The organism is Paenibacillus sp. NPDC056933 (assembly GCF_042674385.1).
Lineage (GTDB): Bacteria > Bacillota > Bacilli > Paenibacillales > Paenibacillaceae > Paenibacillus.
In genome coordinates this window covers 615,378-673,048 of record NZ_JBHUQN010000002.1, presented here as the reverse complement: position 1 = coordinate 673,048, position 57,671 = coordinate 615,378, and the positions used below count along the sequence as shown (strand labels likewise).

At 46.2% G+C, this 57,671-nt stretch carries 58 protein-coding genes and 1 riboswitch (1 of these 59 only partly in view); of the genes, 52 read left to right on the top strand and 6 right to left on the bottom strand.

What is annotated here, in order from left to right:
- From recN to ACFTRD_RS17990, 4 genes are all read left to right on the top strand, one after another.
- On the top strand, nt 1-303 hold the 3' portion of the coding sequence (gene recN, locus ACFTRD_RS18005) for a DNA repair protein RecN (RefSeq protein ID WP_192268517.1). It extends 1,416 nt beyond the left edge of the window; only the last 303 of its 1,719 coding nucleotides appear in the window; its start codon lies beyond the left edge, outside the window; the stop codon is at nt 301-303.
- A 120-nt stretch (nt 304-423) separates the two neighbouring features.
- Entirely contained in the window at nt 424-1,755 is a 1,332-nt protein-coding gene (gene spoIVB, locus ACFTRD_RS18000; protein WP_192268515.1) for a SpoIVB peptidase, read from the top strand.
- Between the two features lie 193 nt (nt 1,756-1,948).
- Nucleotides 1,949-2,764: a sporulation transcription factor Spo0A gene (spo0A, locus tag ACFTRD_RS17995; protein WP_192268513.1), complete on the top strand. Its 816-nt coding sequence runs from the start codon at nt 1,949-1,951 to the stop codon at nt 2,762-2,764.
- A 214-nt stretch (nt 2,765-2,978) separates the two neighbouring features.
- Nucleotides 2,979-3,479, top strand: a complete 501-nt coding sequence (locus ACFTRD_RS17990) for a hypothetical protein (RefSeq protein ID WP_379382388.1) — start codon at nt 2,979-2,981, stop codon at nt 3,477-3,479.
- A 36-nt stretch (nt 3,480-3,515) separates the two neighbouring features.
- Here ACFTRD_RS17990 and ACFTRD_RS17985 read toward each other — a convergent pair whose 3' ends face one another.
- The gene (locus ACFTRD_RS17985; RefSeq protein WP_379382386.1) at nt 3,516-4,232 is read right to left on the bottom strand and encodes a hypothetical protein; all 717 of its coding nucleotides are present in this window, start codon (nt 4,230-4,232) and stop codon (nt 3,516-3,518) included.
- Between the two features lie 276 nt (nt 4,233-4,508).
- Between ACFTRD_RS17985 and ACFTRD_RS17980 the strand changes: the two genes are divergently transcribed.
- From ACFTRD_RS17980 to ACFTRD_RS17960, 5 genes are all read left to right on the top strand, one after another.
- Nucleotides 4,509-6,467, top strand: coding sequence for an ABC transporter substrate-binding protein (locus ACFTRD_RS17980; protein WP_379382384.1), 1,959 nt, complete (start codon nt 4,509-4,511; stop codon nt 6,465-6,467).
- Nucleotides 6,468-6,664: 197 nt separating this feature from the next.
- Nucleotides 6,665-8,641 (top strand): AraC family transcriptional regulator, encoded by a 1,977-nt coding sequence (locus ACFTRD_RS17975; RefSeq protein WP_379382382.1) that lies wholly within the window; start codon nt 6,665-6,667, stop codon nt 8,639-8,641.
- A gap of 158 nt (nt 8,642-8,799) precedes the next feature.
- Nucleotides 8,800-9,837: an NAD(P)/FAD-dependent oxidoreductase gene (locus tag ACFTRD_RS17970; RefSeq protein WP_379382380.1), complete on the top strand. Its 1,038-nt coding sequence runs from the start codon at nt 8,800-8,802 to the stop codon at nt 9,835-9,837.
- Between the two features lie 212 nt (nt 9,838-10,049).
- On the top strand, nt 10,050-10,694 hold the full coding sequence (locus tag ACFTRD_RS17965) for a hypothetical protein (protein WP_379382378.1): 645 nt from the start codon (nt 10,050-10,052) through the stop codon (nt 10,692-10,694).
- Nucleotides 10,695-11,237: 543 nt separating this feature from the next.
- Complete coding sequence (locus ACFTRD_RS17960; protein ID WP_379382376.1) at nt 11,238-11,714, top strand: hypothetical protein; 477 nt, start codon at nt 11,238-11,240, stop codon at nt 11,712-11,714.
- A gap of 226 nt (nt 11,715-11,940) precedes the next feature.
- Here ACFTRD_RS17960 and ACFTRD_RS17955 read toward each other — a convergent pair whose 3' ends face one another.
- Complete coding sequence (locus ACFTRD_RS17955; RefSeq protein WP_024630974.1) at nt 11,941-12,534, bottom strand: thymidine kinase; 594 nt, start codon at nt 12,532-12,534, stop codon at nt 11,941-11,943.
- Between the two features lie 177 nt (nt 12,535-12,711).
- On the opposite strand from ACFTRD_RS17955, the gene ACFTRD_RS17950 reads away from it, so the two are divergent.
- Complete coding sequence (locus ACFTRD_RS17950; RefSeq protein WP_379382373.1) at nt 12,712-12,924, top strand: hypothetical protein; 213 nt, start codon at nt 12,712-12,714, stop codon at nt 12,922-12,924.
- Nucleotides 12,925-13,113: 189 nt separating this feature from the next.
- On the opposite strand, the gene ACFTRD_RS17945 is transcribed toward ACFTRD_RS17950, so the two are convergent.
- On the bottom strand, nt 13,114-13,431 hold the full coding sequence (locus ACFTRD_RS17945; RefSeq protein WP_192268497.1) for a DUF2627 domain-containing protein: 318 nt from the start codon (nt 13,429-13,431) through the stop codon (nt 13,114-13,116).
- A 242-nt stretch (nt 13,432-13,673) separates the two neighbouring features.
- Here ACFTRD_RS17945 and lpdA point away from each other — a divergent pair, with 242 nt between their 5' ends.
- The 5 genes from lpdA (at nt 13,674) to lipB (ending at nt 19,862) form a co-directional block, all read left to right on the top strand.
- Complete coding sequence (gene lpdA, locus ACFTRD_RS17940; RefSeq protein ID WP_379382371.1) at nt 13,674-15,098, top strand: dihydrolipoyl dehydrogenase; 1,425 nt, start codon at nt 13,674-13,676, stop codon at nt 15,096-15,098.
- 139 nt (nt 15,099-15,237) lie between these two features.
- Nucleotides 15,238-16,266 carry a thiamine pyrophosphate-dependent dehydrogenase E1 component subunit alpha gene (locus ACFTRD_RS17935; protein ID WP_379382369.1) on the top strand — a complete coding sequence of 343 codons (1,029 nt, stop codon included), beginning with the start codon at nt 15,238-15,240 and terminating at the stop codon, nt 16,264-16,266.
- A gap of 2 nt (nt 16,267-16,268) precedes the next feature.
- Complete coding sequence (locus ACFTRD_RS17930; RefSeq protein WP_379382367.1) at nt 16,269-17,255, top strand: alpha-ketoacid dehydrogenase subunit beta; 987 nt, start codon at nt 16,269-16,271, stop codon at nt 17,253-17,255.
- Nucleotides 17,256-17,534: 279 nt separating this feature from the next.
- On the top strand, nt 17,535-18,989 hold the full coding sequence (locus tag ACFTRD_RS17925) for a dihydrolipoamide acetyltransferase family protein (protein ID WP_379382365.1): 1,455 nt from the start codon (nt 17,535-17,537) through the stop codon (nt 18,987-18,989).
- Between the two features lie 165 nt (nt 18,990-19,154).
- On the top strand, nt 19,155-19,862 hold the full coding sequence (gene lipB, locus ACFTRD_RS17920) for a lipoyl(octanoyl) transferase LipB (protein WP_379382363.1): 708 nt from the start codon (nt 19,155-19,157) through the stop codon (nt 19,860-19,862).
- A 27-nt stretch (nt 19,863-19,889) separates the two neighbouring features.
- Here lipB and prli42 read toward each other — a convergent pair whose 3' ends face one another.
- On the bottom strand, nt 19,890-19,991 hold the full coding sequence (gene prli42 / locus ACFTRD_RS17915) for a stressosome-associated protein Prli42 (protein ID WP_090810668.1): 102 nt from the start codon (nt 19,989-19,991) through the stop codon (nt 19,890-19,892).
- Between the two features lie 82 nt (nt 19,992-20,073).
- On the opposite strand from prli42, the gene ACFTRD_RS17910 reads away from it, so the two are divergent.
- Nucleotides 20,074-21,207, top strand: coding sequence for a tripeptidase T (locus tag ACFTRD_RS17910; protein ID WP_379382361.1), 1,134 nt, complete (start codon nt 20,074-20,076; stop codon nt 21,205-21,207).
- A 134-nt stretch (nt 21,208-21,341) separates the two neighbouring features.
- On the opposite strand, the gene ACFTRD_RS17905 is transcribed toward ACFTRD_RS17910, so the two are convergent.
- Entirely contained in the window at nt 21,342-21,476 is a 135-nt protein-coding gene (locus ACFTRD_RS17905; RefSeq protein ID WP_192268483.1) for a Z-ring formation inhibitor MciZ, read from the bottom strand.
- 118 nt (nt 21,477-21,594) lie between these two features.
- On the opposite strand from ACFTRD_RS17905, the gene ACFTRD_RS17900 reads away from it, so the two are divergent.
- From ACFTRD_RS17900 to sigF, 11 genes are all read left to right on the top strand, one after another.
- Nucleotides 21,595-22,179, top strand: a complete 585-nt coding sequence (locus tag ACFTRD_RS17900) for an NUDIX domain-containing protein (protein WP_379382359.1) — start codon at nt 21,595-21,597, stop codon at nt 22,177-22,179.
- 2 nt (nt 22,180-22,181) lie between these two features.
- On the top strand, nt 22,182-23,399 hold the full coding sequence (locus ACFTRD_RS17895) for an endonuclease Q family protein (RefSeq protein WP_379382357.1): 1,218 nt from the start codon (nt 22,182-22,184) through the stop codon (nt 23,397-23,399).
- Nucleotides 23,400-23,521: 122 nt separating this feature from the next.
- Nucleotides 23,522-24,151 carry a stage II sporulation protein M gene (gene spoIIM / locus ACFTRD_RS17890; protein WP_379382355.1) on the top strand — a complete coding sequence of 210 codons (630 nt, stop codon included), beginning with the start codon at nt 23,522-23,524 and terminating at the stop codon, nt 24,149-24,151.
- Nucleotides 24,152-24,258: 107 nt separating this feature from the next.
- Nucleotides 24,259-24,726: a ferric iron uptake transcriptional regulator gene (gene fur / locus ACFTRD_RS17885; protein WP_024630961.1), complete on the top strand. Its 468-nt coding sequence runs from the start codon at nt 24,259-24,261 to the stop codon at nt 24,724-24,726.
- 158 nt (nt 24,727-24,884) lie between these two features.
- The gene (locus ACFTRD_RS17880; protein ID WP_192268477.1) at nt 24,885-25,127 is read left to right on the top strand and encodes a DUF4227 family protein; all 243 of its coding nucleotides are present in this window, start codon (nt 24,885-24,887) and stop codon (nt 25,125-25,127) included.
- Nucleotides 25,128-25,201: 74 nt separating this feature from the next.
- Complete coding sequence (locus ACFTRD_RS17875) at nt 25,202-26,092, top strand: tyrosine recombinase (RefSeq protein ID WP_379382352.1); 891 nt, start codon at nt 25,202-25,204, stop codon at nt 26,090-26,092.
- Between the two features lie 181 nt (nt 26,093-26,273).
- Entirely contained in the window at nt 26,274-27,098 is an 825-nt protein-coding gene (locus ACFTRD_RS17870; protein ID WP_192268473.1) for a purine-nucleoside phosphorylase, read from the top strand.
- A gap of 302 nt (nt 27,099-27,400) precedes the next feature.
- Nucleotides 27,401-28,522, top strand: coding sequence for a D-alanyl-D-alanine carboxypeptidase family protein (locus ACFTRD_RS17865; protein WP_379383108.1), 1,122 nt, complete (start codon nt 27,401-27,403; stop codon nt 28,520-28,522).
- Nucleotides 28,523-28,663: 141 nt separating this feature from the next.
- Complete coding sequence (gene spoIIAA, locus ACFTRD_RS17860; RefSeq protein ID WP_036663380.1) at nt 28,664-29,017, top strand: anti-sigma F factor antagonist; 354 nt, start codon at nt 28,664-28,666, stop codon at nt 29,015-29,017.
- Nucleotides 29,014-29,469, top strand: a complete 456-nt coding sequence (spoIIAB, locus tag ACFTRD_RS17855; RefSeq protein ID WP_192268469.1) for an anti-sigma F factor — start codon at nt 29,014-29,016, stop codon at nt 29,467-29,469. Before spoIIAA ends, spoIIAB begins: the two co-directional genes overlap by 4 nt.
- A 14-nt stretch (nt 29,470-29,483) precedes the next feature.
- A complete protein-coding gene (gene sigF / locus ACFTRD_RS17850) occupies nt 29,484-30,239 on the top strand; it encodes an RNA polymerase sporulation sigma factor SigF (protein ID WP_062324398.1) in 756 nt (251 codons plus the stop codon).
- An 88-nt stretch (nt 30,240-30,327) separates the two neighbouring features.
- Here the strand turns inward: sigF and ACFTRD_RS17845 are convergent, their stop codons facing one another.
- Nucleotides 30,328-31,260 carry an EamA family transporter gene (locus tag ACFTRD_RS17845; protein ID WP_379382349.1) on the bottom strand — a complete coding sequence of 311 codons (933 nt, stop codon included), beginning with the start codon at nt 31,258-31,260 and terminating at the stop codon, nt 30,328-30,330.
- A gap of 110 nt (nt 31,261-31,370) precedes the next feature.
- Between ACFTRD_RS17845 and ACFTRD_RS17840 the strand changes: the two genes are divergently transcribed.
- From ACFTRD_RS17840 to ACFTRD_RS17720, 25 genes are all read left to right on the top strand, one after another.
- A complete protein-coding gene (locus ACFTRD_RS17840) occupies nt 31,371-32,324 on the top strand; it encodes an AraC family transcriptional regulator (RefSeq protein WP_379382347.1) in 954 nt (317 codons plus the stop codon).
- A gap of 704 nt (nt 32,325-33,028) precedes the next feature.
- On the top strand, nt 33,029-33,685 hold the full coding sequence (locus ACFTRD_RS17835; RefSeq protein WP_379382345.1) for a stage V sporulation protein AA: 657 nt from the start codon (nt 33,029-33,031) through the stop codon (nt 33,683-33,685).
- Nucleotides 33,666-34,094: a stage V sporulation protein AB gene (locus tag ACFTRD_RS17830; RefSeq protein WP_192268459.1), complete on the top strand. Its 429-nt coding sequence runs from the start codon at nt 33,666-33,668 to the stop codon at nt 34,092-34,094. The genes ACFTRD_RS17835 and ACFTRD_RS17830 overlap by 20 nt, the downstream gene beginning before the upstream one ends.
- A 26-nt stretch (nt 34,095-34,120) precedes the next feature.
- Entirely contained in the window at nt 34,121-35,794 is a 1,674-nt protein-coding gene (locus tag ACFTRD_RS17825) for a spore germination protein (protein WP_379382342.1), read from the top strand.
- Nucleotides 35,795-35,897: 103 nt separating this feature from the next.
- Nucleotides 35,898-37,229 carry a diaminopimelate decarboxylase gene (lysA, locus tag ACFTRD_RS17820; RefSeq protein WP_379382340.1) on the top strand — a complete coding sequence of 444 codons (1,332 nt, stop codon included), beginning with the start codon at nt 35,898-35,900 and terminating at the stop codon, nt 37,227-37,229.
- Nucleotides 37,230-37,451: 222 nt separating this feature from the next.
- Nucleotides 37,452-37,883 carry a peptidylprolyl isomerase gene (locus tag ACFTRD_RS17815; RefSeq protein WP_379382338.1) on the top strand — a complete coding sequence of 144 codons (432 nt, stop codon included), beginning with the start codon at nt 37,452-37,454 and terminating at the stop codon, nt 37,881-37,883.
- 148 nt (nt 37,884-38,031) lie between these two features.
- Nucleotides 38,032-38,197, top strand: a riboswitch (FMN riboswitch).
- 363 nt (nt 38,198-38,560) lie between these two features.
- Nucleotides 38,561-39,664, top strand: coding sequence for a bifunctional diaminohydroxyphosphoribosylaminopyrimidine deaminase/5-amino-6-(5-phosphoribosylamino)uracil reductase RibD (ribD, locus tag ACFTRD_RS17810; RefSeq protein ID WP_379382336.1), 1,104 nt, complete (start codon nt 38,561-38,563; stop codon nt 39,662-39,664).
- Nucleotides 39,665-39,704: 40 nt separating this feature from the next.
- Nucleotides 39,705-40,373 (top strand): riboflavin synthase, encoded by a 669-nt coding sequence (ribE, locus tag ACFTRD_RS17805; RefSeq protein WP_192268449.1) that lies wholly within the window; start codon nt 39,705-39,707, stop codon nt 40,371-40,373.
- A 51-nt stretch (nt 40,374-40,424) separates the two neighbouring features.
- A complete protein-coding gene (locus ACFTRD_RS17800) occupies nt 40,425-41,666 on the top strand; it encodes a bifunctional 3,4-dihydroxy-2-butanone-4-phosphate synthase/GTP cyclohydrolase II (protein ID WP_379382334.1) in 1,242 nt (413 codons plus the stop codon).
- Between the two features lie 87 nt (nt 41,667-41,753).
- A complete protein-coding gene (gene ribH, locus ACFTRD_RS17795) occupies nt 41,754-42,221 on the top strand; it encodes a 6,7-dimethyl-8-ribityllumazine synthase (RefSeq protein ID WP_024630943.1) in 468 nt (155 codons plus the stop codon).
- 102 nt (nt 42,222-42,323) lie between these two features.
- Nucleotides 42,324-43,124: a segregation and condensation protein A gene (locus ACFTRD_RS17790; RefSeq protein ID WP_062324409.1), complete on the top strand. Its 801-nt coding sequence runs from the start codon at nt 42,324-42,326 to the stop codon at nt 43,122-43,124.
- Nucleotides 43,093-43,764: an SMC-Scp complex subunit ScpB gene (scpB, locus tag ACFTRD_RS17785; RefSeq protein ID WP_379382331.1), complete on the top strand. Its 672-nt coding sequence runs from the start codon at nt 43,093-43,095 to the stop codon at nt 43,762-43,764. The genes ACFTRD_RS17790 and scpB overlap by 32 nt, the downstream gene beginning before the upstream one ends.
- A 178-nt stretch (nt 43,765-43,942) precedes the next feature.
- Nucleotides 43,943-44,665, top strand: a complete 723-nt coding sequence (locus ACFTRD_RS17780) for a DUF2953 domain-containing protein (RefSeq protein ID WP_379382329.1) — start codon at nt 43,943-43,945, stop codon at nt 44,663-44,665.
- 204 nt (nt 44,666-44,869) lie between these two features.
- A complete protein-coding gene (ytfJ, locus tag ACFTRD_RS17775; protein WP_379382327.1) occupies nt 44,870-45,352 on the top strand; it encodes a GerW family sporulation protein in 483 nt (160 codons plus the stop codon).
- 133 nt (nt 45,353-45,485) lie between these two features.
- A complete protein-coding gene (locus ACFTRD_RS17770; RefSeq protein ID WP_379382325.1) occupies nt 45,486-46,673 on the top strand; it encodes a serine hydrolase in 1,188 nt (395 codons plus the stop codon).
- A gap of 81 nt (nt 46,674-46,754) precedes the next feature.
- Nucleotides 46,755-47,381: a nucleoside recognition domain-containing protein gene (locus tag ACFTRD_RS17765; RefSeq protein WP_379382323.1), complete on the top strand. Its 627-nt coding sequence runs from the start codon at nt 46,755-46,757 to the stop codon at nt 47,379-47,381.
- A 6-nt stretch (nt 47,382-47,387) separates the two neighbouring features.
- A complete protein-coding gene (locus ACFTRD_RS17760) occupies nt 47,388-47,921 on the top strand; it encodes a spore maturation protein (protein WP_024634049.1) in 534 nt (177 codons plus the stop codon).
- A gap of 64 nt (nt 47,922-47,985) precedes the next feature.
- A complete protein-coding gene (locus tag ACFTRD_RS17755) occupies nt 47,986-48,804 on the top strand; it encodes a S1 family peptidase (protein WP_379382321.1) in 819 nt (272 codons plus the stop codon).
- Between the two features lie 219 nt (nt 48,805-49,023).
- Nucleotides 49,024-49,773: a pseudouridine synthase gene (locus ACFTRD_RS17750; RefSeq protein WP_024634051.1), complete on the top strand. Its 750-nt coding sequence runs from the start codon at nt 49,024-49,026 to the stop codon at nt 49,771-49,773.
- Nucleotides 49,774-49,904: 131 nt separating this feature from the next.
- Complete coding sequence (locus tag ACFTRD_RS17745; RefSeq protein ID WP_053784499.1) at nt 49,905-50,432, top strand: redoxin domain-containing protein; 528 nt, start codon at nt 49,905-49,907, stop codon at nt 50,430-50,432.
- A gap of 14 nt (nt 50,433-50,446) precedes the next feature.
- Complete coding sequence (gene resB / locus ACFTRD_RS17740; RefSeq protein ID WP_379382318.1) at nt 50,447-52,120, top strand: cytochrome c biogenesis protein ResB; 1,674 nt, start codon at nt 50,447-50,449, stop codon at nt 52,118-52,120.
- Nucleotides 52,117-53,379, top strand: coding sequence for a cytochrome c biogenesis protein CcsA (gene ccsA, locus ACFTRD_RS17735; protein WP_379382316.1), 1,263 nt, complete (start codon nt 52,117-52,119; stop codon nt 53,377-53,379). Before resB ends, ccsA begins: the two co-directional genes overlap by 4 nt.
- Nucleotides 53,380-53,529: 150 nt before the next feature.
- On the top strand, nt 53,530-54,246 hold the full coding sequence (locus tag ACFTRD_RS17730) for a response regulator transcription factor (RefSeq protein WP_017687664.1): 717 nt from the start codon (nt 53,530-53,532) through the stop codon (nt 54,244-54,246).
- 55 nt (nt 54,247-54,301) lie between these two features.
- The gene (locus ACFTRD_RS17725; RefSeq protein WP_379383106.1) at nt 54,302-55,702 is read left to right on the top strand and encodes an ATP-binding protein; all 1,401 of its coding nucleotides are present in this window, start codon (nt 54,302-54,304) and stop codon (nt 55,700-55,702) included.
- Between the two features lie 194 nt (nt 55,703-55,896).
- Nucleotides 55,897-57,671 (top strand): collagen-like repeat preface domain-containing protein (locus ACFTRD_RS17720; RefSeq protein ID WP_379382314.1); only part of this gene is annotated, 1,775 nt, incomplete at its 3' end.

The window sequence follows — 57,671 nt, the reverse complement described above, 5'->3', positions numbered from 1 at the left end:
GAGGTAGATACGGGTGTAAGCGGAAGAGCCGCACAGTCGATTGCTGAAAAATTATTCCGTCTGTCCTCCACTTGCCAAGTTTTTTCCATTACTCACTTACCACAAGTCGCTTGTATGGCAGACCATCAATATCTCATCGAAAAACATGTCGTAGACGGGCGTACGATGACGCAGGTGGAATCGCTGTCAGAGGAAGGCAGAGTGAAGGAATTGGCACGTATGCTGGGCGGAGTGGAAATTACAGAAAAAACATTGCATCATGCTCAGGAAATGCTGAATTTGGCGGAAGCCAAAAAAGGGTGAAACGAGCGGCTGGCGTAATGATTGACAGTAATAAAAGCCTGGGGGCGAGGTTATCTTATAGGTACGCAATTGGCGACCACCTTTCGTCAAGCGAAAGAAGCAAAGGGAGTGTGACAGCCATTGAATTCCCCCCTCAGGAAGAAATTGCTAGGTCTTTTATTTGCCTTCTTTCTATGTGTGATCAGCCAGGCGATCCAGCCTGTGCAAAGTTATGCCTCATTGCCTGATGAACTACAGGTGTTTGCAGGCAGACAGGCTGATGTTCGTCTTGCTGTACCGGCCGCTTCAAGTGCTGTTGTGGACCGCCCCGACATTGTTGGTTTCGATGGTCAGGAGAATGCGGTGCACGTAACCAGGCAACAACCTTTGCATCTTCATCCCCAACAAACGGGACATGCCAAGTTAACGTTGAAGTTGTGGGGCAAGATTCCGGTAAAAACGGTGAATGTAAACGTGATTCCGGACTTGCGTGTGGTACCCGGGGGTCAAACCATTGGCGTCAAAGTTAAATCTGCAGGTATTTTGGTTGTTGGACACCATCTGGTGCGTTCTGGACAGGACGAGCGCGTATCTCCTGGAGAATCAGCAGGCATCAAGCTCGGTGATCTGATTACCCACATGGATGGGAAACGTCTGAATGGGGTTGCGGGTGTAGCAGAAGTTGTAGAGCTTGCCGGCAAGAGCAAAAAAGGAATCGATGTAGTCTTAAAACGTGGTAAAGAAACAGTGAAAACTCGGTTGACTCCAGCGTATGATGCGGAAGATCAAGCCTGGAGGCTTGGATTGTACATTCGTGACTCTGCTGCAGGTGTGGGTACATTAACCTTCTATGCTCCAGATCAGGGCGTATACGGCGCACTGGGACATGTGATTACAGATATGAATACTCAGACCTCCATCGTTGTGGGTAGTGGTCAAATCGTTCAGTCTAATGTCACGTCCATCTCCAAAAGTGAATCCGGTGACCCAGGTGAGAAGCGAGCACATTTCTTAAAGGAAAGCAAAATATTAGGCAATATTGAACGCAATACGGCTTTTGGCATCTTTGGTAAAATGTCCGATAATCCTGAACATAGTCTGTATTCTAAAGGGATTCCCGTTGCGTTCTCGCATGAGGTAAAAGAAGGACCTGCTGAAATTCTTACTGTCGTTGAGGGTCAACAAGTGGAACGCTTCTCTATTGATATCGTCCATGTCGCCGATCAATCTGAACCGGCAACAAAAGGCTTGGTTCTTCGTATTACGGATCCGAAGCTGCTGGATAAGACCGGAGGTATTGTACAAGGCATGAGTGGCAGTCCCATCGTACAGAATGGCAAACTAATCGGTGCCGTTACCCATGTATTTGTTAATGATCCGAAATCAGGTTATGGCTGTTTTATTGAGTGGATGTTACAGGATGCCGGAGTGATGATGAAAAAGGATAATGCAAAAAACCTTAAAGCGGGATAACCCGCCTTAAGGTTTTTTTGTCGAACAGCAACGTAAATTATCAGATCATGAAATAAATTATTTATTATATAGCAACGCGAAAAAAAAATAAAGAAAAATAATTTTCGACAGAAGGAATTTCCTCTCCTGTGTCGAAAATTTAACCTGTAAGGAAATGTACGAAACGATGTTTAAATTAAAGGAGGATACCGTTTTGCAAAAAATTGAGGTATTGCTGGCCGATGATAATCGTGAATTTACGAATTTGCTTGCCGAATATATATCTGAACAGGAAGATATGGAAGTAACCGGAATTGCTTACAATGGAGAAGAAGTGCTGCAGTTGCTGGAGCAAACTCGCGATGTACCGGATGTGTTGATTCTGGATATTATTATGCCTCACCTGGATGGACTGGGTGTGTTGGAGCGTCTGCGCAACCTGAATCTGTCTCCACAGCCCAAAGTCATTATGCTTACGGCGTTCGGACAAGAGAATATCACGCAGCGTGCCGTGCAACTCGGAGCTTCTTATTACATCCTGAAACCGTTTGACATGGAAGTGCTCGCGAATCGTGTACGTCAATTGGTTGGCACGCAAACCACGATCTCCACAGGTGGTGGTGGCGGTTCATCCATGTTTTTGAACAAGTCCAACGTGGTGCCGATGGGTAAACACAAAAATTTGGATGCTAGCATCACGTCCATCATACATGAAATCGGCGTTCCTGCGCATATTAAAGGATATCAATATTTGCGCGAGGCCATTACGATGGTGTATAATAATATCGAAATTTTGGGTGCTATCACCAAAACTTTGTATCCGGCTATTGCCGAAAAATTCAAAACAACGCCGTCCCGCGTCGAACGCGCCATCCGTCATGCGATTGAAGTGGCTTGGACACGCGGTAACATCGACAGCATCAGCCACCTGTTTGGCTACACGATCAACATCAGCAAGTCGAAACCAACCAATAGCGAATTCATCGCGATGGTCGCTGACAAGCTGAGAATTGAGCATAAGGTGTCTTGAAAGGATCAGGAATGATATAGACCAATTTTTGATTACTGATGTATGAGCAGATTGAACTTTATGATTTATCATAAATATGCAACGTAAAAAACCGTTACAATCGGGCTTAAATGGCCTTTTTGTAACGGTTTTTTATACATTTAGGAGGCCTTTACAACCTCTACTCCTGTTATAATAAAATAAATTTTAATGCTTTAAAAGAAGTACAAAGGAGATGGATCTACTGAATAAAACTGAAATTTCACAACTAATCTTTTCTAAGTATCTTGAAGCCGGTAATTTGATGAATTATTTTGGTCAAGAAATAGTTCATATTGATAATTTAAAAAAATATTCAGATGAGCAATGGTTAAGTAAGAGTGAAGAAGTACTAACTTTTGATTTTGATGGCTGGTCAGCGAATGTCACTTTTACTAAAAACGGTTCTTATCATAGTGACAGCTTAGATTTCTTCTTTTCCAAAAATGATGCTCATAAGTATACTATTGGACTTTATGAGGATCTGCAGCGCTTCATTCTTAGCAGTGGAATAAATGTGAACCAATTTGTTTCCGAGAATGAGCTTGTATTTTTGTTCAAGAGCGCAGCCAGTGCTCATTATTTGTTGCAGAATGATCGTTATGTGCTTCGAAAGCTGTCGGGAACTTTTTTAGATTATGATCAGACATACGCCTACTATAAAAAAATATATGGTGAATCAACATCCATTTTTTAATATGGTCTGAAACTACATATCACCTCTTTCATCTGTTCAAACCCGGATGTCGAGAGAAGTATAGGATGGGGAAAGGGATGCATTTGATTGCGTATCTTGAACTTTTCCTGGGTCTTTATCATTCTGCGTATCATTGGAAATCCTCGATTTATTTTCAGCCTTATTTCCTTCGGAGACTTCCTGCTTTTCCTTTTCCGCAGAGGATAAAGGTGTAGGAGACGAAACGGATTCTTTTGGTTCAGGCTGATGTATCTCTTTTATCAAATCTCCAATCTTCTGACCTACTTTGCTCATTTGGGAGCTGATGTCCTGAACAACTTCTCTTTTTTTCTGGAATACGGTACGTTCAGCATTCTCAAGCATCATCGATTTGCCAGCACCAGCATTAATCTCCAGAACCAGTAGGTCAAACTTGGTTTCCCCTTCAATGGTCTGAATGGAGCTGTTCATGCGATCACGCAAACCGACCAGTTTACCTAACTGATCATAAGTCTGACTGTGCTTAATTAAGTGGTCCATCGATGGAGTTTGTGTTTCATCATTACGCTGAGGCTGTTGTTCTTTGGTCTTCTCAGGCTGTTTTAATTTGTTTTTTTCCTCCATTTCCTCTGCTTTGATCTGGGCGATCTGCGTGTCGATTTGCGTAATGGAGCTCGTTAATGATTTAATTCGTGCAGCTTTGGTTTTGGTGTCCAGTTCATCATTGGATTTTACAGCTTGTACTTCTTCATTAAGTCTAACCTTCTGCTGCATAAGTCCCTGAATTTCCTTATCTCTGCTGGAGACTTGGCTCCCGGGTGGAGCTGCTTTTTGAGGCAGGTGAAATTGAATTCATGGTCTTTTCCCCTTCTTCGTTATATCGTGGATTTACTTACATATATCGGATGTTACGAGAAGCAGATGAAGATATGTTTGCTAATTAGTTTACTTTCACTTGTGTATTGCTTACATGCTGATCATAATTGATAATGGTTATCAATGAGTGAAGGACTGTTAGTGAATCTATTTAGACGGGGTTGAGTTAATGAAATGTGGAATAATTATTACATACTCTGGAACTATGCTGCAGTGAGTATTGCGGATATACGTTATATGGAGTTAGGTCCAACTGAGGAGCTAACATATAAATTTCCTGCAAGTACATTTGTATTCACCATCCAGGGTAAAGCCTATGTGACCATAAACGAACTGAAGCATGAAGTAAGTCGTTTTTATGTTCTCCATGGTGGAAAGGGGAGCGTGCTGCATATTGAAGCTGGACAATCCGGATTGAACCTGTTTTACCTTATGTATAAAGCAAGCTTGCCAAGTGGTGGAAGAACAGATTTGGGCAACATGATGGAGCACATGAATCCATTTCAGATAACCTATGGGTTTGCCCCCAAGTCACCAGTTGTGCTTTATGAGCAAGTGAAACAGATGCACACTTTATGGAATCAAAAGAACCCCATACATCATTTTCAGGCAAAAAGCCTTTTTTATCCTTTTGTAGAGAAAGTATCAGCACAAATTCCTCATGCTGCAACCCGTTATTCCGTTACGGATCAAGTCAACCAAGTAATCGAAATTGTGGAAACTTCCTATGCGAAGCCACTAACACTGCATGTTCTGGCTGAAATGATCGGCAGCAGTCCCAGAAGTCTGTCCCGAAAGTTCAAAGAGGCGACTGGTTATAGTCCAATCGACTATTTGATTCAGTTCCGTATGTTCAAGGCCAAGGAGATGCTGCTCTATACCGACGCTACATTGGATGAGATTGCAGCAGGCATCGGTTATCCGGACGGATATTATCTGGGACGTATGTTCAAAAAACATACAGGTGTTTCTCCACTTCAGTTCAAGGAGAAAACATCCGGCCCCTTAAAATGGCCTGATCTGACATCGACCTTGGCGCGAAATGACATTTCCAGTGGAAGAGCTGGAAGGTATGTTTATAACGATGATGATAATCATTATCAATATAAACACGGAGGGTCATTGCACATGAATACACAGACAAGAACGGGAATGCTGCTTAGTATTTTATTAAGTCTCACTCTACTGCTCAGTGCCTGCTCGCCAGGGGCAATTAGTAATTCTGGGGGAGAAACAACGGGAAACAAAGGGACTTCGAGTGCCACCAGCACAGTAACGGCAGATAGCCAATCGAGCACTTCCGAGCCTCGGATCATCTCGACGGTCAAGGGAGATATCACGGTCCCGGCTGAACCTAAGCGAATTGTGGTTGATTTATATTTGGGAAGCCTGATTGCTTTGGGAATCAAGCCCGTAGGTACACCGGAAATGAATTTGAAGAATCCTTATTTTATCGAGTCACTCGAAGGTGTAGAGAATATTGGTGAATACGAAACCATCTCTCTCGAAAAGGTATTGGAACTTCAACCGGATTTGATTATTACAGGGAATCCGGATTTGTTCGACTCTTTTAGCAAAATTGCTCCGACTCTTGTAGTTCCTTATGGTGAATTGAAAAATACTCATGAAGAAATCACTTATTTCGGTAAAGCACTGAATAAAGAAAAAGAGGCTGAAGCGTGGACTACCAATTACGATGCACGAATAGCGGACGCCAAGAAGAGTGTCAGTGAAGCAATTGATTCGGATGCAGAAGTATCCGTTATGCAATTTTACGATAAAGCACCATTAGCCTTTGGTGATAATTTTGGTCGTGGGGGTCAGGCTGTGTACAGTGCTCTGGGATTGAATCCTCCGGCAGACAAGAAAGAGATATTAATGAAGGATCAGCTTGTGGAAGTCTCGTCCGAATCCATTCCCGATTTTGCTGGTGACTACATTATTCTTACGGCAGATAACCTGACTGTAGAGGAATTGAAGACCAAGCCAGTCTGGAGCTCGCTTGATGCCGTCAAGAATGATCATGTGTTTATCTGGAGTCCGGATCGTTCATGGTACTTTGACCCGATTGCAACGTTGGATCAGACGGAGGAACTCGCAGCGTGGTTTACAAAGATATCAGATAAGAAGTAATCGAACCGATCGAAGCGAATATATAAATGTGGTGAAATCTAATCCTGGTCAAAATACAGTTGATAATGAAAATTATTATCATCTATAATGAAGGAATAATATGTCCCCTCTGTAACACATCAGTGAGGATAGCGTTTGTAGTACGATGACCTGTTCAAGGTCTTTGTACCGGTGAGACTGGGATTGGAGAGTAATCAATGCAATTAAATGAACAGATGCAATACTGGAATCGAGCGGCTGTCAAAATTCTGGATATACGCAGGATCGTCATGGAGGCAGGGGAGATCCTGGATACCTATGTGCTGCCTGCAAACGGTTATATATACATCATACGTGGTGCAGCTCAGCTGAAAATGGATGGAAAAGCTTATGAAGCTCAGCGATTTTACATTCTTCACGGTGGTAAAGGATCGTCGATAAATATCCTTGCTAGCGAAAACGAAAAATTTGAATATGTTTTGCTGTTCTACAGGGCATTCCTTGCATTCCCAATTCATCGTAAAACGTTGAGGCAAGCACCCCAGGTAGCTCCGTACTCTTTACAATATGGGTTTACACCAAGCGATCCCCTTGCTTTATTACGTCATCTGGGTGAGCTGGAGAAAGTCTGGGATCAGGCAGGAAGTCTGGAACTGCTTCAAGTGAAGAGTTTGTTTTACCAATTTATTCATGAACTCATGTTTCAATTAGCGGAGCAGGAGGTCAGTACAGTGCTACCAGACCCAGTGCAACAAACACTCCGTTACATACAGAATCACTATAGGGAACAAGTGACTCTGGATTTTTTGGCCGAACAATTCAACTACAGCTCTCGTCATTTATCCATGCAATTCAAACGTAAGACGGGATACAGTCCGATTGATTATCTCATTCAAACCAGACTGGCTGAGGCTCGAAATCTGCTTGCTCGATCGGATGCAACTTTGCGCGAAATCGCAGCAGAAGTGGGTTATTCGGATGTATATTATTTCAGTCGCATCTTTAAAAAACATGTGGGCCTGTCTCCGACCCTCTATCAGCAAAGGGTGAGAGATCAGAGCCTGGCAGAAGATCGTCCATTGCAAATCTCCGAATCGTCCATTGGCTGGAGATGGAAGCGAGGATATATTGATTATGAGAATCATTATCAATATAAAGACGGAGGGTCTACACCAATGAAAAGAAGAAAAACAAGTTCCAGCATGATCATGGTTGCATTATTAAGCATAACGATGCTCCTCGCGGCCTGTTCTTCAGGTTCAGCAACAACACCAGTAGCTGGCGAAGGAACGGGTGCCAGTTCCAACAACAGTAGTACGACTGTGTCATCAGACACGGGAAGCCAGACGAACAAAGACAATGAAACACGAACCGTCTCAACGGTAAAGGGCGATGTTGTTGTTCCAGCTAATCCCAAACGGGTTGTTGTGTTGTATCTTCAAGGAGATGTTGTAGCGCTTGGAATTAAGCCTATTGCGACGTCTGACGTATTTGATGGGGCTGCTTATAAGAATGAGCTTGAAGGTGTAAATTCACTGGGAACCTGGTTTGAACCAAACCCTGAAGCTGTCATTGATCTGGACCCGGATTTGATCATTGTTCCTTCAGAAGAGACCTACACGCTATTAAAAGATATTGCACCAACGGTTTATGTCCCATATGAAAAATTGACAACGGAAGAAAGACTTCATAGTATAGCTAGCATTTTCGGCAAAGAACAGGAAGCTGACGTTTTAATTGACAATCTTAACAGCAAAGTCGAAGAGAGCAAGAAAACACTTGCTGATGCAGGCATACTGGACAAAACGGCCTCCATCGTCGAGGGTGGGCTGAAAGAGATGGTCATTGTAGAAAGTAAGCAATACGGCCGAGGATCTCAGGCTATATACGAGTACTTGGAAATGAAAGCACCTGAAGCTGTCCAGAAAAAAATTGACGTAGTTTCCGACGCTGCAGGTTCGACCTTGTCCATGGAAGTTCTTCCTGAGTATATGGGAGACTACGTATTTCGTTCGGTATATGAAGGGGCGGATAACCTTAACGATAATCCAATCTGGAATAGCATACCCGCTATCAAAGAAGGCCGTCTAATCGAGATTGACTTTGATTTCTTCTATTACTCGGATATCTATTCCATAAACAAGCAAATCGATTTCGTTGTCGAGCATCTACTGGCAGCTCCCAAAGTAAAGTAATCAACAAGTAAATAACCGATGGTAGTTTTGTATAAGAATTGTTTGAATTTTATCCATTGTAATTTGATAAGTTTCCCATTAGACTAGAAAAATAGTGATAATGAGAATCGATATCAAATAGTTAAAGTGCTTTGGATCGAACTGATGGAGGTAAAGAAATGGATCAGCATTTGGAATTATATGATGTAACAATTATCGGCGGCGGACCTGCCGGGATGTATTCTGCATTTTACAGCGGGATGCGTGATATGAAGACCAAGTTGATTGAGGCGCGGGATAAATTGGGCGGTCGCATGCTCTTTTATCCAGAGAAAATGATCTGGGACGTCGGCGGTGTCACCCCGATTCTATGTGAGAATCTGATTAAACAGTTGGAAGAACAGGCGAGAACGTTTGAACCAACGATTGTGTTTGAACAGCAAATCGAAGGCTTCGAGCGTCAACCGGATGGCACGATTCTGCTGACATCGGCTTCAGGAGAACAACACTGGACACGTACCGTCATATTGGCGATCGGGTATGGTATATATAAAATGGCCAAGCTGGAGCTTGAAGGAGCTGACCGTTATGAGGTCACCAATCTCCACTATACGGTACAAGAGTTGGAACCATTCCGGGGCAAGCGGGTATTAATCTCAGGTGGAGGAGATTCCGCTGTGGATTGGGCCAATGAACTTGAGGCACTGGCAGAGCAAGTAACGGTGGTGCATCGTCGTGACCGCTTTGGTGGACTGGAGCGCAATGTACTGCGCATGAGAGAATCTTCGGTCGATATTCGTACACCATATGCCGTGGACACGTTGCATAGTCAAAGTGGAGAAATGATCGAACAGGTGACGATATCCCATGTTGAGACGGGCGAAAGTGAACTGCTGGATGTGGATGCAATTATCGTTAATCACGGGATGAAGAGTGATTTTGGACCGATCCGGGATTGGGGACTTGAACTTGGAGAATGGCATGTCAGCACAACAGAGAAGCTGCAAACGAATATCCCAGGCGTTTTCGCCGCAGGAGACTTTGTCGATTATGGAAGTAAACTGTATCTTATTGCGGGTACATTTACGGATGCAGCGCTGGCGGTCAATAGTGCGAAATTATATATGGACCCTGAGGCGGAAAAAGTCGCTTATGTATCTTCTCACAACAGTCGTTTCAAAGAAAAAAATAAGGCACTTGGTGTTGTGGAAGAGTAGAATAACAAAAATGTATTGATTGCATACTTTGGCAGAGGTTTCGGGTAAATCCGAAGCCTCTTTTTTTGCATAAACATGGTATGAAGTAGGCATATATGCACAATATAGAGCAGGGAGCCAAATTGAACATACATCATCAAATGACTATAATGAGCCTTAATAAGAGAAAAAGCATCGAGAAACGTCAAACAGATCAGAGTGGAGTGCAGAATATGAGAAAAGCTTTACAACGTATATCCACATTTACCCGACGGTGGTTCAAAGGTACTGAGAAAAAACGAATCAAGTTATCCGCAATCTATCTTGCACTGGCTGGTAAGCTGCACCGATGGTTGGTGGAAGGGCGCCGTGCGCGTTCAGCAGCCAAGAGGCTGTACCAGGACTTGCCCGTTACAGCTTTGGGCCAGATGAAGCTGGAGCCAGGAGATATTGTTTATACACCGAGCTCGGAATCAACTTATTACGCTGGGCATATGGGAATCATTGGACTGGACGGCAAAGTGTATCACGTACATCCTTACGGACCGGTGTTTGCCGATTCCTTGGAGTGGTATATCACCCGCTTTTATGAAGGGGATCGATTCATTATATTTCGTTCCCGCTTGAATCTGGCTGGTGTTAAGGCAGCAGAGTGGGTACACGAGCATTATAAGCAGGTGAAGTGGTATCGTTTGCAGACGAATCTACGCAGCATTGAACGGAATTATTGTTCCAAATTTGTATATCAGGCGTATCAATTTACATCTGGACTTGACCTGTGGAGTCGCAAGTTTACCAAGCTGAATCAGGGATACATCTATCCGTTTCGAATTGAGCGTTCACCCGAGTTGGAAGTTCTTGGGACGTTTTATAAATAAAGCACGCTAACCGACGCATTATGTTCCTTTCTTTACAAGAGTTTGGAGCAGGTTCTGTCGGTTTTTTTTGTATGTGTAGAGATTAAAAACAGGAAAAAGGCTCCAAACGTCGAATAGATTATGAGATAAGCATGCACAACTTGGAATCGTATACATAACTTTTGCAGGATCATATTTTGCGTGAGACTAAGCAAGTGACACTCTTAAGAAGGCAAGCAAGGAAGAGAGAGAACGGGATGAAATGGCTGAGCTTCTTGCACAGATTCAAATCAAACTCAAACGTAGTAAACCTATCCGATTACATTCCAACGAAGGAAAGGAGGCACTATTGTTCACTCTGTAGTAAAAAAGTAAAGTCCATCGTTTTTTATGCGACTTCCCAGGGAAATGTTACAGGTGTATGCAGTTCTTGTAAAACATTGGCGGAGCAACGAGGAATGCTGCCCATTTAATGAAGGAAGAGATACGCTCAGGAAATAACATTGCTTTGATTTATGAGCGTTTTTGTAGTACATTAGCAAATGTATTCGAAGGAGGATTCTAATGTACTCAGGTAGACAAGACGATACTTTATACATCATGACCTACACCTTAAACAGCGGTATCAAGGGTACGGTTCCACTGTCTAATAAGCAGATTATTGAGTGGCTGGATTGCTACAAAAATGAGAAGCGCTTCGTGACCGAGATCGGCAAGGAGTTTTTTGGATTGAATGCAGGTTTGGTAGCAGACTTCAAGGTTCAGAATCATTTATCGGATTATCAGCAGACCATTATGCCTACACAGCAGCAGGATAACCTGGAACGGTTGTCCAGCGCCTATAAATCAACCGAGTTATTAATGAAGATTGATTGTAAATGTGGCACGGCGTATGTAACGGAATCTCCATATAAGCGCACCAAATGGTACTGCACCAAGTGCAAGGAAATTGTATTTTTGGATGCCAAAAAAGGAATGGTAGAAACGTCGCGTGGTGACGCATACTACATGACCAACAAATATTTTGTTTCCCGGGACTAACGGGAAGTGACCTATGGAAGCATCGCTGGAAAGCGGTGCTTTTTTGTACGTACAGATAGATTAAAACCCCAACCTAGTTAGGGTAAAGTGGAATTTAGGTATGTTGATGTTAACTAAATATATAGCAAAAAAGCCCCTCAAGGGCTTTTTTATAAAAAAATCTCAGGAAATCTGTAGCAGCAGATACCGCCGATCAGAACCTATACATTGAATATGGGAAGCCATCTCAGCATTCTACTTTGTGAGGAGGAATGAAACAGCAGCGACAGCGCGGCTCGTAAGCTTCTGAATCGCCAATCATAACAACCGGGCCGAGGGTAACCGGCTCACCATTAACGATGCGCTGGGTGAAGGCCGCATCCGGGCTTCCGCATACGGCGCAGAATGCCGAGAGTTTCTCAATGTCATCTGCCATGGCGAGTAAACCGCCTACATATCCGAATTCCTTGCCACGGTAATCCATATTCAGTCCATCCACAATAACATGTTTGCCACAATAGGCAAGCTCGGAGACCAGCTCCATAATGGCACTGCTGAAAAATTGTACTTCATCAAATGCAACAACATCAGCATCCTTGGTCTGAGTCAGGATCATCTCTACAGATTCCGGGGTCAATTGCCGTGGAATGGAATGGGCAGGCAGGCGGTAGCCGATTCGGCTAACGATTTCGTCCTGGGCAAACCGATCATCTTCAGCAGGTTTGTAGGCAACGACCTTTTTACGGCCGAATTGAATTAATTTCTGACAACGGCGAATGAGCTCACCGGATTTTTCACTAAACATAGGTCCTGTAATTACGGTAATACGTCCTGTTTGCACGTGCTGCTACTCCTCTCACATACGGGATTCAACAAAAAAGCGACCATTACAGAGTACCACAAAATCTTTGGTAAGAGCCAGAACTAATCTAAGCAGCTTTGTGTTACTATATGGATGGTTATGCTGTTGGTTACGGCAGTTGACTAACCGGGAGCTGATTGAAAAGAGGTGTTAACGATGAGTGAGACATTATCCGAATTGCAGGAGCGATATGAACGTTTGAAAGGACAGGCCGTTCTTGATGAGGCTGCACAGGCCTTGATTGCAGATTTGTTTGCTGAAGCTGAGCGGCTGCAAGCCAGTAATCTGACCTTGCGCCGAACGATTCTGAAGTCTTCTTCTAAAGAGTCGCGCATGTCTACCAAGCTGCGGGATGCACTATACGAATAACCCGGAGACTACTCCGGGTTATCTTCTGTCTCTAATTTACGGGAGAATAGAAGCTAACTCTGAATTTATGCAAATACGTGTCGGAATAAGCAAGCATTATACCTGATCGTACATGGTATATAAAGGCAGATATAAGGTTTGGATGATGGAAACAGGTGGTGTTCCGTATATACGACAAAAAGCCCGGACTCAGGAAGTCGTACCGGGCGAGTCTGCCTTTTCGGCTGAGGGAGTGCTCTTGGAGCGAAAACGCGGCCCTACATAGTTACGCTTGCGATCACGGAACAGAATCCAGCCTCCCAAAAAACTCATGCCTGCGGCAAACAGGACAAGGCCTCCGCCAAAGGAGAGCCACTGAAAGCCTGGTGAGATCTGCTCGTTCCCATGCTCGGCATAATACAGGAAAAGGGCATCTTTCATCATCAGAAAACCCTTCATTGCCATTAACCCGGGAATGACCAGAACAACAATCGCCACAAATCGTGCAAAGACAAGTCTAGTATTCATCTACCATTAACTCCTTCTGCCTGAAATCGACGTCAAATAAAGGTTGCGCTTACAAGTCATGCCTGATTTCATCATAGCTTGGTTTCCAGAAGCTGTCCATGCGTTTTTACGAGACAAACTTTGAGTTGGCTGTGCAAGGGGAGTACAATAGAGTGTAGAGGAACGGTTATTTCAAAAAGAGAAACATCGGGATTATCACTTGCAATATATTGAAATTATAGGGATAGAGGAGAACATAAGAGATGCCAATTACATGTGATGTTGCCATTCTTGGAGGCGGAACCGGAGGGTACGTTGCTGCCATCCGTGCTGCACAGTTAGGAAAACAGGTTGTTATTATTGAGAAGGATAAACTCGGGGGCACTTGTCTGCACCGCGGCTGTATTCCAAGCAAGTCATTGCTGAGAAGTGCAGAAGTATACGCAGAGATACAAGAGAGCGAAATGTATGGGATTGAGACAGCTGGAGCAACAATTGTATTTCCGAAGGTTCAGGCGCGCAAGGATGCGATTGTGGAGCAGCTTCATCAGGGTGTGCAGTATTTAATGAAAAAAAATAAAATTCAGGTGGTACACGCCAAAGGGCGCGTGATTGGACCCTCCATTTTCTCCCCTCAGAGCGGTGCAGTTGCTGTCGAGTTCGAAGATGGCGAGATGGATACGGTTGTGCCAACCAACCTCATTATTGCTACCGGATCTCGCCCGCGGGTGTTACCAGGTCTTGAGCCAGACGGCCGATACATCATGAGCAGTGATGAGGCTCTGCGAATGGACGAACTTCCGGCATCCCTGGTCATTGTTGGTGGTGGCGTGATTGGCCTCGAATGGGCCTCCATGCTGAATGATTTTGGCGTCGAGGTTACAGTTGTTGAAGCTGCCGCTCATGTATTGCCAGCCGAGGATGAAGATGTAGCGAAGGAGATGCAGAGACTGCTTGGCAAACGTGGAGTTCGCTTCCTGACAGGCGCCAGTATTTTGACAGAGACCTATCGTGTGGAAAAAGGCGGCATTCAGATTGACGTCAAGCTGGGAGACGAGAAGCAAGAAACCCTGAAAGCGGACAAGATGCTGGTATCTGTTGGTCGTCAGGCCAATGTGGAAAATATCGGACTCGAAAATACGGATATCAAGCTCGAACGCGGCTTTATCGCTGTGAATCAATATTTGCAAACCGGTGAGGGTCATATTTATGCCATTGGCGATGTCATCGGCGGATTACAGCTTGCACATGCGGCGAGTCATGAAGGCATTCTGGCTGTGAATCATCTGGCGGGTGAAACGGTACATGCCGTCGAATCGCATCGCATCCCTCGCTGTGTCTATACACGTCCGGAAGCAGCGAGTATCGGATTCACGGAGCGTGAAGCCAAAGAGCGCGGTTATGAAGTGAAAACAGGTAAGTTTCCGTTCCAGGCCATTGGAAAATCGTTGGTTCATGGAAGCCGGGATGGATTCGTGAAGGTAATCGCCGATGCCAAGACGAATGATATATTGGGTGTACATATGATTGGTACCCATGTGACGGAACTGATCGCTGAGGCCTCCCTGGCTCAGACGCTGGATGCTACACCTTGGGAAGTGGGGCAGACGATCCATCCTCACCCTTCCCTATCAGAAATCATGGGTGAAGCCATGTTAGCTGTAGACGGAAAAGCGATTGGAATGTAGGCCGGACAGGCTTATGAGAATGGTCCTTTCCTTTTTTGGGCAAAAGGGATTATAATAAGGTTAAGCCAAGTCTTAGTACCAGGTTATAAGATCGGGTTGTAAGACGGGCACAGGCTCTGATTAAAAGGAGGTACCTCATATGAGTTCACAAGGTACTGCAGACGCGGTCCATCGGCATGAACAGCTGGGACTTAGCGATGGTGAAGTATTGGATATGTACAAATACATGCTGCTCGCACGCAAGTTTGACGAGCGTTGCTTGCTGTTACAGCGGGCCGGCAAAATTAACTTTCACGTATCTGGTGTAGGACAGGAAGCGGCGCAAGTAGGTGCTGCTTTTGGTCTGGACCGGGATCACGATTATTATTTACCGTATTACCGGGATTATGGTTTTGTCCTGGCGGTCGGCATGACTCCACGCGAGCTGATGCTGTCTGCTTTTGCGAAGGCAGAAGATCCGAATAGTGGCGGACGGCAAATGCCGGGTCACTTCGGTCACAAAAAGCTGCGGATTGTGACAGGGTCCAGCCCGGTTACAACACAGGTTCCGCACGCTGTAGGATTTGCACTGGCTGCCAAAATGAAGAAGAAAGAATTCGTTTCTTTTGTAACTTTTGGTGAAGGTTCAAGCAACCAGGGCGATTTTCACGAAGGTGCCAATTTCGCAGGTGTTCACAAACTCCCTGTGATCATTATGTGTGAGAACAATCAGTATGCCATCTCGGTTCCGGTCCACAAGCAGCTTAGTGGTAAAATATCGGATCGTGCACTTGGGTACGGGTTCCCAGGACTTCGTGTAGATGGAAACGATGCGCTTGAAGTATACGGTGCAGTCAAAGAAGCTCGCCGCCGTGCGATTGCTGGTGAAGGACCTACGCTTATTGAAGCGATGATGTATCGTTTGTCTCCTCACTCCACTTCCGACAATGATCTGGCTTACCGGACCAAGGAAGAGGTTGAAGAGAACTGGAAGAAGGACGGGGTCCTTCGCATGAAGAACTATCTGATCGATTGCGGCATCTGGGACGAAGCCCGGGATGCGGATCTGGCTTCCCAGCTTGCGCTGGAAATGAAAGAAGCAACTGAATATGCAGACAACGCGCCATATCCGAAACCTGAGGACACTCTGACGCACGTGTATGCGGACAGCGAAGAAGGGGGACGGTAATCATGGCGGTTATGGAATATATTGATGCAATCCGTCTCGCAATGAAAGAAGAGATGGAACGGGATGAAAATGTCTTTATCCTTGGTGAAGATGTCGGAGTCAAAGGCGGCGTGTTCACCACAACCAAAGGGTTACAGGATCAGTTCGGCGAAATGCGTGTCATGGACACACCTTTGTCTGAATCAGCTATTGCAGGCGTAGCCATTGGTGCTGCGATGTATGGCATGAAACCAATTGCCGAGATGCAGTATTCGGACTTCATGCTGCCTGCTACGAATCAGATTATTAGTGAAGCGGCCAAAATTCGCTATCGTTCCAACAATGACTGGAGCTGCCCGATTGTGATTCGTGCACCGATTGGCGGCGGTATATTTGGCGGACTGTATCATTCCCAATGTCCGGAATCAATCTTTTTCGGAACACCAGGTTTGAAAATTATAGCTCCTTACTCGGCATACGATGCCAAAGGGTTACTCAAAGCAGCCATTCGCGACCCGGACCCGGTTCTCTTTTTTGAGAACAAAAAATGTTACAAGCTGATCAAGGAAGATGTGCCAGAGGATGATTACATCGTTCCAATCGGTAAAGCCAACGTGCTTCGTGAAGGGGCAGATATTACGGTTATCGGTTATAGTCAGCCACTTCATTTTGTCATGCAGGCTGCCGAGGAGCTGGAGCGTGAAGAAGGCATCACTGCCCATGTTCTGGATCTGCGCACGTTGCAGCCGCTTGATCGCGAAGCAATTATTGCTTCTGCTCGTCTGACAGGCAAAGTGCTGATCGTGCATGAAGATAACAAAACCGGTGGTATAGGCGCCGAAGTAGCGGCCATTATCAGCGAAGAATGTCTGTTCGATCTGGATGCGCCGATTCAGCGTCTCTGCGGACCGGATGTACCGGCAATGCCCATCAGCCCAACATTGGAGAAATTCTATATGTTGAGCAAGGATAAAGCCAAAGAAGCGATGCGTACCCTCGCTGAGTACTAATTTATTAAGATAGTATAAGTACCTTTTGTGGAATTGATTTTTTATAAAAAAAACCTAGAATTACACGATAACGGAGAGTGCGGGACCAATCTGAAGAAACAAAGTGTTCGCCTTTATCACCGGATTTTAACCTTAATTAAAGGGGATTGAAAAAATCTGGGGATAACAGCGATCGGAAGATGGTGCTGCAATCGGAGTTGTAGAGTGTGGCATTCGTTAGTTGTTTTTATAAGTGAATTCCATAAAAGGTTAAAAGCAAAGTTTGGAGTGATATAACCAATGAGTATGAAATGGATCGAGGTCATCATGCCACAGCTGGCGGAATCACTGGTCTCGGCTACCATAGCCAAATGGTTAAAAAAACCGGGCGACCGTGTGGAACAGTACGAGCCGATCTGTGAAGTGATAACCGATAAAGTCAATGCTGAGATTCCATCCACTGTAGATGGGATTATGGGCGATCTTTTGGTGGAAGAGGGAACAACCATTGCTGTAGGTGAAGCCATTTGCCGCATGCAGGTGGCAGCTTCTGATGAGGAAGCGGCAGAGCAAGTAACACCAACTACGCAGCAACAGAATGAGGCTCAGGGCCATGTACAACAACGTACGAGTTACACACCTGCGGCAGATGCAGCGAGTACAGGAGTTCATGATCCCAATCAGCCAATGCGTAACCGGTATTCCCCTGCAGTGCAATCACTGGCAGCCGAACACGGTCTGAACTTGCAGAATATTCAGGGTTCTGGAGCAGGTGGGCGGATTACCCGTAAGGATGTGCTGGCTTTCGTTGCACAGGGTGGAAACACGGGTGCAGCGTCTGTTCAGTCTTCTGCTGCAGCTGGACAGCATGCCTCTTCGGGAGTACCTTCAGGTTCACCTTTTAGCGGATTGAATCGGGGGAATGGAGACTTGGGTGCATCTGCGGGAGAAACAGTCCCGGCAGCCGACGCAGGCGTTCCTGTAAGACATTCCGGCATACATCTGACCGAAAGTCCAAAAATCCCGCAAATCGAAGTCGAGGGCGGCGGACAGGGAAGATCGGAATATTTCATCGACGTTACCCCAGTTCGAAATGCGATTGCTCGTAATATGCGTCAAAGCGTATCGGAAATCCCGCACGCGTGGACGATGATTGAAGTGGACGTGACCAATCTGGTGATGCTGCGCAACAAACTCAAGGATGAGTTCAAGCGTAAGGAAGGCATCAACCTGACGTATCTGTCCTTCATGATGAAGGGTGTCGTCAACGCCATTAAAGACTATCCAATCATGAACTCCGTTTGGGCTGTCGACAAAATTATTGTCAAACGGGATATCAACCTGTCCATGGCGGTGGGTACAGAAGACTCTGTGCTGACACCTGTAATCAAACATGCAGATCAGCGCAATATCGCTGGACTGGCTCGCGAGATTGATGATCTGGCACGTAAAACACGTGAAGGTACTTTGAAGCTGGACCATATGCAGGGCGGTACATTCACGGTCAACAATACGGGATCATTTGGTTCGATTCTGTCGCAACCTATTATTAACTACCCGCAGGCGGCGATTCTTACATTTGAGTCCATTGTCAAGAAACCGGTGGTCATCAATGACATGATTGCTGTCCGTTCCATGGCGAACCTTTGTCTTTCCTTGGATCATCGTATTCTGGATGGAGTCATCTGCGGACGTTTCCTGCAACGTGTAAAAGAAAACCTCGAAGGTTACACAATGGATACCAAAGTGTATTAAGTAGAGCGATTGCATCATTTTGATAATCTGTTTAAATGATGCAATTTGCTGAATAGATGGATGACGGGAAAGTGTATGAGCCTCCGGCCGTGCACTTTTCCCGCTTTTTCAATTAAAGGCTTTCTTACAATACAATGAACATTGAACCAGAAGGGTGGAGGAATCATGAGCAAGCCGCTGGATGTTGCCTACATACCGATGCTTGATTATGAAGTAGCTTGGAACCGCCAGAAAGCGATTGTGCAGCAACTGGACGAGGGAGAAGGAGCGGAACAGATGCTGCTGCTCCAGCATCCGCCTACGTATACGATCGGTTCACAGAATCACCCGGAGCACCTGCTTCTTAGTCAGGAGGAACTGCGGGAGCAAGGCATCTCCTTGTTTCAAATTGACCGCGGCGGGGATATTACTTATCATGGCCCAGGCCAACTGGTAGGTTACCCGTTACTCGTGCTCGGGCGGGATGAAGCTTTGGATCTGCATGGCTATTTACGCAGGCTGGAACAGATGATCATTGATTACCTGGCAGACCAGGGGATTGAAGCGGGACGCAAAGAGGCTTACACGGGAGTATGGATCAATGATCTGAAAATTGCCGCCATCGGCGTAAAGTTCAATCGTTGTAAACATCGTCGAGGTTTCGTGACGAGTCACGGATTTGCTTTTAATATCACTTCCGGCATTCAGCACGCAGGTTTTCAGGGGATTATTCCTTGTGGTATTGAGCAGTATGGTGTCACTTCATTGGAGGATATCACAGGCAAGACGTACACTGTGGAACAGGTTGCGCAGGAGATCGTTCCATACTTTAACCGGATCTTCCCGTATGAGATTACCTGGATTACAGAAAAAGAAGCCTTTCACCGTCTGTGATTAAGACAGTCAAAAGGCTTCAGGGTTCTATCCGAACAATAAAGGTTCGAGCGCGATGAAAAGGGTGGACCCAATCATGGCGAGCAGCATGAGATAGATAATGATGCGGAACCATTTCTTTTTTTGCATGATGAGAAACTCCTTTCAAGAAATGAATAAACAGACCATAGTAATTGTATTGTACCGTATCGACGAAAGGTAGGAAAGTCCTATGATAAAACAGCAGCGTGTCATTGATCAGTTTATGGAACTGGTGCAAATGGATAGTGAGACAACCCATGAGCAGAATATATCAAAAGTGTTAAAAGAACAATTTACTCAGCTGGGCCTCAGCGTATATGAGGATGATACGACGGAAAAAACCGGACATGGTGCAGGAAATCTAGTTATTACCTGGGAAGCCGAGGGGATTGAAGCGGCCGCACCGATTTTTTTTACATGCCATATGGATACTGTAACACCGGGAAAGGGGATTAAACCTCAGCTCGGTGATGACGGTTGGATTCGCAGTGATGGTACGACAATTCTGGGTGCAGATGATAAGGCGGGGATTGCCGCTCTGTTTGAAGCCATTCGGGTCATCCAGGAGAACAACATACCGCATGGTAAAATTCAGTTCGTGATCACTGTAGGTGAAGAATCGGGCCTGGTCGGAGCACGTGCCATGAATCCGAAGGATATTGAAGCTGAGTTCGGTTATGCACTGGATTCCAACGGAGCTGTGGGTACAATTTGTGTGGCAGCACCGGCCAGAGCAGAAATTGAAATGAAGATCTATGGGAAATCCGCTCATGCGGGAGTGAATCCGGAAGATGGCATCAGCGCCATTCAGGTGGCTGCCAAAGCGATTGCGGCAATGAAGCTGGGACGGATTGATGAAGAGACTACAGCGAACATCGGCAAATTTCAGGGCGGATCAGCGCTGAACGTTGTTTGCGATTTTGTGCAGATTGAAGCGGAGGCTCGCAGCATTGTGCAGGAAAAAGTGGAACTGCAAATTGCACAAATGCGTGAAGCATTGGAAACAACATGCCGCAAATATGGTGCAACAGCTGAATTCAGAAGTGAAATCCTGTATCCTGCATTTGGCTTCCATGATGAGCATGAGGTTGTTCAGCTTGCACAACGTGCCATTCGCAGCCTGGGGCTGGAGACCAGCACGTTTGCATCCGGTGGCGGCAGTGATGCCAACATCTTCAATGGTTTCAACATTCCTACGGTCAATCTGGCAGTAGGTTATGAAGATATTCATACTACGAAAGAACGCATTCGCGCTGAAGATATTGTGAAGCTGTCCGAAGTGGTCGTGGCGATTATTCAAGAAACGGCTGCGAGCCAGAAGTAAAGAGTGTTTTTCGTAAAATAGGTGTAAGGTCTCTGCCTACAACTGAAAAGTCCGAATCCGGTACACACCGTGTTCGGACTTTTTGGCAAAAAAATTATATTTCATGGGTATGAATAACTACACCATGAACAGCATCATTTGCGTCCAGCAAGCATGTCGCTTAATTTGGCATCCGGACCCCACTCGCGTATCCATTGTTTGAGTATGAGCTGGACTTGTCTGGCTTGTCCGACCACGTGCACGGATTGCGGTGTTAAATAAGTGTTCATTGGTTGTCCCCCTGATTCACTATATTTGTTTGAAATCGCTATAAACTCACCATATGCCAAAAAACTGAGGTTTATACGTATACGAACCAAATTTCTAGGAAGCGGAGTTGAAGAATACATGAAACCAACGAATTCAACCAATCATATACACCCGGCTAATCCGAAACTGGATGAAGAGACGATATCCACACAGCCCATTTTTGAAGGTAAAGTTATTTCACTTCAAGTCGACACGGTTAAGCTCCCCAATGGACAGACCGCTACCCGTGAGATTATCCGTCATCCTGGAGCGGTAGCGGTCCTAGCCCTGAATGGAGATCGCATGCTGGTTGTTGATCAGTATCGTCAGGCTATGGGACGTACCGAAGTGGAGATTCCAGCAGGTAAACTGGACCCGGGAGAAGAGCCCGAAGTGGCAGCGGCACGTGAATTGCGCGAAGAGACTGGTTATGTAGCCAAATCACTGCGGCATCTGCGTTCGTTTTACACATCGCCAGGGTTTGCGGATGAGATCATCCATTTGTACATTGCCGAGGAACTGGAAGCCGGGGATATGGCTCTGGATGAAGATGAGTTTCTGGAAGTTTCCGAAATTACCATCGAAGAAGCATACCAGCTGATGGATGAGAACCGGATTAGTGATGCCAAAACGATGATGGCTGTATATGCGTGGGACCTGTACAGAACGACAGGACGGTTTTAATAATGGATGAGCAACGAACATCATCTGCAATGTGGGAGCCGTGTTATGCAGACCTTCATATTCATATCGGACGAACTTCGCGCGGGGAAGCCGTTAAAATTAGTGGCAGCCGGGATCTGACATTTGAGAACATTGCTCGGGAAGCTTCGGATCGCAAAGGCATTCATTTACTCGGCGTCATTGATTGCCATTCTCCCGTGGTACAGATGGATATCGAGCAGTTGCTGGAGAACGGCACCATGTCCGAGGTAGAGGGCGGAGGAATTGCGTATCAGGATACAACGATCCTGCTAGGTACGGAGTTGGAACTGCGCGAACCGGAAATGCGGGAATTTCATATGCTTGCCTATTTCCGGGATCTAAGCACGATGAAGTCCTTTACGGATTGGATGAAACGGTATATGAAAAATGTGAACCTTAGTTCTCAGCGAGTCTATGTACCGGCTCTGGAGATGCAGGCCGAGATTAAGGCTCGCGGTGGACTTATTGTGCCTGCACATGTTTTTACACCGCATAAGGGCATATATGGCAGTACGGCTCCTCGTATGGCTGATGTGCTGGATACGAACCTGATCGATGCAGTCGAGCTTGGCCTAAGCTCCGACTCATCCATGGCCAGTTACATTCGGGAACTGGATCAGGTCCCCTTTCTGACCAACTCGGATGCACATTCTCTGGGCAAGATCGGACGAGAGTACAATGAGTTGCAACTCGCGAAACCTTCTTTTGACGAATTCAACATGGCACTTAAAGGAGAGGAGGGCAGAAGAATTACCGCCAATTACGGTTTGAATCCAAGACTCGGCAAATATCACCGTACCTATTGTGCATCCTGTGGAAGCATTATGGACGAACATGCAATGTCAGCAGAACGCTGCCCACACTGTGGCAGTGTGAAGCTTGTTCAGGGCGTGCTTGATCGCATATTGGCGATCGCGGACCGGGAGAATCCGCATGTCCCTGCCAGCAGGCCAGCCTATCAATACCAGGTGCCGCTGGAATTCATCCCAGGACTGGGTAAAGCCAAACTACGCCTGCTGCTGGACCATTTTGGTACGGAAATGAACGTACTCCATCGGACAAGGGAAGATGAACTTGCAGCGGTGGTAGGACCCGTTCTGGCAGGACTCATCGTTGCTGCTCGAAATGGTGAACTGGTGCTCTCTTCTGGCGGTGGAGGTACTTATGGGAAAGTATCCGCCAGAGAAGTAACAGAGTAGTTCGAGGTAGGGGAAATCTGGACAAGAAGTCATACGTGTGCGTTCCGGTTCATAAGAATGACTATGAGGATTTCACTCGACATCCTTGCAGCATGATAACCGGAAAGGGGACTCGTATCTGTATGCGTTCTGCCTACTTCACATTTAAAGGTCAAACCTCGCTATATGTATTCGTGGCCGTCTTGTTTCTGGTCGGAGTCATCTTTGGGGCCCTGATGGTCAACGCCTTGTCTCTTGAGCAGCGTCAGGATCTGGAGGGGTATCTCGGCAATTTCTTTATGACAGTGCAGCACAGTGGGCAGGTGACTGAGACTGGTACCTATTGGGACATTGCCATGCTTCATTTGAAATGGGTGGGGCTCATTTTTATTCTGGGTTTATCGGTCATTGGCCTGCCGGGCATTTTGGTTCTCGATTTTCTGAAAGGTGTGCTCATTGGTTTTACAGTAGGTTATCTTGTTGGACAGTATTCCTGGAAAGGGCTTCTATTTGCATTGGTATCGGTTGCGCCACATAATCTATTCGTGATTCCTGTCCTGCTGATTTGCAGTGTGTCAGCGATGACCTTTTCATTATACATCATTCGGAACCGGGTATTGATGCAGCGGACAACAGGCAACCAGAGACCTTTTGCTTCTTATATGGTGTTGACTCTCGTGATGGCTGCATTGTTGTTAGGTGTCGCCTCTTTTGAAACCTGGGTCACTCCTGCAATGATGCGCTGGGTCACGCCGATGCTGCTACCCGCCTAGCTTGCATGCAACAGTGTAAAATGTTGACTTTAATTATGTACTCCCCCTATAATGAAAGAAGTGGGTTAAGTTGCAGTGTGCAGTGATTTCCTAGGGGGAGGGAGAAAATGGAAGCACGGATCGATAAAATTAAGCAGCAACTACAGTCCCAAGGATATAAATTAACGCCCCAGCGGGAAGCCACCGTAAGAGTACTTCTTGAGAATGAAGAAGATCATCTGAGTGCAGAGGACGTATTCATGCTCGTGAAAGAAAAGGCTCCCGAAATCGGTCTGGCAACCGTGTACCGTACCCTCGAACTGCTGAGTGAGCTGCATGTTGTAGAGAAAATCAACTTCGGCGACGGTGTAGCGCGTTATGATCTGCGCGGAGATACATCCAAACATCACCATCATCACTTAATCTGTGTTCAATGCGGAAGTATGGATGAAATACGTGAAGACTGGCTTGGACCGCTTGAAGAGCGACTGGAGCGGGAATTTAATTTTTCGGTAGTGGATCACCGATTGGATTTTCATGGGATTTGTTACCGTTGCAAAGCTAAAAATGACCAGAAGCCCAAAGATGAAGAATAACATAGCATATCTTCAAGCTCTCACCGGCGGTTTTGACGGGAGAGCTTTTTTGGTACCGCATGTGATGTGAGGTTTGCCCAGAATGTCATATTTCTGTGTTGGTGGACATACCCTGATTCAAGGACGAACCGGATTTGAATCAGAAGGGGGTACGACCCATGATCATATCACTGCGGAGAGGACTCCGTTTTATTCGATTTATCGTATTTTTTGCTGCTTTGGTTTATCTGTTCTATCATGTCCTGGATTTGTTCAACGGCTGGATCTCGCCTGTGGACCAATATCAGATGCCATCCGGAAATGCAGTTAAGGTATTTCAGGAAAATGTGTGGCAAGGCTACGAAGAAGGGCGCCCTACGATGGCAGAGCGTCTCCGTTTATTCTATTGGTACGGAGAGTAGCCTGGACAGCCAGGGATGCAAATACGGATGCAGGCTGCCAGCAAGGCAGTCCTGTCAGATGAGGAGCGTTGTGCATGAAGCAGACGATACACACCTATGCCTTATACTTGGAAGAGGATAAAGGGATGTCGAGCAGTACGTTGGAGTCGTATCTTCGAGACGTGGACAAGTTCATCGAATTTGCGGACAAAGAATACGGTATCCGGGAAGCGGAGCAGGTGCGTCGTACGCATGTCATCCTGTTTATCGGTCAGCTGAAACAGGCAGGACGTGCGAATGCAACCATCGCTCGCAGCGTGGTATCCCTGCGTTCCTATTTTCATTTTTTGATGCGGCGAGGAGAGATCGTACAGGATCCTACGTTTGACGTGGAGGCGCCAAAAGCAGACAAAACACCGCCGCAGGTGTTGACCATCCAAGAGATCGAGCTGTTGCTTGCAGCGCCGGATACGCGTTCGCCACAAGGCGTACGTGACCGGGCCATGCTGGAGTTGTTGTACGCGACAGGCATTCGCGTGTCGGAACTGATCGCGCTGGATGTTCGGGATGTACAGCCTGGCATGCGCTTTATCCGCTGTGGAGGCGCTGGTAAAGAACGCATTCTGCCGATTGGTGCGCCAGCCGCGCATTGGGCGAGTGTCTACGTAGATCATTACCGCAACTTGTTAATCAAGAACGAATTGGACGAGCAGGCTTTATTCGTCAATGTATCCGGTAGACGATTAACAAGGCAGGGCTTCTGGAAGCTGCTCAAAAAAGCGGCATTGGATGCAGGAATTTCAAGTGAAATTACACCGCATACGCTGCGTCATTCCTTTGCTGCTCACCTGATCGCCAGTGGAGCAGATACCCGTGCGGTGCAGGATATGCTTGGGCATGTGGAGCAGCCTGGGCAACAGTATGGCCATCATGGTCGCAAAACGATGAAAGAAGTTTACGAATCGCATCATCCACGTGCAAGATAGTTGTTGATGTGGATGCCAATCTGCAAAAAAATGCGGAACATTAAGCCGATTTAGGATAAAATAAATTGAACACAGGTAAACGCCGTTATACATAAGCAGATGCATCTTTAGCGTGAAATATTAAGAATGATGCCATCTGCTAAATACAGACGGATCGTTTCAACTCAAGGGGGAACATCTTATGACAGCATTAAACCAACAGATGATTTTGGAAGCGGCATCCTATATTCAAAGTAAAAGTTCAGTTAAACCGGAAGTTGGTTTGATTTTGGGTTCAGGACTTGGCATTTTGGCAGAACTGATTGAAGATGGCGTAAGCATCGCCTATCAGGATATCCCGCATTTCCCGGTGTCCACCGTAGAGGGGCACGAAGGCGAATTGCTTGTGGGAACTATTAAAGGCCGTCCGGTCGTCATGATGAAAGGTCGTTTCCACATGTACGAAGGATACGGTCCGGAACTGACAGCCTTCCCGGTACGTGTCATGAAAGAACTGGGAGTGACCTCCTTGCTCGTAACCAATGCAGCAGGCGGTGTGAATACCTCGTATGAGGCAGGTGACCTGATGCTGATCTCGGATCATCTGAATCTTACAGGCAAGAATCCGCTAATCGGACCGAATGACTCTGCCTTGGGCGTGCGTTTCCCGGATCTGTCTGAAGCCTATAGCCGTCGCTTGCGTGCGCTGGCGAAGGACACGGCGGCATCGCAAGGCTTTAGCGTGCGAGAAGGGGTATACGCAGGCATGCTCGGCCCTAACTACGAGACACCGGCTGAGATTGTGATGCTGCGTACACTCGGTGCAGATGCAGTGGGCATGTCTACCGTTTCCGAAGTCATCGTAGCACGCCACGCAGGACTGGAAGTACTCGGTATCTCCTGTATCAGCAACATGGCTGCCGGAATTCTGGACCAGCCATTGTCTCATGATGAGGTTATGGAAACGACAGAACGTGTCCGTGAATCCTTTCTGGCGCTTGTCCTGGCTGTTATTCCACAAATGTAACTGGTAATTTAGAAGAGGCAATCTACCCTAATGTGAACATTGGGGCAGATTGCCTCTTTATTTTTTCTTGTAAAGTGTCGCTTAGTGAACCGATGAGTACAGGAGCATTTGGTCTTCTGCCTCTTTTTACACAAAAAGTTCGGGAAATCATTCTTTTGATGGAATAATTTACTTTAATTGGGCCGACAATGATTAGCAGTACATGCATGGAACATGCAGTAAGCAAGTCATTTGAGGAGGTAACCCTTGTGAAAAAACGAATAATGGCATCGTTCATGACCCTTTGTATCCTGCTGCCCCTGATGGCATCAACAGCGCTGGCTGAAGAAACACCCAAAGCAGCGGGTGGAGCAGATTTGGCCCCGTCGGCACGCTCTGCCATTTTGATGGATGCAGATACGGGCACCGTTATTTATGAGAAAAATAGTCATGATCAGCTGCCTCCCGCGAGCATTACGAAGATTATGACCATGCTGCTCACCATTGAAGCAATTGACTCTGGCAAACTGAAGCTGACGGATAAAGTGAGAACGAGTGAATATGCCGCATCCATGGGTGGATCACAGATTTTTCTGGAGCCTGGGGAAGAAATGACGGTCGACGACATGTTAAAAGGAATCGCCATGGCTTCCGGCAATGATGCCTCTGTGGCCATGGCAGAGAAAATTGCCGGCTCGGAGGAAGCCTTTGTGCAGCGGATGAATGAGCGCGCGAAAGAGCTTGGCATGAAGGATACTCATTTTGCCAACTGTAACGGTCTTCCGGTTGATAACCATTATTCCTCCGCCCATGATATTGCGTTGATGAGCCGTGAATTGCTTAAGCATTCGGGGATTACAAAGTATACAGGTGCTTACCAGGACTATCTTCGCAAAGATAGCAAGAAGCCCTTCTGGTTGGTAAATACGAACAAGCTGGTTCGGTTCTATTCGGGTGCGGATGGCTTGAAGACCGGATACACATCGGAAGCCAAATTCTGTCTGTCAGCTACAGCAATGAAGGACGGGCTTCGCACGGTTGCGGTTGTCTTGGGTGAACCCAACACCAAAACAAGAAACAGTGAAGTATCCTCGATGTTTGACTATGCGTTCGGTCAATACACCATGAAAGCATTGTACAAGTCAGGCGATCTGCTTGGCAGTCTCAAAATTGAAAAAGGTGAGGTCCCTTCATTGCCGCTGAATGCAACGCAAAATTATAGTGTGCTGATGCGTAAAGGGGCCAAATCCAATGAGCTCCGTCATGAATTGCAGATGGAAAAAGAAGTAAAAGCCCCGGTTAAAGCAGGTCAGAGTGTCGGCAAGCTTGTTGTGTACCAAGGCAATGAAGTGATTAAGGAATTCGACATTCAGGCACCGCAGGATGTGGCCAAGGCAGGCTGGTGGAAGCTGTTCAAACGCACGACCTCTACACTCTTTGATTAGAGCTCCCATATGCAGATCAGTTCGGTGACTGAACATATTTTGTAGTTAAATAGGGGTTTTCTTCTAGTTTTGTCGGGGGGCAGGAAAAGCCTTCGGGAACGTAGAAATCCTTGTTCAAGACAGGGAGGAGAGTGAGCAAACGTGAACTTGCATGTGGAAATGGAACATCACCGCGGGATTCTGATTGTGCGATTATCCGGGGAGCTGGATCACCATACAGCTGATATGGTACGGATGCAGATGGATGAAGCTATCCAGCGCAGACAATGCGAGCATCTGGTACTCAGCCTGAAAGATCTGCAATTCATGGACAGTTCGGGTTTGGGTGTTATTTTGGGAAGATACAAGCTCATTAAGAATAAAGGCGGCAAGATGGTTGTCTGTGATGTCAATCCGCCGGTGTACCGTTTGCTGGAAATGTCGGGTTTGTTCAAGATTATGCCGATTTACGAAAATGAGGGAACTGCTCTCTCAGGTCTGGAGGTCGTCTCATGAATGAAGGAACGGGGACAAATTTCATGAATCTGCAATTTGCGGCCAAGTCGGAGAACGAATCGTTCGCACGGGTGACCGTTGCTGCTTTCATCTCCCAGCTTGATCCTACAATGGACGAGCTTAGCGATCTGAAGACGGTCATTTCGGAAGCAGTGACCAACAGTATCATCCACGGTTACAACAACAATCCTGAAGGTGTCGTGTCCATTCAAGCCCAGATTCGGGATGACATGATTACGATCATTGTGGAAGACCGCGGTGAAGGCATCGAAGATCTTGAACTGGCTAAACAGCCACTCTATACGTCCAAACCTGAACTTGAGCGCTCGGGCATGGGCTTCACCATTATGGAAAACTTCATGGATGAATTCGAAGTCAGCAGTGAGCCCGGCAGAGGCACCTCCATCAAGATGAAGAAGAGGATTGAATCCAAGAAAGCATTGTATAATTAGGGGTTGGTGGTCTTATGGATGCTGAAGTGAAACAGTCTTCACAGACCTATTTGGACGATGCCGAAGTCAAACGGCTGATTGCGCTCAGTCAGTCGGGTGACCATGTCGCACGGGATACGCTGGTGAACTGCAACATCAGACTCGTCTGGTCCGTCGTACAACGTTTTATGAACAGGGGATATGAGCCGGAAGATCTGTTCCAGATTGGTTGTATTGGGCTGCTCAAATCGGTGGATAAATTTGATCTCAGTTACGATGTGAAATTTTCCACCTATGCAGTACCAATGATTATCGGAGAGATTCAGCGTTTCCTGCGAGACGACGGTACCCTTAAGGTCAGTCGTTCACTCAAGGAAATGGCGAATAAAGTCCGCAAGAAAAGGGATGAGCTGTCCAAAACACTGGACCGTCTTCCAACGATCAAGGAAGTAGCTGAAGAGCTGGGGGTGACCCCGGAGGAAGTCGTATTTGCGCAGGAAGCGAACAAACCGCCGACCTCCATTCACGAGACGGTGTTTGAGAATGACGGCGATCCGATTACACTGATGGATCAGATTGCCGACGAATCTCAGGAACGGTGGTTTGACAAGCTCGCGCTGAACGAAGCAATCGGCGGTCTTAGTGAACGGGAACGACTGATTGTGTACCTCCGGTACTACCGGGATCAGACGCAATCCGAGGTAGCCAGCAGGCTGGGGATATCGCAGGTGCAGGTATCACGGCTGGAGAAAAAAATACTTCAATCCATTCGCGACCAGATCGCACAGTAATTTTGGATTGCTGAACACATTATTGGTGCTGAACCGCCAATATACGACAACTAACAACCTTCTATCGCGCTTGAATATGCGGAGAAGGTTATTTGTCGTTAGCCTTTACGGATCGGCTCCGATTCGACTGCAACAGTAATATCAATCCAATAATACATGCTGTCCCCAGCCACTGGAAATAACCGAAAGGTTCATGCAACCAGACGACTGTTGCTCCGACGGCAGCAAGCGGCTCGGCACTTCCAAGCAGACTTGTTTCTTTTGCGGTCAGGCTTTTAAGACTCTCAATATAGAACCAGAAAGCAATCATCGTTCCGAGAATGATCGTAAATACCAAATAACCGTAGGTTTCCAAAGGCATGTTGGCAAAGTCCATTTTCCATGGTGGATGGATTAGACTGAGCCCGGTCCCTCCAATAATCATCGCCCAGCCGACCACCACCAGGGAATCCAATGTTTCGATGAGTTTCACGGCGTAGAGGGTATAAAAGGCAGCGGCAACTCCGGATAACAGACCCCACACCATAGCCGGTAACGATACGGATAACTGAGAGAGCGAACCATTCGTCAGCAGAAGAAAACATCCGCCCAGCGCTAAAGTTGCCGAAGCAACATCCTTTTTTGTTAGAACAGCCTGTTTACGCAGGATGAGGTAGAACATGATGATAACAGGGGACAAATATTGCAGAAGTGTGGCAACTGCCGCGTTGCCGTGTTTAATGGAAGCCATGTACGTATATTGTACGGCGAGCATACCGATTAAACCAAAAATAATCAGCTGCACAGCGGTTTTCCTCGTTTTCCACACATCAAAAATTTGCGAGCGTCTGACTGTAAAGGATTGAACCATTAGAAGCAATATGCCTGCAATCAGCAGTCGTACAGTTACAAACCAGTTGACTTCAATTCCGTACTGTTGAAAGAGTTTCTGGGAAACGGTACCGCCAATGCCCCAGCATATAGCTCCGGTTAGAACAAACATTATACCTGCTGATCTTGATCGTTGATTAGATGTTGTCATAATTCAATGCCCTCGCCTTAAATATAAGAATAGTGCTATATTAAGGTTAAATGCGCTACAATAATATCAAAATTGCATAAATAAATATAAATATATTGAGATGAGGACATATGGTAAAGACAGAATTTAGAATGGATCAAAACAGGAGAGAACTGACTGAGCATCGTACGGTTGCGGTACCTGTCGCTTGTTATAAAACAACAATTGTGAATAATGTCCATGGTTATATTCCACTTCACTGGCATGATGAATTGCAGTTCGTCCTGGTTGTGCAGGGTGAAGCTCTTTTTCGTGTCAATGAGCAGGAAATCGTTGTTCCTCAAGGGAATGGATTATTTATCAATAGTGGCTCCATGCATATGGCAGAAGACCATGGTAAGAACGAGAACAATCAATGTATTTATCTCTGTCTGAATGTGTCTCCCCATTTTGTTGTGCCTTCCGAGTTGTATGCAAAGTATGTTCATCCGTATGTTACAGCCACTAACTTCCCTTATCTCTATATTGAAGGCGGTATAGCCTGGGGGACTGAGGTTCTGCGCGCCATCCGTGAGATTAAAATGGAACTGGATGATCAACCCCCATATTACGAAATAAATGTAGCCTCACAATTACTGACGATATGGAAACATTTAAATATAGGAGGTTACAAGCTGGAATATGATACGTCCGAAAATATCAGAAGCAAACGAATGAAGGAGATGCTGGAATGGATTCACTTGCACTTTGATGACCCAATCCAATTGGAAGACATCGCAAGGGCAGGCCAGCTAAGCCGTTCGGAAACATGTCGTTACTTCAAGCAAATGTTGAAAACAACACCTATACAATATGTTATCGATTATCGCATCCAAAAGAGTGTAGAGCTGTTGCAACTCCAAGAACGCAGCATTACCGAGATTGCTTATGAAGTTGGTTTTAATAGCACCAGCTATTTTATTAATCAGTTTCGCAAAACCATGCAGATTACTCCATTGAGATACAGAAGGGAGATCAAGCCACGTGAAAAGGAGGGTATTGAATATGGAACAAAAAAAGGAGGGTACTTTTATCCGTTCTGCTGATGATCACGACTTTTGTTTTTGTGTACATGCGTTATTTCCATCCATTCTCCAAAGATATTGAAGTTCTACAAATGACCCATCCTTCCAAGATAAAAGCTTCACAGGAAGTCCTTACAGCGATGCGTAAGGCTTTTCCAAAGATGCCTGATCCCCGAAATTTCTTACCAGTCAATCCATAAAATCTTCTCTTCTCCATAAGTCGCTATATTAGCGATTTTTTTTGTTTCTGTTTTTAGTCATAAAAGAAATGTAATAGAGAAAAAGCGGTAATTAAGCCAGCTTATAAAATCTCCTACTGCCGCCTCCCAGCATATTTATTGCAGGCGTTTTGAAAAACGGAGAGCCATGCAGCGAAGGGATGGAATCGGATAAAAGGAGCGAAGCCTCGAAGGTATATTTAAATACACTACCAACGTAGGCGGCAGAATAAACCTGAAGAAGCGAAGCGTTCGCCTAAAAGCTTTCTGAAAGAAAGCTACTTCGAAAGCATACACTGTCTCCGAATTTCTACACTAGTAGAAATGAATCAAGAAAATTTGGAGACAACAGCGATCGGAAGGTTGGTCTGCTGAGAGCAACAGCGACCGACGGCCGATCCATCCCGAAGCGTCCGCAGGCTACCCAACCTTTTTCCAACCAGAATGTAATAAATTTGCACATTATTCAAATACTAACCTAAATTACGCAGTAAAGGAGTGTTTCGGATGTCCATGACACCCACTCCAACGGTCTACGTTCGCTTGCGCAGTCGTATTCGCATCCAGAGGGGGCGGGGCGTCAAGCTTGGGGATGTGGCTCATCTGCTAACCTCTCCAGAGGAACAGGAAGGGAGGCTGCTTGAGCTTGAACTGCTGCGCCCCGGACCGGAGGACGGAAATCTGATCCTCATTGACATACTACAGATTATTCCCCAGATCCGTATTGCTTTGCCTGGTGTCACTGTTGAATTAATCGGATCGGGACATACACTTGTTGAGGTGATTGCTGGAACTGGCAAGGCATCCATATCATTGTTCATTCTGGTATGGTTGCTGCTATTTTTCGGATCAGCCCTGACCATTATGAATTTTCATGCAGACGTAAACATGCAGGAAGTACAGATTCGAATCGTCGAAATGATTACAGGACGTCGGGATGAGCATCCCTATCTGTTCCAAGTGGCATATTCCATTGGGATTGGATTTGGTATGGCGGTGTTTTTCAATCATTTATTCAAGAAAAAATGGAATGAAGAACCTACCCCTTTGGAAGTGGAAATGTTCCTATATCAGCAAAATGTAGACAAATATGTGGTGATTGAAGAAACCGAACGTATGCATGAAGAGGAACGCAGGGAGATGAATGCGGATGAGCGTTCTTAATGGAGCGATCAGTATCGTGCTGGGTGTTGCGGGGGGAGTCGCCGTAGGAAGCGGTGTGATCGCGCTTATTCTCGTGCTCGATATGATCCCCAGATTGGCGCAGCTAACACGTTCCTATGATAAAACCCATTGGTATGAAGGGGCATTGATTGGCGGTTCGCTGATCGGTACCGTTGCGGATTTCTGGCATTGGAAAGTGCATGGCGTGTTGCTGCTCAGCCCGATCATTGGATTGTTTTGCGGTGTGTTCATCGGTCTGCTCGCTGCCGCACTCACGGAGGTATTGAATGTGCTGCCTGTACTCGCGAAACGTTTGGGCATGAAATCTTATTTATTCGGACTATTGCTCGCCATGATTTTGGGCAAGATGACAGGTTCGCTATTTGACTTTTTTGTATATCAGCGTTAGAACGTGAGGCCGAAGGAGGATGGGAAATGGATGTAAGATCGGACAACAACGGACATAATTCCGACGAATCAGAATCAGCATCTGAAGAGATGTTGAATAAATCGCCTAATGAAATCCATAAAGAGAAAGAACAGAAGGCATATGAGAAAAAGAAGCAAAATGAAATGTCCGACAGTATTGAAGAATCGATAAAATATTGGCAGGAAAACGATGATATCTCCCCGAGCATGAGTGAAAACAAATATACGCTGCAGCAAGTATTGGGTCTTGGTGAATCCTTCGATGTCAATATGAGAGAAATGGTTATGGGCGGAAAGCATGTGGGATTGCTGTTATTAACCGGTTTTGCGAAAGATGAGATTCTGCTTGAAGTGTTAAAACGGTTAACCTATCTTACACCAGACCAGGTATCAGGACATGCACTAAAGTCATATTTTGATTGTTACATCCCTCATATACAGGTTGAGCGAGTGGAAAAAATGAGCGCTGTAATCAACAAGGTCCTCACGGGTATGAGCGCTTTGTTTGTTGAAGGGGATCGTTCCGTTATTATTATGGATACGCGCAGTTATCCAGTGCGTTCACCGGAGGAACCTTCGCTGGAACGAGTGGTGCGCGGCTCTAGAGACGGTTTTACCGAGACACTTCTGACCAACGTTGCGTTAGTACGTCGGAGAATAAGAGACCCTGGATTAAAATTCGAAATTATGCAGGTCGGTCGGAGATCTCAAACGGATGTCTGCGTCGTGTATATAGATGATATCGTGGATAAAGTTCAGGTGGATTCGGTTCGCGAGAAAATTAAACGAGTGAATATCGACGGCATTCCTGCTGCTGATAAGCAACTTGAAGAAGCGATCATTAACAAGGGCTGGCACCCATATCCGTTGGTTCGTTATTCGGAGCGGCCGGATGTGACGGCTTCTCATCTGATAGAAGGGCGAGTTGTTATCTTTGTAGATACTTCACCCAGTGTGATGATTCTGCCCACGACTTTTTTTGACCTGTGTGAACATGCAGAAGAGAACAGACAGACCGCCTTTATGGGAACCTATTTGCGCTGGGTACGTTTTGGGGGCATTTTGATTTCGCTTTTCTTGTTACCTTTGTGGTTATTGATGGTGATTGATCCGGGGATCAAGCCGGCTGGAATGGAGTTCATCGGTCCTCATGAGAATGCCAAGCTTCCGCTGATTCTACAGTTCCTGCTCATTGAGTTCGGGGTCGATTTATTGCGGATGGCGGCTGTTCATACCCCCACACCACTCGCTTCGGCCATGGGCTTGATTGCCGCCATTCTGGTCGGTGATATCGCTGTGAAAACAGGTTATTTTGTGAATGAAGTTGTACTTTACATGGCTATAGCTGCGATTGGCATGTTTGCAACTCCCAGTTATGAGCTTGGTTTGGCGAATCGGCTAGTCAGGTTGTTTTTGCTAGTGGTAGTAGCGATATTCAAGGTTCCTGGATTCGTTGTTGGAACCACGTTCATTATAGTGGCCCTTACGTTGCATCGCTCGTACAACTCTTCTTATCTCTGGCCATTCATACCGTTTAATGCAAAGGCATTGGGTAACTTTTTGTTTCGTATGCCACTGTTGGAAAATAAAAAACGTCCATCAATCAACAAAACGCGTGACAATACCAAAATGGACGATGACCCTGACGGAGAATTGCGAAAAAGTAAAAAACACAAATGATCAGCTGAAAAATCCATTCTTCTCATTCACTAATTTGATATACTGGTGTAAAATCATTGGAATAACAGCTGTTCCAGTATATAAAAAGTGAGGAATGCAGAATATGTATTTACATGGTACAAGTAAAATAAATGCGCAAGGACATTTGGAAATTGGTGGCGTGGATACAACGGATTTGAAAGAACAATTCGGAACTCCACTCTACGTGGTGGACGAGCAACTGGTTCGCGAGCGCTGCAGAGAGTACATGGAAGCATTCCGTGCTTCCGGACTGGGCTTTCAAGTTGCTTATGCAAGTAAAGCATTCTGCGTAATGGCCATGTGTGCTCTTGCTGCGGAAGAAGGACTTTCATTGGATGTTGTATCCGATGGTGAATTATTCACTGCACTGCAAGCTGGCTTCCCGGCAGAGCGTATTCACTTCCATGGCAACAACAAAACACTGGAAGAAATTGAAATGGCGCTTGATGCGGAGATTGGATGCTTTGTTGTTGATAACTTCAATGAATTGCATCTGTTGCAAGCTGTAGCAGCGGACAAAAATCGTAAAGTAAACATTTTGCTTCGTGTGACGCCTGGTGTTGAGGCCCATACGCATGAATATATCTCCACAGGACAAACCGATTCGAAATTTGGATTCGATATCGGGAACGGAACTGCATTCGAAGCGATTGAACTTGCTTCCAAGCAGTCGAACTTAGTTTTACTCGGTGTGCATTCACACATCGGATCACAAATTTTCGAAGTTGAAGGTTTCCAGATGGCAGTTCAACGCGTTGCTGAATTTGCAGCAGCGGTGTATGAGCGTCTTAACGTTGCATTCAAAGTGGTTAATCTGGGCGGCGGCTTTGGTATTCGCTATATTGATGGAGATACTCCGCTTGAAGTTTCACAATACGTAAAAGCCATCACCGATGCGGTTAAAAATCATTTTGCCCAAATCGGCTATGCCGTACCTGAGATCTGGGTTGAACCAGGCCGCAGCATCGTGGGTGAAGCGGGAACAACACTCTACACCGTTGGAACAAGCAAAGACATTCCAGGGGTTCGTAAATACGTGGCTGTTGATGGCGGGATGACAGATAATCCGCGTCCGGCACTGTATGAGTCCAAATATGAAGCAGTACTTGCCAATCGTGCGAATGAGGCTGCTCATGAAACGGTATCGGTTGCTGGTAAATGCTGTGAGAGCGGCGATATGCTGATCTGGGATCTGGAACTGCCCAAAGTACAAAGCGGCGATCTGCTCGCAGTAGCTTGCACAGGCGCGTACAATTACTCCATGGCAAGCAACTACAACCGGATTCGTCGTCCGGCAGTAGTATTTGTCAAAGACGGTCAAGGGGATGTTGTGGTACGCCGTGAGACGTATCAGGACATTATCCAGAATGACCTCGTTCCTGAGCGTATTGCTAAGCAGCCTGTAACTCGTTAATTCGAGAACGATGCTGAATTGTTAATAAAGAAGACAAAAAAGGAGCGCTCCTTTTTTGTCTTCTTTGCATCTATAAGGGTGGATTTCGAAAAAAATCTTGCTGATTATTTTGCGATCCATCCATTTTCGGTGTACACTAAGAAAAGTGCTATAAAGCTTGGCCCAGGGTCAATGCGTTCTGGCACCATTAACGATGGTCAATACGAAAGGAGTCATTTACATATGGCGAAACAAGCGAAAATCAAAATGGCAAACGGCGGAGAAGTTGTAATCGATCTGTTCGATCAAGAAGCTCCAAACACAGTAGCAAACTTTGAGAAGCTGGCAAACTCCGGTTTCTACAATGGTCTTGTATTCCACCGCGTTATTCCGGGCTTCGTTGCTCAGGGCGGATGCCCTAACGGTACCGGTGCAGGTGGCCCAGGCTACACAATCAACTGTGAGATCAACCCGAACAAACATGAGCGCGGAACATTGGCTATGGCACATGCAGGCCGTAACACAGGCGGAAGCCAGTTCTACATCTGCTACCAACCGCAACCACATTTGGATGGTCAACATACTGTATTTGGTAAAGTAACCAAAGGTATGGAGTTCGTAGATGCTTTTGAAGGTAAAGACAAAATGGAGACTGTTGAAGTTGTAGAAGCTTAATCAGGATCTCTGTAAGGAAACCGTTTCGCTTTGGCGAGACGGTTTTTTATTACACTTAAGCTTATTAAAAGTTAGTATGTGACAAAAAGGAACAAAAAATAATTGATTTTTTGGCATTAAAGTGCTAACATCCAATTAATAACGAAAGCGAATCCTTCAGGGCAGGGTGTAATTCCCTACCGGCGGTGATGCAGTCGTGTGAGGATGTCAATCCAGCACGAAGTGCAAAGTCCGTGACCTGTCTGCCTGTGGCAGATGGCTGATCTGGTGTAATTCCAGAACCGACAGTATAGTCTGGATGGGAGAAGGAGAGGGTGCAGTCCTAACGGGCCGCATTCCGCAGTATTGTTGCTGTACAGTTTTTGACGAATTCATTTTCTGTACAGGGAGAAATCCGGTTACATTCGGAAATCTTCATACATATGCCACATCATAGAAGCTCTTTACCTGTAAATGAAGTTCATTAAGGTATGTGTCTGCTTTCACTTGCCTGAAATGAAGTTTTTGGGCGAAGTGTTGTTGGTACTGTATCAATAGTATTGCTGATGACACATGTCTCTCATCATCCCCATCGAACGGATTGTTCGACGGGGATTTTTTATTAGATATGGAACATGCCTCTCAGTTGGAAGGGAGGTCAATACAATAACTCAGATTTTAACCGTGGGGTGAACGGATTGGAAATGATTAATGATGAATTTTATATGGCGCTGGCGTTGGATATGGCAGAACGGGCACAAGGACAGACAGGAATAAATCCGGTTGTAGGTTGTGTCGTTGTGAAAGAGGGGCGTATCGTAGGCCTGGGAAGTCACCTGAAACGGGGGACGGGCCATGCAGAGGTACATGCACTGAATATGGCGGGCAGCGATGCTGAAGGCAGTACAGTGTATGTTACACTCGAACCTTGCAGTCACTATGGCAAGACCCCTCCTTGCAGCGAACGTCTCATTCACGAGAAAGTGAAACGTGTCATTGTATGCTGTGAAGATCCGAATCCGCAAGTTTCCGGCAGAGGCATCAGCATGCTGCGCCAACAAGGGATTGAAGTTGAAGTGGGTGTCCTCCGTGAGCGCGGCAGACGGATGAATGAAAAATTCATTAAATACATTACAACAGGTCTTCCCTTTGTAACTTTAAAGACGGCTACTACTCTTGATGGCAAAATCGCTACTCGTAGCGGTGACAGCAAATGGATCTCTAACGAGCCGGCACGCGAGATTGTGCATGCTCTACGTCATCGTCATCAAGGAATTATGGTTGGTGTGGAAACTGTAATTGCTGACAATCCGGAGCTGACCACTCGTCTGCAGGTGGAAGGGATCAGCCCGGTGCGGATCGTTGTGGATTCCAAGCTGCGTCTGCCTGTAGGCTCCAAAATGGTTAAGGATGGTCTTGTACCAACTTGGGTGCTTACAACGGATGAAGCGAGCACTGAAGCAGCTGAGCGTTTGGAAGCATACGGTGTGGAGATTATACGTTGTGGTCCTGGACCGCGTGTAGATTTGCTGAGTGCACTCAGCAAGCTCGGTGAACGTGAGATTGGTTCAATCCTGCTTGAAGGCGGAGGCACACTGAATGGTGCTATGTTGGAAGCTCGGTTGGTAGACCGACTGCTTATGTTCATTGCTCCGAAAATTGTCGGAGGATACGATACACCAGGCAGTTTCCGCTTCGAGGGTGTGGAGCGCATGAGTCAGGCCATTCAACTGCATCAGCTGGAAATTGAGCAAGTTGGAGATAATATCAGCATTGGCGGAATTCCGGTGTGGCCAGAATAAATACATTTATGTTAACGAAATAAATAAAGGAGGCGGCAGCATGTTTACCGGTTTGGTGGAAGAAGTCGGTCAGATCCGGCGCATAGGTCGGAAAGGCGAAGCGATGGTCCTGAATATCGGAGCTTCCGCCATCATGAATGACTTGAAGATTGGCGATAGTGTGTCTGTAAACGGGGTATGCTTAACTGCAACAACCCTGGAGGCCGGGGGATTTACAGCTGATGTAATGCCCGAGACATACCGCCATACCAATCTTAGTCAATTGCAATCCGGCAACAAAGTCAATTTGGAGCGAGCCATGCTGTCTGGTGGACGTTTTGGCGGACATATCGTTCAGGGTCATGTAGATGGCACTGGCGTTATTGGCAGCATTACACGTGACCAGAATGCGATTGTTTTCGAGATCAAACCTGATGATACGCAATTGTTTAAATATCTGATACCCAAAGGGTCCGTAACCCTGGATGGAATTAGTCTAACAGTTGTGCATACTTCACAGACTGCATTCACTGTGTCCATTATTCCACATACCATTGGTGAAACGGTATTAAATGTCAAAAAGACGGGTGATACCATCAATATTGAGTGTGATATTCTGGGCAAATATGTGGATCATCTGCTGCATTACGGTAAGGGACATCAGGAGACTGGTGCAGGCAAGCCGAAAAGTATCAGTGAGGATTTCCTAGCTAATCACGGATTTGCTTAACTAATTGTTTGAATACAAATATAATTTGAAATGGAAACTGGAGGGGGACTTATGTCAGGAGAACAATCCATTCTGAACCCTATAGAAGAAGCGATCTACGATTTAATGCGGGGGAAACCTGTCATTGTGGTAGATGATGAGGACCGGGAGAATGAAGGCGATTTTATCGCTTTGGCCGAGAAGGCTACACCGGAAGTAATCAATTTTATGATTACCGAAGGCAGAGGATTGGTATGTGTTCCCATCACGCAGCAGCGTGCGGACGAACTTAATTTGAAACCAATGGTTCAACAAAATACGGACTTTCATGGAACGGCATTCACCGTTTCGGTAGATCATAAAGATACGACAACGGGCATCTCGGCACATGAACGTTCCATAACAGTGAAGGGTTTGATCGATCCAGAAGCGAAAAGTGGAGATTTCCGCAAGCCGGGGCATATGTTCCCGCTTATCGCGAAAGATGGGGGTGTCCTGCGGCGTGCCGGACACACGGAAGCGGCTGTGGATCTCGCTATTATGTGCGGCTCATACCCGGCCGGTGTCATCTGTGAAGTGATTAAGGAAGATGGTACGATGGCCAGACTTCCAGATCTTCAGGAGATTGCGCGTAAACATGATCTGAAGCTCATAAGTATTCAGGACATGATTCGTTACCGGAATGAAAAGGAAAAGCTTGTTCAACGCGAAGTCGCTGTGCGTATGCCTACGGATATTGGCGAATTCCAAGCGGTAGCCTATACCAATGCGGTGGATAACAAAGAGCACGTAGCTTTGGTTAAAGGAGAGATTGACGGTTCGAAGCCTGTGTTGGTCCGCGTGCACTCCGAATGTCTGACAGGGGATGTATTCCATTCTCATCGTTGTGACTGTGGTCCGCAGTTCGATGCAGCCCTCAAACAGATCCATGAAGAAGGTAATGGCGTTCTGCTCTACATGAGACAGGAGGGCCGTGGCATTGGATTGATCAACAAACTCAAAGCCTACAAGTTGCAAGAAGAAGGTCTGGACACTGTAGATGCCAATCTGAAGCTTGGATTTGCTGCTGATCTTCGTGATTACGGCATTGGTGCCCAAATCCTCAAGGATCTTGGTGTTCGCCAAATCCGGTTATTAACCAACAACCCGCGCAAAATTAAAGGGCTTGAAGGCTACGGGCTGGAAGTGGTAGAACGAGTACCGATTCAGATGCAAGAGAACGAGGATAATACGGCCTACTTGCATACGAAGCAGGCGAAGCTTGGTCATATGTTGAAATTCGACGATATCGAGCAGAATGAAGAAAAAAACTGAGTGGCTGTTCTGAAGTAAAATAAGGTGAAATATTTTGCCGAAGATCAGCTACGTACATCATATAATACGATTAGGGAGATGACATGAATGCCACACTTTTTTGAAGGACATTTGGTTTCGGAAGGATTAAAATATGGAGTTGTCGTGGGTCGGTTTAACGAATTCATTACAAGCAAATTGCTTAGTGGAGCATTGGATGCGTTCAAACGTCACGGTGTACAAGATGATGAAGTGGATGTAGCCTGGGTTCCAGGTGCCTTTGAAATCCCGTTGATTGCACAAAAAATGGCTGAAAGTGGAAAATACGATGCGGTCATTACGCTCGGTACGGTGATCCGTGGTTCTACGACACATTATGATTATGTGTGCAATGAGATGGCTAAGGGTGTAGCCGCAATTAACCTGAAAACAGGCGTGCCTACCATCTTTGGTCTAGTTACCACAGAGAATATTGAACAGGCCATTGAGCGTGCTGGGACAAAGGCAGGAAATAAAGGCTGGGATGCAGCTACTGCCGCTATTGAAATGGCAAACTTGACGAAACAGCTAAAATAGTGCTTATTTAATATAGTGCCCTGCTCTGCGCAGACGAAAACGGGAGACCGGATTCGGCGGCTTAGCGGGGGTTTTTATTTTTCTGGCGGGAGGATTCGTCTAGTGACGGTAGTGACATACAAACTGGAGACTTTTGAAGGGCCTTTGGATCTGCTGCTTCATTTGATCGATAAGGCAGAGATTCATATCCAGGATATTCCCATCAGCGATATTACCGATCAATATATGGCGTATCTGCATTCGATGCAGGAATTGGAGCTGGATATTACGAGTGAATTTCTGGTAATGGCGGCAACACTTCTGTCGATCAAGAGCAAACTTTTACTGCCCAAGCCACCGGTAATCGAGGACTTTGAGGATTATGCTTATATGGAAGAAGAAGATTATGACCCACGTGCTGAGCTGATTGCACGTCTGATTGAATATCGCAAATACAAGGGAATTGCGCGTCATTTACATGAGCGGGAGTGGGAACGCAGCCTTATTTTTTCCAAAGAGCCCGAGGATTTGCGACCGTATATGCCCGTAGAAGCACAATCTAATCCGGTGGAAGGGTTGCATACCTCGGATCTGATTGCTGCATTTCAGAAGGCGCTGCGCAAGGCGGAGAAGCGGACAACCGTTACCCGGATCCACCGGGATGAAATATCGGTTAAGGATCGCATCCGTGATGTCATCGGCGCTTTGGAAAGCATGGGGCCAGGAGGCAGACTGTTATTTTCAAAACTGTTGGATAACCAGATCTATCGGCATGAGATTGTTGTCACATTTCTGGCGGTGCTGGAGCTGATGAAGATGAAGCAGATTGTCTGTTATCAGGAGCGGATGTTTGAGGATATTGTTATGGAGTGGAGAGGGGAAACAAAGAATCATGGATTTTCCGAAATTGAAATCGATTATTGAAGGCCTGTTGTTTTTGTCCGGAGAAGAAGGTCTGAGCATCAAACAAATTGCCGAAATCGTAGATCAGCGGGTGGAGTTGGTGTCCGACGCGATTGAGGAAATGATCGCTGAATTTGCCAACCAGGGGAGAGGCGTGCAAATTCTTAAAATTGCAGGGGTTGTGCAGTTGGGTACCTTGCCGGAGCATGCGACGTATTTTGAGAAATTGGCATACTCACCTGCACGTACCTCCCTATCCCAGGCCGCACTAGAGACACTTGCGATTGTAGCGTATCGTCAACCGATCACGCGGGTAGAGATTGAGGAGATCCGTGGAGTGAAGTCAGAACGCGCCATCCACACGCTTGTGAACAAGGATTTGATTCAGGAAGTGGGACGCGCTGAGGCGATTGGACGCCCAATTCTATATGGAACAACCAAATCATTCCTGGATTACTTCGGTTTGGCTTCACTCAAAGATCTGCCCGAGCCGGGCTTGTTTGAAGATTCCGAGAATCTGGAGGAAGAGACACAGTTGCTCTTTGAAAAGCTGGATGTGCAGCCTGTGGAATTGGATCTGGAACATACAAATCTGGATGACAATGAAAGTACGGAGGATATGCACGATATCAACATTGAAGATGATTCCATTAATTCATAATATTGATTTAAATGATAACCGGTACCCTAAAGGGGAGCCGGTTTTTTTGTTGTCTTTTCGAATAGTTGATTGGGTATGTCGGAAGATAGAATGGAATTTTCAGGTCGGACGTGAATTTTTTCCTATATAGAGTGTCATACTAGACATGATAAGAATTGAGGGCTTGGAGGTAAGGCCTGTGTGGATTTGGCTTGGAGGAATCGGCTTGTTGATCGCACTGCTGCTTGCCGCAGTCCTCATCTCGTATGTTCATGTGCATTTTACATTCAGTAAACAGAATCATGATGATTATGCCAAAATTACGATTCGTATGTTCTATGGCATTGTACGTATCAACTATGAAATTCCCAGCATCGTCTTTCGTAATTGGAAGGAAGGATTTCTGGTAAAAACAGAACAGCGAATGAATCATTCAAGAGGAGAGTCTCAGGGTAGCGAGCGTGTCAACAAACGAAAAGTTGAAAAATGGACAAAAAATGTAAAAGTCATGCTTCGGGCAACGGATGCACTGAAGCTCTGGGTCAAGCAAACGCTCACTCGTGTGCATGTGACTCATATGTTCTGGTCAACTCGTGTGGGCGTGGGCGATGCAGCGTACACGGCTATTCTCATTGGGTGGGTGTGGAGTATCAAGTCGAGCATAATTGGATATTTGTCTTATCAAATCCATTTTGAACGAACACCAGTCCTGCAGGTTGTGCCGGTGTGGGAAGATGATATGGAGTTTCAAACCGAACTGGATTGGAAAATGAAAATTCGAATTACAGCGCTTTTGATTGCAGGATTTATGTTGTTAACCCGTGTACTGCAAGTGGAGGGAGGATGGCGTATGTGGTTCAAACTTTTGCAGGAACAACGGCGCAGACGCAAGAAAAAGCTGAGAAGACATCATACCAAATAGGATGTTTAGAAGGCGGGTGTCCTCTTTTTATACAGTCACAAAGATGAGTATAAGGTTGCCAACCACCAACACCGGAATGTGACAAGTTCTTGCCCCGTGATTTTGGCTAGATTCGAGAAATACTCACTTACATAACTCCCTTCAAGTTTGGGGATGATATGGTTAGATCAAACCTAGCTTATAATGAAACTGGAGGGGATTTAAATGTCAGATCATCCAATTCAAGGCTTAATGGAAACCGCAATGGAAAATATCAAGGCCATGGTGGATGTCAATACAATCGTGGGCGATGCGGTAGAAACACCTGACGGTACCGTCATTCTGCCAATCAGTAAAGTAGGATTCGGATTTGCTGCAGGTGGCAGTGATTTTCATGTAAATGATGGAGGAAGCAGCAAAGCGAGTGCTGGAAGCGCCACTGAGCATGCCAGCTCTGCGTCGGTTGCTTCTCCATTCGGAGGCGGTAGTGGGGGCGGCGTATCTATTCGTCCTATTGCGTTCCTGGTGGTTGGAAAACAAGGTGTTCACATTGTGCCGCTTGACAATTCAACGCATCTGTTCGAGAAACTGATTGATTCCACACCATATGTGATGGACAGAATTCAGGACATGTTCCGCAATCGTAATACGGAACAACCTTCGGAGTCCGGTATACCTGTCACACCTAATCCTTCAACGTTCAGCTAAATGATTCGCTCAAAATCCCTTCCGCAGTGAATGTGCGAAAGGGATTTTTGCTGTTTTCTTGCACTGGGACATACTTCGGGTTGTCCAGACATAAGCTAGTACAAGATTCCAAGTGACCCGGAGGAATGAATTGATGCGAAAATTAATGAAATTTGTGGCATGTATGCTTGTACCTTTGTTTCTGTTTCCTTCATTTAGGCTCGCAGAAGCCCAAGGAACCATACCGGGGCCCTCAACTCATGCGCAAAGCGCTGCTCTCATTGATGTGACGTCGGGCCGGATTTTGTACAGCAAAGATGGGGACAAAGAACTCAGAATTGCCAGCCTGACCAAAATCATGACGGCCATTGTAGCGATTGAACACGGTAAATTGGATGACAAAGTAAAAGTGACTTCTTCGGCCTTTGCCAAAGAAGGGTCTTCTCTCTATCTCAAACTGGGCGAAGTAATGACGCTTGAAAACATGTTATATGGTTTAATGCTTCGATCAGGCAACGATGCGGCCTCGGCAATTGCTGAACATGTCGGTGGATCTGAAGAAGGTTTTGTACTCTTAATGAACAAGAAGGCAGAGCAAATGGGTCTGACCCATTCCCATTTTATGAATCCTCATGGACTTGACGCCGACGGTCATTACTCCACCGCCAATGATCTGGCACGCTTAACAGCATATGCGCTCAAGAATCCGGTTTTCAAACGAATTGTAGCGACGGAGAACAAGAAGGCTCCAAATCCGAATGAAAGCTGGGAGTATTCCTGGCAAAACAAAAATAAAATGCTGCGGCTTTACGAAGGAGCCGATGGGGTGAAGACCGGGTATACCAAAAAGGCGTTCCGTTGTTTGGTCAGCTCTGCAACACGCGATGGACAACAGCTTGCTGCGGTAACCTTGAACGATGGCGATGACTGGAATGATCATGCGCGTATGCTGGATTTTGGTTTTGAAAACTTCCCTTTGGTGGAAATTGCAAAAAAGGAACAGCCTGTACAAAACACGGATGTGGTCACAGGCCGCGGGTTCATCTATCCTTTGGCGAAGAGTGAGACATCCTCATTGACGAAAAAGCTTATTTTACTCGAAAATCGTATTCAGGAAGGTTCAGAGGCAGATGCCAAACCGACAGATCCTTCTTTTGGACTGGCTGGCAGAATTGATATGCAGCTTGACGGGAAACTTGTGGGCTCCATCCCTGTATACCACAAGGGAAGTTATATTCCGCCGGAACCGAAGACAGAGGATTCAACATGGGGCGGAATTGCCGATGTTTCCTCGTGGGCGGCGGCCTGGCGCGCGGTATTAAGTCATCTGTTATCTCCATAAATCCAAATTGCCGAAAAAATTGAATGCTAAGTTTGTTCCTCTGAAACAAACAGATATTGAAGTTGAGGGGAGGGTTATCTTTTGATTAATCTTATCTGGCTTATTATGATCGTAACGGGATTTGTTTTTGCTGCAGCACAGGGGAAAATTGAAATCGTTACCCAGGCGGCTTTTGATGGAGCGGCAACCGGAGTAACCGTATGTTTTGGGCTGATCAGTGTGCTCGTGTTCTGGATGGGGATGATGAAAATGGCTGAAGATGCGGGGCTGCTGGGCCGGATTGCGAAGCTGCTGGGTCCGGTCGTCGGCTATTTGTTTCCCGATGTTCCGCGGAATCATCCAGCCATGGGCTACATTTTATCCAATATGAGTGCCAATCTGCTTGGCCTCGGCAATGCGGCTACCCCAATGGGGATCAAAGCCATGCAGCAACTGCAGGAATTGAATCCGGATAAACAAACGGCGTCCCCTGCCATGTGTACCTTACTGGCATTGAATACAGCGAGTATCACCATTATTCCAACAACCCTGATAGCCATTCGGCTCAATTATCATTCCGCAAATGCTACGGAAATTGTAGGGACAACACTGATGGCAACGATTGTCGCGACATTTGCAGCCATCGTTGCTGATCGTTGGTACCGCAACAGGGCACTTCACAGACCGCCGCGTGTACATAAAAGTGACAATCCCGCTATGAAAGGATGAGTAGCGTTGTTAACCTTCATCAACTGGATTTCCGTCTGGGCCATTCCGGTTATTATCGCGTTTGTACCATTATATGCGTTCACCAAAAAGGTCCCGGTCTACGAATCCTTTGTTGATGGGGCCAAAGATGGATTTTCCACGGCAATTAGCATTATTCCTCATCTGGTAGGCATGATGGTCGCGATTAGTGTATTTCGGGCTTCCGGTGCACTGGATTATGTGATTAGTCTGATCGCTCCACTCGTGTCCTGGATGGGGGTTCCGGGAGAAGTATTGCCGCTTGGCATTTTGCGTCCCTTGACCGGGACAGGCTCACTTGCTTTTACGACAGATCTGATCAAGACCTATGGTCCTGACTCTATGATTGGCCGCATGGCTTCCACGATTCAAGGGAGTACGGATACAACTCTATATGTATTGACTGTTTATTTTGGAGCAGTAGGCATTCGTAATGGCCGCTATGCCCTCAAAGTCGGGTTGTTTTCTGATGTGGTTGGTTTCATTGCTGCCTTGGTCATTTGTTTAATTGTATTTGGATAAAAAAGTTGCCCTTTCCTTCCGATATATGAATTATGCTAGAATAATAGCGGAGGAGAGTGGGAACATGCAAAAGAGTTGGAAACAAATGCTCCGCTTTGGAATGTCAGGTATGCTTGCTATTGCGTTGCTAGGAGGACAGACGGGGCTGGCCGCGGCTCAAGCCGTTAATACGATTCATTTTACGGGTTATTTCGATAAACAATTGCGTGCTCAACTGGCCGTTTCTGCGGATTCTTTCCCCGTTGTGAACGTACGTCTGGAGAAACAGGATGAACCCGATACAGTATATTATGATGTGGGTACCTCAATACTGATCTCCAAGGATGAAGTGCTCACTAACTATCATGTCGTTCAGGATATTGCTGAACTGTCTGACGGGGACATAGGAACACTGACTGTAGCGAGCCCAGGTCAACTGGATGAGCCTGTGAAGGCCAAAATCATCAAAACAGATCCGGTGACGGATATGGCATTGCTCAAACTGGACAAAGCAATCGATGCACAACCCGTGACGTTCGCGAATAGCAAGGATAACCAAATTGTCTATACAATTGGATTTCCCAAAAATCCTGCTGGGGAACTCGTACTGTTGGACGAGGAGTTTCCTGCAACCTACAATACGATAGCCAAGAGCCGAGTATTTAATTCACAAGATTCAGACGTCCCAGGCAAGAAGGGCATTGGCAGTATCGTAAAATCGGTGGCACAAGGCAATTCAGGTGGCCCAGTTCTGGATCAGAACAATCAGGTTGTTGGCATGATGACCTTTGTATACGGAGGACGCACTTATTTTATTACTTCCAAAACGCTGCAATCCTTCATTAAAGAGAGCGCAGTACCTGCCAAAAAACAGGTCGTTGTAGCCGGCAAAGTAGCCAGTTAACCTTATTCGTTTTAGTGGTTACATATGATTGAAAGTGAAAGGTTCACCTTGACGCTTCCTGTTATATACAGGCAGTGAAAAGGTGAGCTTTTTGGTCTGAATTCATAGCTAAACACAGGTCAAAAGGCGTTTTCAGCCACTGCGTTTACAAAATCGATGGATTATCCTTGTGATTTTCGGCCTTGATGGGTATCATTAGTGTGAGGTGACATGACAAACATGGAAAGATTACAAAAAATTATCGCACAGGCAGGCATTGCATCCCGCCGCAAGAGCGAGGAACTGATCCTGTCCGGCAAAGTAGAAGTTAACGGGGAGGTCGTAACCGAACTGGGTACGAAAGCGAACCCCGAAGAGGATATGATTACGGTTAATGGAAAACCGATCCGCAGTGAAAAGAAAGTGTACATGATGTTGAACAAGCCGAAAGGTGTTATCACAAGTGCTTCAGACCCGGAAGGCCGGAAAATTGTATCCGACTATCTTAAAGGTGTCAAAGAACGCGTTTATCCTGTTGGTCGTCTGGATTATGACACGGAAGGCTTGCTGATTTTGACGAATGATGGAGAGTTTGCTCATTTGCTGACGCATCCAAAGCATCATGTACCGAAGACGTACCTAGCAACCGTTAAAGGGGTTCCGCATGGTACAGCCCTGGAGAAATTAAAGACAGGCATTATGCTGGATGACGGTATGACAGCTCCTGCAGAAGTCGAATACAAGGATGTGGATACGGCAGGGAATGAAGCCGTAATTTCCATCACAATTTACGAAGGGCGTAACCGTCAGGTTAGACGTATGTTCGAGGCGATTAACCATCCGGTAACACGTCTGAAACGGATCTCGTTCGGTGGCATTTTGCTGCAAAACCTGAAACGTGGACTCACACGCAATCTGACCAAAGAGGAAGTCAACAACCTAATTACCCTCGCAAAATCAGAACCCGCCAAAAAAATGAAAAAAAGGTAATGTGAGGACACATAATCTTCATAAAACCGCCGCAGTTTTGTGACGAAATTCGCTATAATTGTTCATAGGATGTTCACAGTTGTCCGAGACGGTTATATCTGAATGATAGTTACTTAAAAGGGGAGCAGCACATGGGGAAATCAAGAAGAGCGGTGCAAATCGTTATTTTGTTATTGATCCTGGTGTTGGGCGGATATGCGATTACTACATCGGTATCCGGCTCGAATGGCAAACCGAAAGAAGGAGACAAAGCTCCTTCTTTCGAACTGCTGGGCCTGGATGGTCAAGTTCATACGTCTGAGGAGTACAAAGGCAAAGCCATGGTGATCAACTTCTGGGGAACATGGTGTGAGCCTTGTGTCAAAGAGATGCCTGCACTTCAAGCGCAAGCGGACAAATGGAAGGACCAGGGTGTGCAATTTGTTGGTATCAATGTAGGTGAAGACCAGATGACCGTGGAAAATTTTGTGCAACAGGTGGGCGTAACGTTTCCAATTATGCTTGACCGGGACAAAAATTCGATCCGGGATTTCGGCATATCTCCAATGCCAACCACATTTTTTGTCTCCGACACGGGTAAAATCTCCACCATTCATATCGGTCAACTTGACTTGGACACACTTGACGCTCAAATTTCACAACTGGCGAAGCAGCCCTGACAGGAGGTCTAGTCGTGTTTCAGAATACGAAGTGTGAGTGCGGACACCAGAATCCGGTAGGCACCGTGCTGTGTGAAGCATGCGGCAAGCCGCTGCTGGAGGCTGAGGTTAAATCGGATGAATTACTTGAAATGCGCTATGATGGTATGGCGCGGCGTTCGCAGCGTAGTAATCCCAAAATCATCGACCGCATATGGAACTTTTTTTCGTCGGTCAAAATTGCCGTATACATGATTGTATTGACACTTGTTGGTTCCATGCTCGGCACGGTCTATCCACAAGAAAGTACCTTTCTTAATATTGATCCATCCGTTTATTACAAGGACACATACGGTCAGTTGGGTCATATCTATTATCTGCTGGGTCTGTCCCATACATATGAGTCATGGTGGTTTATTTTGCTGCTGGTCCTGATCGGTGCTTCACTTGTCATTTGCAGTCTTGACCGGGTACTTCCGCTATACAAAGCACTGAATAAACAAAAAATACGGAAACACTTGCAGTTTCTTACACGCCAGCGTCTGGTGTACCAAGGCCCTATTGAAGAGGCTCCAGAAGACTGGATCAAGAAAGCGGTTACGCCGCTTAAAAAGAAAGGATATCGTGTACACACCGAGGGTGCTGCATTGCTGGCCGAAAAACAGCGATTCAGTCGCTGGGGGCCGTATGTTATCCATATCGGACTGATTATTTTTCTACTGGCAGTACTTGCACGGGGGCTTCCTGGCCTGAATCTGGATGAACATGTTGCATTTCCTGAAGGGGAGATCAAGAAAATCCCCAATACATCCATGTATCTAAAGAATGAACAGTTCAACGTAGAGTTTTACACAGAAGATGAAGTGCCTGAACAATTTCGTAACTTGAACAAAACGGTTCCAAAACTGTTCGAAACCAAAGTGGTTTTGTACGAATGTACTGCAGATTGTTCAGACCCTTCAAAGAAACCTCAATTGTCCGAGGTGGCCAGGCATGACGTTCAAGTGAACCATCCATTGAATTATAACGGATTGAAAGCGTATCAGTTTGATTATGATCTGACGCCAACGATCCGTTCGGTAACACCTGATCTGGTCAATACCAAGACGGGTGAGCGGTATGGTTCCATCCAAATTGATATGGTGGATACGCAGCGAACGTTCGAAGCTGGAGCCTATAGTTTGACAGTCAAAGAAAAATATATGGATTTTGCATTGGATGATAATGGACAACCCAAATCAAAGTCCCCTTCGCCTAATGCGCCTGCCTTTCTATTTAACATCAAAGGACCGGATTTGCCCGAAAATGGCATGCAGTATTTGTATTTTGCAAAGCAGGTGGACAAACAGCGTTTTCAACAGGATGCGATTAATACACAGCTGAATGGAGGAGAAATTCCTCTGCAGTTGGAAGTGGACAGTATGGACAAGGTTGATATCATTCAATCCGTGAGTTACCTCAATATACGTATCGATAAGGCCATGCCTTTTGTATGGATCGGGGCTGGAATCGTAATGTTGGGTCTGGTTATGGGCTTTTACTGGCACCATCGACGCATTTGGATTCGGATAGATGCTGGACAGCTTACCTTGGGCGGACATACCAACAAAAACTGGTTTGGCTTCAGACGTGAAGTTGCAGCTGTGTTGAAACAGTTGAATGTGGAAGTGGATGAGAAGTCGTTGGATAACGGGGGGAACCAAGCATGAGTTTATTGGATTTCAGCAGCGACGCATTTATCGTATCTTTTTTTCTATATTGTGCTGCATTTATGTTATATGGCGTTGCCGTTATGGGAAAGAAATGGAGTAATCGCGATCCTCAGGCTCATCTAGATCGTTGGGGAAAGCGGGCCTTTATCGCTTCAACTTTTGCATTGGCTGCACATCTTATCTTTTTTGGCACTCGCTGGGCGGGTGCAGGCCATATACCGGTAAGTAATATGTATGAGTTTATGAGTTTTCTATCCATGATGATTATGGTGGCATTTATTGTAGTTTACGCAATTTATCGTAAATCCTTGCTGGGATTATTCGCATTGCCTCTTACGATCATAATTATGGCATATGCCGCCGTATTTCCTCAGGAAGTGCAGCCACTGATTCCTGCTTTGCAGTCGATTTGGCTCAAGATTCACGTGACTTTGGCCGCCTTTGGAGAAGCATTCTTCGCCGTAGGTTTTGCAGCTGGGTTCATGTATTTGTTGCGTACCGTCGACTTTAGTGGCAAGGACAAATCTTCCAGACGCCAGCGTGGATGGGTTGAATTCACGATGATTACAATTGTGGTAGTCGTCGGTTTTATCGGAATTGTATTTGCTTTCCGTGCTTCCGGATATGAGGCGGTTTTTGTACAGAAAACCACTAGCATTGACACAGAGGTACAGGAAAATAGTACAATAGAGAAAGTGGTTTATCGCATGCCTCCCATTTTCGCACCTTATAATAGCGAAGTGGAAAGTATCAAACCGTTTCTTGGCATGAAGGAACCTTTGCTTGAAACGCCTTCCTGGATGAATGGAGTTAATGCCGGGCGTAAACTGAATACAGTAGTCTGGTCATTGATTGTAGGGCTGATTCTGTACGGTCTTATTCGTTTAATCGTAAGAAAACCGCTTGGGCAAGCACTACAACCGATGCTGGATGGTATTGATGCCGATGATCTGGATGAAATTAGTTATCGCGCAATTGCTATCGGGTTTCCTATATTTACGCTGGGTGCATTGATTTTTGCCATGATTTGGGCCCAGATTGCCTGGAGCCGCTTCTGGGGCTGGGATCCCAAAGAAGTGTGGGCACTGATAACATGGTTATATTATAGTGTGTATCTGCATTTGCGCTTGTCCAGAGGCTGGCAGGGCCGCAAGTCTGCTTGGCTGGCTGTGCTTGGATTCTTGGTCGTTATGTTTACGCTCGTGGGTGTGAATTTAATCATCGCAGGGTTGCATTCTTACGCCGGGGCAGACTAGGGTAGGACGTTTTGTTTTCGTGAAGTTCCGGAGAGAGATCCATGAAACATATGTGAAAGCCCCTTCTTTCAATAGGGGCTTTCAAATATTGTTCGCCAGATCGAACATAATAGAAGTAATGAGGAGTTATTGCAAAGGGGCTGGAGTGGAATGGCTGAACATGAGAACCGTATACTGGTTGTGGATGACGAGGAGAGAATCCGCCGACTTTTGAAAATGTATCTCGAAAAAGAAGGTTATGAAATTGATGAAGCGGAAGACGGGGAAACTGCGCTGCGAAAAGCAACTGCGGGTGACTATGGTTTGATTTTGCTTGATGTAATGTTACCGGGTATGGACGGCGTTGAAGTATGTACACGTCTGCGTCAGGTAAAATCAACGCCGGTGTTGATGCTTACTGCAAAAGGCGAAGAAATTAACCGCGTTCAGGGCTTCGAAGTTGGGGCAGATGATTATGTAGTTAAGCCGTTCAGTCCGCGTGAAGTAATTTACCGGGTGAAGGCGATTTTGCGCCGATCTTCAGCGACAGCCTACCTTTCGAAAGAGAGTAATTCGAGTAACAATATTGTATTTCCGCATTTGGTCATTGAACATGACGCTCACCGGGTGACTGCGGGTGGAGAAGAGATTAGTCTTACGCCTAAGGAATATGAACTGTTGCATTACCTTGCGACATCACCAGACAAAGTTTTCTCCCGGGAAGAACTGCTCAAGGATGTATGGAACTATGAATTCTTTGGTGATCTTCGTACTGTAGATACGCATGTGAAGCGTCTTCGTGAGAAGCTAAACAAAGTATCGCCTGAATCAGCGGCGATGATTACGACAGTGTGGGGTGTGGGTTATAAACTGGAAGTACCGAAATAGTTTCAATTTCTGGAGATCGCTGGTCGGGAAGTTATGGATCACCATTATTTGCCTTGTGGGCTGTGTACTCATAGCGCTGGGTCTTTTTTTGCTGCCGTATATTGATACAAATTTTGCTGAGTCTGAGTCTAGAGATATCAAGCGTTTGTTCACATATGTTTGTATTATCGGTTTCAGCCTGACGACCTTCTTTGCGTTGTTTCTTTTTACGAAAATTACGCAACCGATGCAGCAGTTAATCCAGGCAGCGAATGCCATACGTAAAGGAAATTACGGTACGCGTCTCTCCCTTGTGACGAGTGATGAGATCGGTGAATTGGGAAATACTTTTAATCATATGGCTGCACAGTTGGAAGATAATATCCGCAATCTTAACCATGAGAAGGAACATTTGGCGAGTGTTCTCAGAAGTATGACTGATGCAGTAGTTACATTCGACGGTGAGGGCAAAGTGATTCTGACCAATCCGCCTGGAGAGAAAATCATGCAGGCATGGTGTGATCTTGACTGGGCGCAGCAGATGGGTGAAGGAAATGAATCGGACAGTTCGGCTAGCTCTTCACGGGAAGTGCCCGAACCGCTCGTTCCGTTGTTCAAAGCGGTCATGGAACAAGGCAGGGATCAGAACTCTAACGTGCATGTGCAACAGGGAGTCTGGTCTGTTCAGATGGCGCCTTTATATGCTGATAGTGTCGTACGAGGTGCTGTAGCCGTGCTTCGTGATGTAACGGAAGAAGTGCGATTGGAGAAAATGCGTCGTGATTTTGTCGCAAACGTATCTCACGAAATACGAACTCCACTATCTATGATGCAAGGATATAGTGAAGCTCTTTTGGATGGAATGGCGGCTTCTCCAGAAGAAAGCGAAGAGTTAATTCAAGTTATTCATGATGAGTCTTTACGTATGGGCAGATTGGTTAAGGATCTGCTTGATCTTGCCCGAATGGAAGCGGGACATACGGATATGGCCGTAAAGGAAGTTGACCTGGTTGAGCTGCTTGAACGGGTATACAGGAAGTTCTCCGTACGGTCTAAGGAACAGGATATTCATCTTCGGTTTGAATGCAGACAGTCTTCCATTGAACTTCACCAGGCCGATGAAGATCGGCTTGAACAGGTGTTTACGAATTTGCTGGATAATGCATTCCGGCACACACCGTCGGGCAAAAATGTTGTCATATCAGCAGAATTCTTAACAGATCTGCGGACACCTGCAGCTAAAGTGATTGTAAAAGATGAAGGGGTAGGCATTCCATCTTCGGATCTGCCATTCATCTTTGAACGATTCTACAAAGCGGATAAGGCTCGTGTTCGAGGGGAAAGTGTCGGTACAGGACTGGGTCTGGCGATTGTGAAAAATATTGTGGATGCGCATCACGGCACCATTAATGTCAACAGTGTACTTGGTGAAGGTACGGAGTTTATTTTACAATTTCCTGTGGATTCCTCGAAATAGCCCGATTTCATACAAAAAGTGCGAAAGCACCCTCCTGTGGAGGGTGCTTTTTTGTTGAACAGTACCGTTTAATCTTGTTCAACGTGGAACATAAGAAGTCACTTTTATTTGCATAAAAAAGTGTCCAAGATAATTTTGCCTCCTATGTAACATAAGTTTAAAAACAAGGAAGTAAAAGGAGGATTGGATTTCGCATGCCTGATGAAAGAAAACGGGTTAATATTAAGGCTTTTCTGGAAGGAAGATCATTTCGAGCGGGATCACTGTTTATTCCAATAACATCCAGTGAAGTGGAGCAGTTTCAGTCTATTTTGAGCTCTCTCACTGTGACTATTCCGGTCGCGGTCAGCCAGCCTACTGCGGCCCATATTTTGGCTTTACAAAACAGTTTACGGAATTTACTCCTTTTCGTTAATACCACCAGTTTTCGTCCTGGGGTGAAAGCAGAGCTGCAATCTGTGTTGGAACTCACAATTGCAGGTTCTGAAGTTGTGCCGGTAGCGGTCATCAATTTGGCGGGTAAATTACAAAATCTACTAGATGATTTATTAAGCGTCACATTGCTTCTGGAAGTTCCATCTGACGAAAAAGATAAACTGGTCGGATTGATTCGATCCATATCTGTATCTTTAAGTCGTGCCACAAGTTCGTTTGGTACACCCGGAGCCCCTGGCCCTCCAGGTCCACCGGGAGTGCCAGGAGTTCCAGGTGTACCCGGGGTGCCAGGTCCAGCCGGGCCAGGAGGGACAGCTGGACCCGTAGGTCCTGTAGGTCCCCAAGGCGTACCAGGTCCGCAGGGGTTGCCAGGAGTTGGACTGTATGATATTTCCGTTTTTGATCCAGCTCAGTCTCTTGGCTATGTACAAGGTCAAGTGATTTCGTATTATGGTAGTCTTTATGCTGTAAATGTGAATGGACCCACGGGTGTACCCGGCAGTTCTCCAGACTATATGCTGTTTTTGGCAGGCGGAACAACCGGGGCAACAGGGACAGGGTTAACGGGCTCGGTACCGTTTGACCCTGCGGTAGCACCAACCTATCCAGCGGGTCAAGTCGTAACGTTCAATGGTAATACCTATACTACAAATGTGGCTTCTCCAACAGGAACCCCGGGCTCATCACCGGATTATACATTGCTTGCAGGTGCAGGAGCTACGGGTACAACTGGAGCCACAGGAGTTAGTGTAACGGGGAGTACAGGAGCGACAGGTGAGCCGGGAGTAACCGGGACAACTGGCATAGGTTTAAGTGGTATAGTACCGTTTGACCCGGCAGTAGATCAGACGTATCCAGTCGGTCAGGTGGTAACATTCAACGGCAGTACGTACATTACGGATGTGGAGTCGCCAACAGGAACTCCGGGCATTTCCGCGGATTACACATTACTTGCCGGAGCAGGAGCAACGGGAGCGACAGGAGCAACTGGGATTGGTGTAAGGGGGATTACAGGTGATACTGGTGATACTGGTGTAACTGGAGCCACTGGAGTACCAGGAAGTACAGGTGCAACAGGTATTGGTGTGACAGGAAATACGGGTGCGACTGGGAATACAGGGGGAACCGGTGCAACGGGTGCCGGCCTTACAGGAGTTGTATCGTTTGACCCAGTAGTAGCCCCAACGTATCCAACCGGCCAGGTGGTAACATTCAACGGCAGTACGTATATTGCAAATGTAGCATCGCCAACCGGGACCCCAAGCACATCGCCGGATTACACGTTACTTGCCGGAGCAGGAGCCACAGGTGCCACAGGAGTGACCGGTGCAACTGGGGTAACCGGAGATACAGGAGTCACGGGAGCCACTGGCGTTGGTGTAACCGGAAGTACAGGAGCCACAGGTACGACAGGAGTGACCGGTGCGACTGGTGTCACTGGAGATACGGGAGCTACAGGAGCCACCGGTGTTGGTGTAAGTGGAAGTACAGGCGCAACAGGAGTGACGGGGTCAACTGGGGTAACCGGAGAACG

What these genes read in the sequence shown, in the direction of transcription:
- ACFTRD_RS17990 (WP_379382388.1), top strand. Translation starts at nt 2,979, where the DNA reads ATGGATCTACTGAATAAAACTGAAATTTCACAACTAATCTTTTCTAAG.
- ACFTRD_RS17985 (WP_379382386.1), bottom strand. Translation starts at nt 4,232, where the DNA reads ATGCAGCAGAAGGTTAGACTTAATGAAGAAGTACAAGCTGTAAAATCC.
- ACFTRD_RS17980 (WP_379382384.1), top strand. Translation starts at nt 4,509, where the DNA reads ATGTGGAATAATTATTACATACTCTGGAACTATGCTGCAGTGAGTATT.
- ACFTRD_RS17975 (WP_379382382.1), top strand. Translation starts at nt 6,665, where the DNA reads ATGCAATTAAATGAACAGATGCAATACTGGAATCGAGCGGCTGTCAAA.
- ACFTRD_RS17970 (WP_379382380.1), top strand. Translation starts at nt 8,800, where the DNA reads ATGGATCAGCATTTGGAATTATATGATGTAACAATTATCGGCGGCGGA.
- ACFTRD_RS17965 (WP_379382378.1), top strand. Translation starts at nt 10,050, where the DNA reads ATGAGAAAAGCTTTACAACGTATATCCACATTTACCCGACGGTGGTTC.
- ACFTRD_RS17960 (WP_379382376.1), top strand. Translation starts at nt 11,238, where the DNA reads ATGTACTCAGGTAGACAAGACGATACTTTATACATCATGACCTACACC.
- ACFTRD_RS17950 (WP_379382373.1), top strand. Translation starts at nt 12,712, where the DNA reads ATGAGTGAGACATTATCCGAATTGCAGGAGCGATATGAACGTTTGAAA.
- ACFTRD_RS17945 (WP_192268497.1), bottom strand. Translation starts at nt 13,431, where the DNA reads ATGAATACTAGACTTGTCTTTGCACGATTTGTGGCGATTGTTGTTCTG.
- lpdA (WP_379382371.1), top strand. Translation starts at nt 13,674, where the DNA reads ATGCCAATTACATGTGATGTTGCCATTCTTGGAGGCGGAACCGGAGGG.
- ACFTRD_RS17935 (WP_379382369.1), top strand. Translation starts at nt 15,238, where the DNA reads ATGAGTTCACAAGGTACTGCAGACGCGGTCCATCGGCATGAACAGCTG.
- ACFTRD_RS17930 (WP_379382367.1), top strand. Translation starts at nt 16,269, where the DNA reads ATGGCGGTTATGGAATATATTGATGCAATCCGTCTCGCAATGAAAGAA.
- ACFTRD_RS17925 (WP_379382365.1), top strand. Translation starts at nt 17,535, where the DNA reads ATGAGTATGAAATGGATCGAGGTCATCATGCCACAGCTGGCGGAATCA.
- lipB (WP_379382363.1), top strand. Translation starts at nt 19,155, where the DNA reads ATGAGCAAGCCGCTGGATGTTGCCTACATACCGATGCTTGATTATGAA.
- prli42 (WP_090810668.1), bottom strand. Translation starts at nt 19,991, where the DNA reads ATGCAAAAAAAGAAATGGTTCCGCATCATTATCTATCTCATGCTGCTC.
- ACFTRD_RS17910 (WP_379382361.1), top strand. Translation starts at nt 20,074, where the DNA reads ATGATAAAACAGCAGCGTGTCATTGATCAGTTTATGGAACTGGTGCAA.
- ACFTRD_RS17905 (WP_192268483.1), bottom strand. Translation starts at nt 21,476, where the DNA reads ATGAACACTTATTTAACACCGCAATCCGTGCACGTGGTCGGACAAGCC.
- ACFTRD_RS17900 (WP_379382359.1), top strand. Translation starts at nt 21,595, where the DNA reads ATGAAACCAACGAATTCAACCAATCATATACACCCGGCTAATCCGAAA.
- ACFTRD_RS17895 (WP_379382357.1), top strand. Translation starts at nt 22,182, where the DNA reads ATGGATGAGCAACGAACATCATCTGCAATGTGGGAGCCGTGTTATGCA.
- spoIIM (WP_379382355.1), top strand. Translation starts at nt 23,522, where the DNA reads ATGCGTTCTGCCTACTTCACATTTAAAGGTCAAACCTCGCTATATGTA.
- fur (WP_024630961.1), top strand. Translation starts at nt 24,259, where the DNA reads ATGGAAGCACGGATCGATAAAATTAAGCAGCAACTACAGTCCCAAGGA.
- ACFTRD_RS17880 (WP_192268477.1), top strand. Translation starts at nt 24,885, where the DNA reads ATGATCATATCACTGCGGAGAGGACTCCGTTTTATTCGATTTATCGTA.
- ACFTRD_RS17875 (WP_379382352.1), top strand. Translation starts at nt 25,202, where the DNA reads ATGAAGCAGACGATACACACCTATGCCTTATACTTGGAAGAGGATAAA.
- ACFTRD_RS17870 (WP_192268473.1), top strand. Translation starts at nt 26,274, where the DNA reads ATGACAGCATTAAACCAACAGATGATTTTGGAAGCGGCATCCTATATT.
- ACFTRD_RS17865 (WP_379383108.1), top strand. Translation starts at nt 27,401, where the DNA reads ATGGCATCAACAGCGCTGGCTGAAGAAACACCCAAAGCAGCGGGTGGA.
- spoIIAB (WP_192268469.1), top strand. Translation starts at nt 29,014, where the DNA reads ATGAATGAAGGAACGGGGACAAATTTCATGAATCTGCAATTTGCGGCC.
- sigF (WP_062324398.1), top strand. Translation starts at nt 29,484, where the DNA reads ATGGATGCTGAAGTGAAACAGTCTTCACAGACCTATTTGGACGATGCC.
- ACFTRD_RS17845 (WP_379382349.1), bottom strand. Translation starts at nt 31,260, where the DNA reads ATGACAACATCTAATCAACGATCAAGATCAGCAGGTATAATGTTTGTT.
- ACFTRD_RS17840 (WP_379382347.1), top strand. Translation starts at nt 31,371, where the DNA reads ATGGTAAAGACAGAATTTAGAATGGATCAAAACAGGAGAGAACTGACT.
- ACFTRD_RS17835 (WP_379382345.1), top strand. Translation starts at nt 33,029, where the DNA reads ATGTCCATGACACCCACTCCAACGGTCTACGTTCGCTTGCGCAGTCGT.
- ACFTRD_RS17830 (WP_192268459.1), top strand. Translation starts at nt 33,666, where the DNA reads ATGCGGATGAGCGTTCTTAATGGAGCGATCAGTATCGTGCTGGGTGTT.
- ACFTRD_RS17825 (WP_379382342.1), top strand. Translation starts at nt 34,121, where the DNA reads ATGGATGTAAGATCGGACAACAACGGACATAATTCCGACGAATCAGAA.
- lysA (WP_379382340.1), top strand. Translation starts at nt 35,898, where the DNA reads ATGTATTTACATGGTACAAGTAAAATAAATGCGCAAGGACATTTGGAA.
- ACFTRD_RS17815 (WP_379382338.1), top strand. Translation starts at nt 37,452, where the DNA reads ATGGCGAAACAAGCGAAAATCAAAATGGCAAACGGCGGAGAAGTTGTA.
- ribE (WP_192268449.1), top strand. Translation starts at nt 39,705, where the DNA reads ATGTTTACCGGTTTGGTGGAAGAAGTCGGTCAGATCCGGCGCATAGGT.
- ACFTRD_RS17800 (WP_379382334.1), top strand. Translation starts at nt 40,425, where the DNA reads ATGTCAGGAGAACAATCCATTCTGAACCCTATAGAAGAAGCGATCTAC.
- ribH (WP_024630943.1), top strand. Translation starts at nt 41,754, where the DNA reads ATGCCACACTTTTTTGAAGGACATTTGGTTTCGGAAGGATTAAAATAT.
- scpB (WP_379382331.1), top strand. Translation starts at nt 43,093, where the DNA reads ATGGATTTTCCGAAATTGAAATCGATTATTGAAGGCCTGTTGTTTTTG.
- ytfJ (WP_379382327.1), top strand. Translation starts at nt 44,870, where the DNA reads ATGTCAGATCATCCAATTCAAGGCTTAATGGAAACCGCAATGGAAAAT.
- ACFTRD_RS17770 (WP_379382325.1), top strand. Translation starts at nt 45,486, where the DNA reads ATGCGAAAATTAATGAAATTTGTGGCATGTATGCTTGTACCTTTGTTT.
- ACFTRD_RS17755 (WP_379382321.1), top strand. Translation starts at nt 47,986, where the DNA reads ATGCAAAAGAGTTGGAAACAAATGCTCCGCTTTGGAATGTCAGGTATG.
- ACFTRD_RS17750 (WP_024634051.1), top strand. Translation starts at nt 49,024, where the DNA reads ATGGAAAGATTACAAAAAATTATCGCACAGGCAGGCATTGCATCCCGC.
- ACFTRD_RS17745 (WP_053784499.1), top strand. Translation starts at nt 49,905, where the DNA reads ATGGGGAAATCAAGAAGAGCGGTGCAAATCGTTATTTTGTTATTGATC.
- ccsA (WP_379382316.1), top strand. Translation starts at nt 52,117, where the DNA reads ATGAGTTTATTGGATTTCAGCAGCGACGCATTTATCGTATCTTTTTTT.
- ACFTRD_RS17730 (WP_017687664.1), top strand. Translation starts at nt 53,530, where the DNA reads ATGGCTGAACATGAGAACCGTATACTGGTTGTGGATGACGAGGAGAGA.